Below are 57,671 nucleotides of genomic sequence, written 5' to 3' on the forward strand. Positions count from 1 at the left end.
TGGTCTGGTTGGGGGGGCTTTACTGGCTTTTTTCGGACGCTTCATAACGGTTGATAGTGCTTATTTTCCGGGTTGCATCAACGGCCGGGCTGGTTTTATGACAGTTTTATGACAAGCAGCGCCAAAGAAGGCAAATTCGCATGATGAGCATATTCCGCAAGCTGATGCCGCGTGAAGACCGTTTCTTCGACATGTTCAACAAACATTCGGAAACCGTGGTCACCGCAGCACAGGCACTGGACCGCCTTTTGAGCGGCGAAAACGTCCAGGCAAACTGCGATCTGATCGTTACCCTGGAAGACCAGGCCGATGACATCACGCGCGACGTGCTCCTGGCCGTCCGCCGCAGTTTCATCACACCTTTCGACCGCGGCGACATCAAGGACCTGATCCAGTCGATGGATGACGCGATCGACATGATGCACAAGACCGTCAAGACAATCAGGCTGTTCGAGCAGACGAGCTTCGATCCCCTGATGAAGCAGATGGGTCATGAGATCGTCAAGGCCGCAGGCCTGATCGCTGAAGCCATCCCGTTGCTTGAAAAGGTCGGCACGAACGCGCAGCGTCTTTCCTCGATCGCCGAGGAGATTACGCGCGTCGAAGGCCGTTCAGACGATCTGCACGACCAGGGCCTCAAGGACCTGTTCAAGCGCCACGGCGCTGCGGGTGACGCAATGGCCTACATGATTGGTAGCGAAATCTATGGTGAGCTCGAAAAGGTCGTCGACCGGTTCGAAGACGTCGCCAATGAAATCAGCGGCATTGTAATCGAGAACGTCTGATGGATGTCTCCCTCGCCTTGCCGCTTCTGATCGGCCTTATCGGGATAGCGCTGTTTTTCGACTTCCTGAATGGCCTCCATGACGCGGCCAACTCCATCGCCACGATCGTCTCCACCCGTGTGTTGCGGCCGCAATACGCGGTTGCCTGGGCCGCATTCTTCAATTTCATCGCGTTCCTGTTTTTTGGTCTGCATGTGGCCGAGACGCTCGGAACTGGCATTATCGATCCCGCGATCGTCTCACCGTCAGTGATCTTTGCAGCATTGATGGGCGCGATTGTCTGGAACATTGTCACCTGGATTTTCGGCATTCCCTCGAGCTCTTCGCATGCACTGATTGGCGGCCTCGTCGGCGCCGGTCTTGCAAAGGTCGGCTTCAGCTCGATCGTCTTTTCCGGACTGCTCAAAACTGTCGGGGCGATTTTCATGTCGCCGGCCATCGGCTTTTTCCTGGCTCTGCTGCTCGTCCTTACCGTTTCCTGGCTCTTCGTTCGCCAGACACCTTTTGCTGTCGACCGCACGTTCCGCGTCATGCAGTTCATCTCTGCATCGCTTTATTCGCTTGGCCATGGTGGCAATGACGCGCAGAAAACCATGGGTATCATTGCCGTGTTGCTATTCAGCCAGGGACACCTTGGTGAAAGCTTCTACGTTCCGTTCTGGGTGGTTATTTCCTGCCAGTCGGCAATGGCGCTTGGCACGCTGTTCGGCGGCTGGCGCATCGTGCACACGATGGGATCGAAGATCACGCGCCTCAACCCGATGCAGGGCTTTTGTGCCGAGACAGGCGGTGCCTTGACATTGTTTGGCGCAACCTGGCTCGGTATTCCCGTCTCGACGACCCACACGATCACAGGTGCGATCGTCGGCGTTGGTGCGGCGCGCCGTGTCTCTGCGGTACGCTGGGGCCTTGCGGGCAACATCGTGATTGCCTGGATTGTGACGATGCCTGCCGCAGCGCTGATATCGGCTTCTGTCTACTGGCTGACATCACTGTTCGGTTGAAAACCTCACCCGATAAGTCATTGCCAATTCCCGGGCCAAAATTGGCCCGGGCACGCTGGAAAGCGTTATGCAGCATTCCGGCTTCTGACGTCCTCGTAGCTTGACGGATAAACACCGCGCCGCTGAAGGATGGGGACGACTTCGTTGACGAAGGTCTCAAGATCACCGGGCAGATAAAGTGCCGAAATCGTAAAGCCATCAGCGGCTCCAGATTGCCACCACGATACGAGATGATCGGCAATTCCTTCAGGTGTCGCAATCAGGCCCGGAAGTTTCTCGACCTCGGCAAGCCCGCGCAGGGAAAGGCCATTGTCGAGGGCGACCGCACGTTTTGCCCTGACGACACCGATCGGAATAACGCTTTGGGAGACATCGCCGAAGTCTGCAGGCGAAAGCACTTTCTCTGCACCGGTTCGCTCGAGATCGATACCGAGCAGCTTTGCCAGCCGTTCGATATCTTCACCTGTAACCGGCGCAGCTTCGAGCTTTTCGCGCTTGAGCGCTGCAACTTCAGCTTCTGTCGAGCGGACAATTGGCGAGATGGCAGGCATCAGACGAGGCAGCTGGTCGCTACGACGGCCTAGAGCCTGAGCGGCCTCTCTCAACTCTGAACGGAATGCACGCGAGCCCTCAAGAGAAGCGCTCGGCGCATAAACGTAATCCGCATACCGGGCCGCGAGCGCCACGCCGTCGCGGGACCCGCCGGCCTGAACGATCTTTGGCCGGCCCCAGGAAGGAGCGGGCAGATTGAGCGGGCCTTCAACATCGAAGTGTGCGCCATGATGATTGATCGGCCTGACGTCACCGTAAAAGGGTGACTGGCCTTTTTCGCCGCCATTCCAGGGATAATGCCAACTGTCCCACAGGCGATGGACGACATCGACAAACTCTTCGGCGCGTTCATAGCGGGCCTTGCGATCAGGTAACCCTTGCGCTGAAAAGTTTGCAGCAATCTCTGGGTGCCAGCTCGTCACCACATTCCAGCCGATGCGCCCTTTGGTGAGGAGATTGAGGCTCTGAAGCTGTCTTGCGAGCGTGTAGGGATCGCCATAGGTCGTCGACGCGGTCACAATCGCACCGATGTCCGGCACCTGAGAGAGCACGGCCGCAAAGAGGACGAAGGGATCGAAGGTCTGTTCAGGTCGCGTGTTTTCGCTGATCAACAACTGCGGTCTGTCTGACATGAAGATATTGCTGAAAACGCCTCTATGCGCAATGCGCGCGTTTTCGACGTAATAGTCCAGGGTGAAGATGCGATCGAGCGGCAGATCGGGGCGCTTCCAGGAATCGTTTGCCGAACCTGAAGAATTGATCCAGGCGTTGAGCTCTAGGTACTGTGTCATATGATGCCCCATTAGGCGGAAAGTTGATGGAGTGGTCGTTCACGGTGCGGGAACAATTCCTGTTCCTTGACTTCGTCATTCTCGACGGGTCGCACACTTGGAATGCCATCGTGGCGACTGACGTCGACAGGCAATCCAAAGACATTGCTCAACACATCCGCATCGAAAACGGTGCCCGGTGAGCCGTCCGCAACCAGGCGGCCTTCCGATATGATAAGGGCTCTATTGCAAAAGCGGGCCGCGTGATTGAGATCATGAACGGCCATGAGCGCAATGCCACCGGCCCGCGCAAAATCGCGCACAAGGCGCATTGTCTCGACCTGGTAACGCAGGTCCAGCGCACTGGTTGGTTCATCGAGGAGCATCACGCGCGTTCCCTGCGCAAGTGCGCGCGCGATCATGACACGCTGCTGCTGGCCGCCGGAGAGTTCGTTGACATAGCGGTCCGCCAGATCTGACAGGCCAAGCTTGTCGATCGCCGACGTTGCAATTGCATGATCCTCATCACTGAAGCGGATACCCATGTAAGGGCTGCGCCCGAGCATCACCGCGTCGTAAACCCTCAGATCGAACGGGATTGGTGAAGACTGCGGAACATAGGCTATCCGCCTTGCCCGTTCGCGCCGCGAAAGCGCGAGCAGGTCCTCATCCCACAGCCTGACAGATCCCGCCGAAATTCCGGCTAGACCCAGAAGAGCTTTTGTCAAAGTCGATTTTCCCGATCCGTTCGGCCCAAGAAGTGCGCAGAAATCGCCCTGTTCAAGCTTGAACGATACGTCGTGCAGCACCTGCCTGCGGCGGTAATGCAGGCTCAGGCTTTCAACATTGAGGGTCATAACGTGTTCCTCTTGCGGAGAATAAGGTAGATGAACAGCGGTGCACCGACGAGTGCGACGACGATGCCAACTGGAATGACGCGGGGTGGAAGGATCGTCCTGCCTACTGTGTCGGCGAGCAGCAAAAGCGCACCGCCCGTCACCATTGAGAACGGAAACAGGAAACGATGGTCCGATCCGACAATGAGGCGGGCGATATGTGGACCAACCAGGCCGACAAAACCGACAACACCAATGAAGCTGACAACCAGGCTTGAGCCACTCACGGCAAGGAAGATCAGTGAAATCCTCAGGAGATTGACATTGACGCCGAGACTTTTCGCCGTGTCATCGCCCGCAAATGCAAGACTGTTTACCTCGCCTGCCTTGAGCTGAAAATATGGTGTCAGCACCAGGATTGTCACCGCCAGTACACCGACATGCGTCCAGCGCGCCTCGTTGACAGAACCAAACGTCCAACGCGTGATGGCCGCAAGGGCCTCATCATTGGCGATGTATTGCAGACCTGATGTCAATGCGCTGAAGATTGCTGTCAGTGCCGTTCCAAGGAGGATCAGAACTGTGATGTTCATCGATTTGGCCGTGGCAAGACCGAGAACAATCAGCGAGCAGGCCAGCGAAAAGGCGATGGCACTGAGACTGACCGTAATGCCGACACTGGTGCCATTGCTTTGCGCGACCAGAATGGCAACAGCAGCCCCAAAGGCCGCCGCAGGAGAGAGGCCGAGCGTATAGGGACTGACAAGCGGGTTGCGCAACAGTCCCTGCATCGCAGCGCCCGCCAGTGACAGGATGGCGCCGGCAAGGATTGCCAGGAGAACCCGCGGTAGCCTGAGGTATAGCAGAACATTTGCGATCCGCTCGTCGTCGCGTGGGAGATCGATGCCCCAGATCTTTGCGTAGGCGAGACGATAGAGCTCGCCAATCCCGTAGCTCGACGTCCCCGACAAGGTTGAATAAACGGCAAGGGTGATCAACAACACGATCGAGACAGCGATAAACAAAGCAGTCCGCCGGTGACGGCTGATGCTGTCGCGTGACAGCACCGCGCCCTTCTGGCGTGCAGAAGCGTAATTCATTGCCCCGCTGTCCCGGCCTTAACGAAATAAACCCCTTCATCGCCCTTGAACGGCACTCCCAGGAACTCCTCATCCCAGCGGCGCGCGACATCTTCCGGGCGGAAATCCTTGAATGCATCGGGATAGAGCCATGCTGCGACATAGAGCGATGTCAGAGTTTTGGCCTGTTGACCGAGATGATAGGCGTTGACGATATAGATGTCGTTGCTTTGAGACGCCTTGAGGTTGGGCCAACCCGGTCTTGCCTGAAGTTCTTTCCATTCGCCATCAAAGACGTCTTTTGCCGAGCCGGTATAATTGTTTCCGAACTCACGTATGATGAGGTCAGGGTCACGTGTCAGGATTTCCGCAGCATCGATGGGTGTCTTCCAGACTGTGCCCTGCGTATGTCCGCCCTGCCCGAAGACGACATCTTCAAATATGCTCCTACCGCCACCTTTGACGATCGCTTCATAAAAGCCAGAGCCCTTTGTTGGCGTTTGATAGGCGATCTCGTTTTCGTAATAGACCGTCCTGGGGGTCAAACCTGCGGTCCGCTTCTCAATTTCGGAGTAGATATCCTTACGGAAATCTAGAACCTTCTTCGCGCCGTCTTCGCGACCGAAGATAGCCCCGAAGAGTTCGACGTTTTCGTCGAAGCGATCATTGCGCCAGCCGCTAGCAACGACAACAGGAATGCCAAATGGGCTCAGTTGCCGGTTGAGTTCTTCCCATCCGCCATTCGCGTAGGAAATGACGACGTCAGGGTCTGTCTTGACGATCGCCTCGTAGTTGACCTGTCCCCACTCACCGACGTTATAGGTGCTATCCCATTTACCGCCCGCGAGCTTGTATTGTGCAACGTCCCGCCCGGTTACGCCGACGATCTTGTCGCGAGATCCGATCGCGGCAACAATATCGACGTTATAGCTGCCGATAATAACGGCTCGCGTGGCGGGCTTTTCGAGCTCGATCTTTCGTCCTGCTTCATCTGTTACCGTCAGGGCAGATGCTGGAAGAGCCCACATCGCCGCTGCCACTGCCGCACCGGCGACGAGGACCTTGCGACTACGTAAATAAAAAGCCGTTTTCATAAAACCTCCGAATAATCTACTATTTTAATAGACTATTCGGTGAGGCCGATGTTTCACAGCGACAGGATGCTCGAAATTGCGCCGGAACTAAAAAAATCTGCCAGAAGATACACCGAACTGTAAGACGAACAGGCCTCTAGATATTATTCGAGAGGCCCATCACCCCGACGACGCATCGACCAGCAGAATCAATCAAGAACCGAGTTTAGAAGCTCCGTATATAATATTGTTTTCTATACGGAATACCGATTCAATGTGGCAACATTGACAACACCTGCAGGAGCGCCGCCCGGTTTACCGAACAGATACCCTTGAGCCTGTGCGCAGCCCTCATCCACCACCATGCGATATTGGGCGTCGGTTTCAATTCCCTCCGCCGTAACAGGGAGATCGAGGCTTCGGCCGAGCCCGATCACGGCACGAACGATAGCGCGCGCGCTTTCGTCCTCACCCATTGCGGCGATGAAGCTGCGATCGATTTTGATTTTGTCGAACGGAAAACTCTGCAGGTTGCTGAGTGAGGAGTAGCCGGTTCCAAAATCGTCCATCACGACGCCGATGCCCAGGGTCTTCAGTTGCCGTAAGATAGCGAGTGTTACGTTGCGATCCTTCAAAAGCGCGGCTTCCGTCACTTCAATTTCGAGACGCTTTGGAGGCAGTCCTGTTTGAGCCAGGATGAGGCAAACCATCTGGCCGAGGTTCGCCATAGAAAACTGCAACGGAGAGACATTTACGGCGACTTTGAGATGCGAGGGCCAATGGGCTGCATGGGTACAGGCCTCGCGCAACACCCATTCACCGAGAGGAATGATGATCCCGGTTTCCTCGGCGATCGGAATGAACTTATCCGGCGCAATGACGCCGTGAACCGGATGATGCCACCGCACAAGCGCTTCGTAACCAACAACCTCGCCGCATTCGACAGACAGGATCGGCTGATAGTTCAAGATCAGCTCATTGCGGCTGATTGCCAGACGAAGATCTGTCTCGAGTTGTCTACGCTCACGCGCCTCCTTGTCCATCACCGGATCATAGAAGGCGAGAATGCCTCGACCGCCAAGTTTGGCCCGATAAAGCGCAAGATCAGCCGCATGCATGAGGCCCTCAATATCGTGGCCATCTTTGGGGAAGATCGCGATGCCGATGCTGACCCCGACGGCTGCAGGATCACCAGCTGTGTTCATCCTCTCGCCGAATGTCGTCAGGATCGTTTCGGCAAGCGCCTGTGCCTGTTCGGCTTTCGTGTTGCGCGTTGTCAGGATAACGAACTCGTCGCCACCGAGACGCACCACAAGATCACCAGGTCCTGCGCACTCCTTGAAGATGCCGGCGACTGTCTTGAGAATACGGTCACCTTCCGCATGGCCGAAAAGATCGTTTACGGCCTTGAACCGATCGAGGTCGAGCGTGAGTAGCGCAAACCCTTGTCCGTCTGCGCATTGCTGTATCTGAAGCTGAAGCTGCTGCTGGAACATTGTTCTGTTTGCGAGGCCCGTCAGAACATCGTGGCGCGCGAGATATTCGATCTCCCGCTGCGCCTCGCGATTTTCCGTGAGGTCGCGAATGGCAAGCACTTCGCTTGGGCGCCCACGATATTCGATCGTTCTGACTGCAAGCTCGAACACACGCGTTTTCCCGTCGACCAGCCTTGTCGCCTCAACCGGCGTCTGGCGTGACACATGCGCGGGAAGCCCGTCGATGACCTCCAGTAAGTCGTCAGGATTGGCACCAATCAGGCTTGCTTCTTCGCAGGCGAGCAGATCCGCAAAGCGCGGATTGAGCTCGACGATAAGACCGTTCTGCACAACAGCCAGCCCATCCAGCGAGGCGTTGACGAGACCTTTAAGATCGACAAGGTAGCGATCCACCAGGGCTGCAGCAGCGGTTGCCGAAAGAACGAGAAGTGTGACACCGACGATCGCTGTAATCAGAAGCATCCGGGCGAGATCGTCGGATTCTGGTCCAGGCACTGAAGGATCGGGTGCAAGAACCGTCGCAGACATGGCCGTGAAGTGCAGCGCGCAGATCGCGACGATTGCGAGACCCGCCGCCGTTGCAACACGTTTCCACGCACTGAACCGCCCGAAGAAATGGAGCGATAGTGCAAAGCACAGCCATGCGACAACTAGGCCACCGGCAATCTCGTCCCAGCGATAGCTGACGGTCGCTGCGACATCCATGCCAGCCATGCCAACAAAGTGCATGACGGCGACAGAGACGGTAATGGCCGATGCAGCAAGGAGAGTGCCGTACTTCGCCATAGGAAGCGCACTCAGCGCCAGCCAGAAGCCAGCAATGGCAACGACAGCCGAAAGTGACGTGAAGTGGAGATCGAAACCGATCGGCACAGAGCCTTTATAGGCAAGCATCGCAACGAAATGTGTTGCCCAGACCGACAATCCGCCAACAAAAGCGGCAACAAAGACCCAATAATGTTTACGGCCCGCCGGGCTTTCTTCCGCACGCAATAGAAGATGAAAAAACGCAAGCATTCCAAAAAGACATATGAGTGCAGCAAGGAGCACGATCGTATGATCGTGCTGGATAACCACGCACTCTAAAACTGTGAACATGCCGTCTGCCCCCGCAATGAATGACGCCCACAACCGACTATAGTATTTTCTTTATTTATAAATCTCTAATATAAATTTCCAACTAGCAGACCATCATATTACGTTTTGGGACAGGTTTATTTCAAGCGCGAAGATGCGAGACAGCTTTGTCTCGGACCTGGCACACAAGTCCAGACTACGCAGAACAGGAAAAGAGGCAGAGCCCACCTTTGGGCACTGCCTCTTGTGTAACGCATAATCTTGTCGGGACGCGTCGTTTCAGAACTTCACGCTCGCCGTCAGGCTGACGTTGAATGGCTCTCCGACTGAATTGGCATAGTTGGTCGAACCGATCGATGACGTGTAATAGGTCTTGTCGAAGAGGTTACGGAGATTGAGTTGCAACGTGACAGGTTTTTCGAGTTGAAGCGTGTACGTCGCAAAGGCATCGAACACCGCATATCCGGGCAAATAATAGGAGTTGTCGTTGATACCGGGACGAGAACCGACGCCCCGAATGCCACCACCAATTCGAAGTGTGTTGCCGTTCGGACCAACCTCACCAACGTCATACGCCAGGAAGAGTGACGCCGTGTGTCTCGCCACGTTCGGCAAACGCTTGCCGGCATAGGTCGCGTCTTCAAGAACAAGCGCGTCCGTATAGGCATAACTTGCGATGAGGTCGAGATCGTCTGTCAGACTGCCTGCAACATCAACCTCGATACCGCGGGATCGGACGAGACCCGCAGCCTTGACGGTCGAGATGCCGCCAATGTCTTCGGAATAGGCAACGTTACGCTTGCGGCTGTTGAACAAGGCAACATTTGCGTTCAAGCCGGTGAAGATGTCGAACTTGGCGCCAACTTCGTAGGAGATGCCCTCTTCCGGATCGAGGCTGCCATAATAGGCGCCGATGGAAGACTGTGGCCGAAACGTCTTGGCGACATTGGCATAAAGCGAAGCCGAAGGTGTGAGTTTGTAGACGAGCCCGGCGTTCGGAATGAGTTCACCGCCGTCGTTTTGCGTGTTGACCACAAATGGACGGCCCTTCCCGGCATAGATATCGTAGTACTGGTAGCGCAAGCCACCCACCGCTATCCACTGATCGCTCAGATGTAGCGCATCCTGCATGTAGATAGAGGCCGTCGAAAGCTGCTCAGTCTGGTCGCTGTCGGCTGCCCTGACGGTCGTGCAGACAGGTAACCTCCCATAGACGGGATTGTTGACATTGAAGTTCGTGGAGTTCGCACAACGCAGCATGTCTGTTCGCAGTGTGTCACTGTAGTCATAGGACGCACCGAACAACAGATCGTGCTGGAACCCGCCAATATCGGCTTCTCCGGTCAGATCAGCACGCAATGCATGATTATAGAGGGTAGAATATTGCGTGGCGTCTGCGCGACGCGTCACCTGCCCTGTACGGGCGTTGTAACCGACGACACGGGCCTGGTTGTCGGAATAAACGTTGCGGCTATAGGCATAGTCCAGTGAGACTTTCCAATCGTCGGAAAGCTGGCGATCGATCGCTACACTGGCAAGATCAGACTTGCCGTCGGTAATGTTATAGGCCTCGTCGAGCCTCAAACGCCGGCTGACATTGATGGGTTTTCCGGTCGTCAGGTCGAAGATCGTACCGCGGTCGAAAGGCACGCTATAGTCTTCATGCATGTAGGATACAGTTATGTCGGTACCTTCACCGCTCCATTTGAGCGAAGGCGCGATCAGCCAGTTTTCGCGGTCGCCAAAATTGCGCCAGTAATCGCTTTTCTCTCCCTGTCCGATGAGACGGTAGGAAAAATCTGTACCCTCGATTGGGCCTGTCACGTCAAATCCGCCCGATGTGCCGTATTTGCCCGCACCGTAGGCCGAAAACCGGGTGTAGGCCTCAGCACCGAAAGTCTCTTCCGGGGCTTTCGTCACGACATTGACCATGCCGCCAGGATCAAGGATGCCATAGAGGGTCGATGCCGGCCCCTTTAGAACTTCTACCCGCTCGACCGTGTCGTTGAAGGAATGCGGCAGTGCTGTTTTCAAACCGTTGACGAGGATGGAACCGTCACGATTGTCACCGAAACCTCGACGAATGACGGCATCCTGCGTGCCACCCAAGGTATTGGCCTGTGTGACACCGCTGACATTGGCGAGTGCGTCGTCCAGAGCGCGCGCTTGCTGATCACGCAGAACTTCATTCGTGACTACATTCACCGACTGGGGAATGTCGAGAATTGGAGTATCGGTCCGTGTCGCCGTGTTCGTCGTGATCGGCTGGTAGCCTCTGGCACCCTTTTTGACTTCTGCATCAACGGTGATCGTTTCGAGAACGGTCGATCCTGCCTCTGCGTTTTTTCTCTCTGCCCCATTGTCCTGAGCGAAAGCAGGAAACGCGGTGGTTGCCAAAAGGAATGCGAGGAGCGCCGTTGATCCCGGACGCCCTATCCCCAAGCCGTTATGCATCTGAATTGTCCCCGAATAGCTAGAATTCGTCATCCCGACGATGCGCCACCTCTTCAATTGATGAATGTAGTAGTCAACTTTAGATTTCCAGACCTGTCGTTGAAAGCAGCTAGATTGGAGCCGATTTTGTCAGGAAATGTTGCCGCAACAGCGCAAACACCCCGCGTTCCGGTCAATTTTCATGCTGCAAAAGACTTTTTGAATGTCGCCATACTTGACTACTACAGTCATAAATAATTCTGGTGCGTCAGGAACGCGCGGGACAGAATTTGAAAATCGAAACCGAGAAAGATATCGCTGGAAATCGGCTTCTGGGGGAATGCCTCGAGCTTGGTCATGGCGGCAAGCCCGTCGTGTTCGATCTGAATGTCGAGATCGCATCAAACCAATTCACGGTCCTGCTCGGTCCGAACGGCTCGGGAAAATCGACGTTGCTCGGCGCACTCGCGCGCTTGCATCGTCCAACATCCGGGCAGGTCGTGCTCGATGGCCGTGATATCTTCAGTTACCCAACCAGGGATGTCGCGAAGCGCTTGGGAATGCTGGCGCAACAGAACCACACGCCGGAAGGCATCTCGGTTTTCGATCTGGTTTCCCGTGGCCGTTATCCGCATCAGGGTTTCCTCAAACAATGGAGTGAGGCCGACGCAGAGGCTGTCAGCGAAGCGCTTGCCGTGACAGGTATCAATGATCTCGCCGAAAGGCCCGTCGATAGCCTTTCAGGCGGTCAACGCCAGCGTGCCTGGATTGCCATGGCCCTCGCACAACAAACCGATATCATCCTGCTCGACGAACCAACGACCTTTCTGGATCTGCACCATCAGATCGAGGTTCTGGATATGTTGAGTGATCTGGTGGCGCACCACAACCGCACGATCGTCGCGGTTTTGCATGACATCAATCTCGCCCTGCAATTCGCCGATCATCTGCTTTTCCTGAAGGAAGGACGTGTGAAGCATCGACTTGATGCTGTTACACAATGTAGCGCCGAGATCATTGCCGACGTTTTTGACACGCGTGTCATCGAGATGACGCATCCTGTGACCCATCGACCGGTGTTTTTGCCCTGCCCTGGACGGACGCATAAGACATGAGCGCGGGCAATCTGGATCGTGTGAGCAGCCTCCCATTAACGAGAGGCGCTGCGAGGACTGTCTCGGCCGGGCTAGGTCTTCTCGCAATCATCCTCATTGTTGTTGCCGCGCACGCTGCGACAGGGGCAAGGCCTGTAGCACCGCACGTTTTCCATGATCTCATCTTCGCCTACGACCCGAAAAACTTCGACCAGCAAATTCTGATACGCCTTCGACTGCCAAGGATTGTTGCGTGCCTGCTTGCAGGGGCGAGCCTCGGAGTGGCCGGCCTTATCTTGCAGACCGTGTTGCGAAACCCTCTGGGAGAACCGCATATTCTTGGGCTGAATGCCGGCGCAAGTCTCGCCGTTGTAGCCCTGAGCGCCAGTCCCTTTGCTTCAATCGGGGTCACCAGCGTCCAACCACTCGTCGCTGCGGGAGGTGCCGGGGCGGTTTTTGCGCTGGTCCTTGCTCTTTCGGCAGCAGGACAACGCGGCCTCACCCCGGCGAAACTTGTCTTTTGTGGCATCGCACTCTCCACACTCGCCGGGACGCTGACGTCGGCCATCCTCATCCTGAATGAAGAAACGCTGCAACAAACCCGGTTCTGGCTGGTTGGTGACGCCGCCGGAATAACGCTGCCGACCATTGTGAATGCCTTGCCTGTCGCTGTTATTGCACTTGTATTGGCAACAGCCCTCGCACCAAGACTTGATCTCCTGGCACTCGGAGAGAACGCGGCAACTGCACTTGGTGTGCCGGTGCGACTAACATGGTGTCTGGCACTGATCGCAACATCCCTCTTATGCGGCGTCGCAATTTCGCTGGTCGGGCCGATCGGCTTTATCGGCCTGGTGGTACCTCCGCTCATCTCACGTATTCGAACCGGCCGGCTGTTGTTCGCCATACCGCTTGCCGCATTGGGCGGAGCAACCTTGCTGATCGCCGCCGATCTTGCCGCCCGTCTTCTAATCGGTCCTCGGGAGTTGCCGACAGGCGCAATGACCGGCCTCGTCGGGGCACCGGTCTTTCTGTGGTTGGCGCGGGGACTGCTGAAATGACGTCTTACAGAACGATCAGAGCCTCCGGTTTTTCGTTGGTTATCGCTCCAAAGCGGCTGGCTTTGCTTCTAGCGCTTACGCTCCTGCTTTTTCTTGTTGCTCTCTGGAGCATTTCGTCGGGAACGAAACACATCCCGCTTGGAGAGATCTTCACTGCTCTTTTCACACCAGACGCGCAGTCATCGGCCGATGCAAATGTCGTTGTCGATTTTCGTTTGTCGCGTCTGACGCTTGCACTGGTATCTGGGGCAATGCTTGGTGTTGCAGGCGCCATCATGCAGTCCTTGACCAGGAATGGTTTGGCCGACCCTAGCCTGCTCGGGGTTCGAGAAGGCGCTGCCCTTTCTGTCCTCGTCTGCCTTTTCCTTGTGCCAAGCTTGCCAACCGCGCTTCGCCCCGTCGCGGGCGTCATCGGGGGGCTGACGAGCGCTGTAATCGTATTTGCGCTTTCAGGTGTTACGTCGCGGCTGAGATTTGTTTTAACCGGTATCGGCTTTTCCTGGTTTCTTTCCGCCCTTCTCCTCATCCTCATGGCTTCGCTTGATATACGAAGCTTGCAAAGCGCAATGATCTGGATGGCAGGAAACCTCCAAGGAGCGTCATGGGACGCAGTCTCGGTTCTGGCGGTCATTCTTGTTGCAGCACTTGTCCTCATATGGGTGACGGCGCGTGCCGCCGATGCGCAGGCACTTGGTGATAGTGCTGCGGCAGCGCTCGGCATCAATTTGCGCTTTCTATCCAGCCTGCATTTCTCGCTTGCCGTCATTCTCACTGCGTCTTGCGTTTCTTATACCGGCAGCATCGGGTTTGTCGGGTTGATCGGTCCCCATATTGGCCGGTTTCTCATGCCCGGAGGCTCATTTCTCGGTATCACTGTTGGTGCAGGCCTCACCGGCGCTCTTCTGGTAAGCACTGCCGATACGATCGCTCGCACCGCCTTTTCACCCCTAGAGCTACCGACCGGGCTCGTGCTTTCTGCCGTCGGCGCTCCTACCCTCCTTCTCCTTCTCTGGCTCCATCGCCATCGCCTGTAGGTTAGCCATGCCCAAGATTTTCTATTCTCTGCTTTTCGTCACTGGCCTGATTTACGGCACGATTGCGGCCAAGGCCGAAGAACCGGCACGGATGTTTACGGATGACTTGGGGCGGTCTGTTTCAGTTCCGGCTCAGCCGAAACGCATCGTAACGCTGCACGACATTGACCTCACGATCCCGCTGATCGAACTTGGCGTAATCCCGGTCGGCAGCCACGGCCGCATGGGTGCAGACGGCAAACCCTATCTGAGATCCAGTGCGATTTTGACGGGGATAGATTTCGACAATAGTGACATCGCCTATATCGGCTCTATCAATGCCGATCTTGAAGCGATTGTCGCGCTCAAACCCGATCTTATCCTCACCGAACCCGATCGCCCGACGGCTATTGAAAAGCTAGAGAAAATCGCACCAACTGTTGCCATCGACAACACGAGGGACGGCGCGCCGCACATTTATAAGATGCTTGCGGATTTAACAGGAACTCAGCAGCGTCTTGCAGTACTCGACCGGCGTTACAGGGCGCAGATTGACGCATTGAAGGCCTCGGTCGACACGGACAAGATAACGGTCTCGGTCATGCAGCCGTTGAACGGCAAGATCAGCGTTTACCACACCTATCGGGCGCTCGGCCGAGTGTTGCGGGATGCGGGTTTCCGTTTCCCGGCGATTATCGATGCTATTCCCGAGGGGGATCGCCTTGAGATCAGCGCGGAACGTCTGCCAGAACTCGACGCAGATATCATCTTCGACCCCTACCGGTCGGATACCGGCGCATCTCCGAAAGAGGAAATCTCCATGATGGAAGCGGTGATGCCGGGATTTTGCGATTTCCTGGAGGCCTGCCGCAAGAGCCGATACATCTTACTGCCGCGAGAGGAGGCAATATCTAACTCCTATGCGGCACTCAGTCTGATGGTGTCGGCCGTACAATCGCATCTGACAATTCGGCCGGCCACGGCAAACTGAATACCCCGCCCCATGAAAAAGTCTTGCCTTGAGACTTTACGCGCTGGTAAGCCGGTCAAGACGTGCTGTACGCCCCTCTAGACGGACGGACCCATGCCATCAGGCGAAACAAACAGATCCAGACTGCTTCGCGTCGATCGTTTCGGCGAGCAATTGCGCAAACGCCGCGATCGGCTCTCACCGAGCCTTTTGGCAGTCGCCGAATACATTGACGGTCATCGCCACGCTATTCTCGGAAAATCTGCACTCGAGATTGGGTTTGAAACCGATACATCTGATGCGACCGTCATCCGTGCCATCCAGGCGCTGGGTTTTCAGGGGTTGGTTGATCTCAAGGAGACGCTCGAAGCGCATCTTGGCGTGACGGATTCGCCGGTAGAGAAGATGGCGGCAACAGCGAAGTCAATCTCTGGCAATTCCGATGCCGCGATCGACTTCGTTATAGAAAACCAGAAGAACACGCTGGAAATGCTGGCAAATGCAGACAACCGCGCTGCCATGGCAACAGCGGTTCGTCTGCTTTCGGAGGCTACCGGCATCGGCGTGCTGGGAATTGGAGCCTCGGGCATCATCGCCAGCTACTCTGCACGCCTTTTCCAGCGTGCAGGTTTTCGCTCTTATGCACTTAACGCGACCGGCATTGCGCTTGCCGAGCAACTGCTCAACATGGAAAACGGCCATGCCCTCATCATGCTCCTGCACGGCCGCCCTCATCGCGAAGCGCTAACCGCCATTACAGAAGCCAACCGGCTCGACATCCCGATCATCATGATGCTTGGACTGGAAGACAGCGTCCTAAGGCGCGATGCTGCAGCCTGCCTGTTCCTACCTCGCGCGAAGAACGAAGGCGTCGCACTACACGCACCTTCGCTCGTTGCGATGGAAACCTTGGCGCTCGCACTCTCAGCGGCAAGGCCAGAGCAAACCCTCGAGACTCTTGAGAGAATGGTCGAGCTCAGGACGTCGATTAGGCCTCATAAAAAAGTGTGATGTTGCAGGTGCGCGTGATGCACAAGTTTCATCACACCGCCGACCAAAATTCCACGCCGAACGCCTCAAATTGAACATCCTCCGATGGCCCTCACATGCCGTGATCGCCCGCACTCTCCGTAAGCGTAGAAAGCATTATTGACTGACGGTAACGATGACGTCATATCCACGTAAGATTTCGTTCGAATAGGAACCGTTAGGTGCACGTAGAACCCTTAGCTATAGATGCAGTGAAAAAGATCAGTCCCGCCAGATTTGGTGACAGCCGCGGCTACTTCAGCGAGGTTTTCAAGCGGGAATGGTTCCGCGAAAACGTAGCCGATGTAGAGTTCGTTCAGGACAATGAATCTTTGTCCTCAGAGGCGGGTACGGTACGTGGTCTCCATTTTCAACTGGAGCCGTTTGCTCAAGGCAAGCTTGTACGCTGCATACGTGGAAAGTTGCTGGATGTAGCTGTGGATATCAGGGTAGGCTCACCGACTTTCGGCAAATGGGTCGCAGCTGAGCTTACTCCCGAGAACGGAGAGCAGCTCTGGGTTCCAGCAGGGTTTGCTCATGGATTTATGACACTCGTCAGCGATACGATGATATCGTACAAGGTTACAGCTCCGTACAGCGCCGCACATGACCGCGGCCTCAAATGGGATGACCCGGCAATAGGGATCACGTGGCCGGAAATGGCTGGCTACGTCCTTTCAGACAAAGACGCTAAACAGCCAAAACTTGCCGAACTTCCACAATCCTTCATCTACGTGAATCCAGGACTTTAACAATGCGAGTTCTTGTCACCGGCGGCGCCGGTTTTATCGGTTCCGCACTTGTCCGCTATCTCGTAAGCGAGATCGGCGCGGATGTGCTGACAATCGACAAGTTGACCTACGCCGGAAATCTCGCATCTCTGAAGCCGATTGAAAACGCGCCAAATCATCGGTTTCTTCAAGCAGATATTTGCGACCGCGTCGCCATCAATGACGCTTTTGCAACATTCCAGCCAGACTACGTGATGCATCTTGCGGCCGAAAGCCACGTCGATCGATCGATAACCGGCGCCGCCGATTTCATCCAGACCAACATCAACGGCACCTTCACAATACTCGAGGCAGCCCGGCATTATTGGAATAGCCTTGCAGACGACGCCAAGCCGAACTTTCGAATGCTTCACGTTTCAACGGATGAAGTATATGGTTCGCTTGGAGACACCGGTCTATTCGAGGAAACAACGCCGTATGATCCGTCTTCCCCTTACTCAGCATCCAAGGCCGCAAGCGATCATCTGGCAACAGCATGGCAGCGGACTTACGGCTTACCGGTAGTCATTTCCAACTGCTCAAACAACTACGGACCATTCCACTTCCCCGAGAAGCTCATCCCCCTGATTATTCTCAACGCGTTGGAAGGTAAGCCTCTACCGGTCTATGGGAACGGTGCGAATATACGCGACTGGCTTTATGTCGAGGATCATGCGCGCGCCTTGTGGCTCATCGTTCAAAAGGGACTGCCGGGTGAAAAATACAATGTCGGCGGACGTAACGAACAGAAGAACATCGATGTAGTGAACTGCATCTGTTCTATTCTCGATGAGTTGCGCCCACAGTCGAAGCCATACTCTGAACTTATCAAATACGTCACAGATCGTCCTGGCCACGACGCGCGCTACGCCATTGACGCAACCAAGCTAGAGTCCGAACTCGGATGGAAGGCACAAGAGAATTTTGCGACCGGAATTCGTAAGACGGTCTCATGGTATCTTGAAAACGGTTGGTGGTGGCAACCACTACGCGAGGGCGTCTACTCGGGAGAGCGCCTCGGTGTTCTGACGAAAGGTTAAGCAGATGCGGCTTGCAGTGACCGGAAAGAATGGTCAGGTGGTGAGCGCCCTTCTCGCGCGCGCAAACATCGATCTACAAATCATAGCGCTCGGTCGACCGGAGCTTGATCTCTTGCATCCCGAAACGGTGTTGAGCGCACTGCATGACGCGAAGCCGGACGTTGTCGTATCGGCGGCGGCATATACAGCCGTCGACAAGGCCGAGAGCGAGCCCGATGTCGCGTTCGTAATCAACAGGGACGGCGCAAAGGCAGTTGCAGAAGCTGCGAAAAGTCTGGGTCTTCCTGTCATTCACCTCTCGACGGATTACGTATTCGATGGGGCGAAGGATGGAGCTTATCAGGAAAATGATCCAACCGGGCCGACCTCCGTCTACGGCCGCTCCAAGCTTGACGGTGAAACAGCGATTACAGAAAGTAACGCAAATCACGCCATCTTACGCACTGCTTGGGTGTACTCCCAATACGGCAATAACTTCGTTAAAACGATGCTTCGCCTTGCCGAAAGCCGAGACGAGATTAATGTAGTAGCGGACCAAATTGGTTGCCCAACTTGTGCCGATGACATAGCGCAGGCGATCATTGTAATCGCGAAAAGGCTCGTTGAAGACCCATCTTCAGACTTGCGCGGCGTTTTCCACCTTTCTGGATCGGGTGAAACGACCTGGGCAGATTTTGCAAAACAGATTTTCGCATTCTCCATGGCGGAAGGCGGAAAGCCGATGACCGTCAACGAGATCAAAACAGCACAGTACCCTACACCAGCCAAACGGCCAGCCAATTCACGGCTCGACTGTAGCAAGTTGGAAAAAACGTACGGAATAAAGCTGCCAGATTGGCAATCATCGACGCAGGCGGTTGTCACCGCTATTGCGCAAAGCAGAAAGGAAACGCCATGAAGGGTATTATTCTTGCTGGCGGCAGCGGTACTCGTTTGCACCCGATGACACTGGCGGTATCGAAGCAGATTTTGCCTGTTTACGACAAGCCGATGATCTATTACCCGCTTACAACATTGATGTTGGCCGGCATTCGCGAGATCCTCATTATCTCGACACCACACGACATGCCGCTGTTCCAAAACCTACTTAAAGATGGATCCCAATGGGGTCTTTCTATCGAGTACGCCGTACAACCAAGCCCAGACGGTCTCGCACAAGCGTATATGATAGGTGCTGACTTTATCAACGGCTCACCCTCTTGCCTGATCCTGGGTGACAACATCTACTATGGACACGGATTGCCGGAACTGCTTGAAGCCGGTACGAACGTGGTGGATGGCGCTACAGTGTTCGCGTATCATGTGAATGACCCAGAGCGCTATGGTGTTGTAGAATTCGATAACGAGATGCGTGCGCTCTCGATTGAAGAAAAGCCAGCAAAACCAAAATCAAATTGGGCGGTGACTGGTTTATATTTTTACGATGGCGATGTCGTCGACATTGCGGCCAATCTTAAACCGTCGGCTCGCGGTGAATTCGAGATCACTGACATAAACCGCATTTATCTCGAGCGAGGCAATTTAAAGGTCTCCATCATGGGCCGTGGCTACGCGTGGCTCGACACCGGCACCCCAGACAGCCTCTTGGAAGCCGGTGAATTTGTGCGAACTCTAGAAAAACGGCAGGGGTTCAAAATTGCATGCCCGGAAGAAATTGCTCTAAACAACGGATTCATCAGCATGGAGCGCTTTGCAGAGACCGCTGAAAAATTCGGCAAAAGTGACTATGGCGTCTATCTGCGCCGACTGGCCGAATGATTAGAAGCTCATTTCAAGCTAGCCTATTGCGGGTACTTGGTGCACGTCCCTGCACGGGACAGTGTTTTCAGACCTTCCCAAGCGGGTATGCAGAGCCTCATAGACTACTCCTTTACATGAATTGATCGAAACCCGCGAATAACTCAGCAACGCAGTGGTTTACCGAGGTATACATGGAATTCCAATGCAACGCGTAATGAATGTTCTTATCGAACCCGGCTTCTACAAAATCCTCATACAAACGGGAAAAAATATCACAGCAGTCGCGTTCATGGACATTGAAAACAGGAATCGCTGCTGCTTGCTCGACGTGGCAACCAGCGGCCTTCATTATTATATTCAGGTTAAAAAGCCGCTCAAAAATCTTAGTATCCAAGTTTTTGGAGACGAACAAAAATTTGACTCAGTAGAATTCGATTTCCTACCCGTATCGCAGACGTGTTTCCGATTAAAAATGTCTTTTGCTGGGATTTTCAGAAATAGAATTCAGAGTTTCGGCCCAGGTGAAAAGCTACTTTGTTTGGGCGGCTCTTCAGATGAAGTTGCTGCAATAGCATTTTCCAATGTCGACCACCGACATCTATATCTTTATGGTCTGGATAGCGAATCTATTACAGAGAACAACTGGGGTTGGGCAGACGTCGGTTTTGAGGCCGACATTAGTCAACGATCAGCCGGTAAATCCGATACCCGCACATGCATTTATCTTCACATACATTACCTGCAAACTTGGCCAGAGATACGAGCCATTTTGTCAGCGAATACTTCCGGCATGGACCTCATCATAACGACAACAGTAAATGACGAAGATTTTTACGCCGATGTCCATGAAAGCTTTCCAAATGCACGAGTGATCCTGATAGAGAACAGGGGCCGCGATATAGGGCCGTTTGTGGAACTTCTGAAACAAGGAGTTTTCAAGCAGTACGATGCCGTTTGTAAAATTCATGGCAAACTATCGCTCAAAGATGGGAGAGAAACGGTATCCGGCCAACGGATTCGCCGCTATTCTCTCGCGTGCTTGCTGGCTGACGGCGCTGCTACGAATATCGCCACCATGTTTAAGGACAACCCCGACATCGGACTTGTAGGACCACAAAATCTTTTACTGCCCCCAAAAAATGAACCAGTAGAGCGGTACATCAAGCATGAGCTAGGTTCGATGAAACGGGTATTGACTTTAGCCGGGGTTAAGTTTGATCCTCAGAATATCCAATTCTTTGTAGGCACGATGTTTTGGTTTCGTCCCGACGCATTGGATTTGTTAAATCGCACGAACCTTCGCATTATGGATTTTGACGCTGAAAACGGAGCTAAGCGGAACACGCTACAGCACGGGTTAGAGCGGCTATTTTGTGCTTTCGCACAAATAGCCGGATACAAAATCGCTGGCCTTCAACCTCAAGCCCAGCATGACGAAACTAACCCATTGGAAGAAAAATAAAATGAAGCCGTTGTCGTCATTCGACGTAACCGTTATCTCGGTCTGCTACAAAAGCGATAACGTCATTAATAACATGATTGCTTCGGTGCCAGTCACAGTGCCAATAGTCTTAGTCGACAATGGAAATACGAACGAATTTTCACAGCTACCATGCGATCGAACGATCTCAATTTTAAATCTGGATGAAAATATTGGTTTCGGCCGCGGCTGCAACGCCGGGGCTGCGTTGGCAAAAACGGACTGGTTGCTCTTCCTCAACCCGGACGCTCAACTGCAGGAAACGACATTGCAAGCCTTACTAGAGGCTGCATATCGTTATCCACGTGCAGCCGCATTCAATCCAAAAATTTCAAACAGTGACGGTAGCCCATATTTCAAGCGCCGATCGTGGCTTCTACCACGCAAAAAATATATGCGAAGTGGTTGGCCGTCTTCTGATACTGAAGTGCCGGTACTCAGTGGTGCGGCGATATTTGTCTCAAAGAAACTCTTTGAAACCATTGGAGGGTTCGACCCGAACATCTTCTTGTATCACGAAGATGACGATTTATCGCTTCGACTCGCGGGATTCGGGCCTCTAATGTTCATACACGATGCAGTCGTTTCGCATGCAAGTGGCCACTCGTCAGGCCGCTCTCCCGAAGTGGCGTACTTTAAAGCTTTCCATATGGCGCGTTCACGTATCTACACTGGTCGCAAGCATGGCAGACCCTTTCCAGTTACGTCGTCGATAATACAAGCCTTGGGTTTAATACTTTCACCCTCCGTTGTATTCTCTAAGCGCAGGCGGGCGAAAGCATTTGGTTTCATCAAAGGTATCCGGGCAGGAAGCAGCGAAGTCGTGTCCATTGAAACCTCATAGACACCTATAGCCACTCTCAGGTGAACCCTAATTCACTTACTGGCAAGATAAGAATCACGACCAAGGGAATGATGATATAAACGATGTTTAGCTCTTCCGTGTCTGTAAAGACAATAAACAAATATTATATCAGCGTCGTAACGGCAACACCGACCCTTTGTACAGTCGAGATAGAAGCTGGTGGGTTACGAGAAACCTACGTTCTAAAGCTTCAACGTAAGGTGTCTCATTTCATTCTCCGTTCTATTGCTGGTGAGAACAAACTTACCTTTTCTGCCCCAATCACAATAGAGGCGACCATTGTCAAGCGTCGCCGACAGCGTCGGCCAATATCAATAAAGCTGCGTGAGATTTTTGACGATTCTCGCAGAAAAAGAGGGACCTATTGGCCAAGCATTCACACTTTTAATGGCGTCGAATTGCGCGAAATAACTTTGGGATGCTTTATGCCTGAGGCGCACTCCAGAGCCGAGAAAAGCATTTTTCATCGATTTCAGTTGGAAAATACGAACTCTGCTTATCCCAAGGAAGGCTCGGAAAAAAGCAACATGTCCTCCGACATTTTGGGAGACATAATCGACTGGGTTAACGACGAGAACGGTGAGGATCTCGCTTTTTTCGTCGATAAAAACAGATTTTCACATCAAAATCGCGATGCAGCATGGCATTATTTAGTCCAATACTTTGGTGAAACGACGAGTGGCGATGGTCACGCGCGGGATGTCATGAAAGCGAATCCCGCACTAGGTATGCTTTGCTTTGACGTCACTGAACACAAGCAATCAAAGCACCCCAACAACAAACGAAACCGCCGTCTTGCTCAGATGTTCAACGTCAATCTCATGGAACTCGAATCCAGCCCCGCGTTTCCCGCGGCCTGCTTGATACGTAAGTCGTCACTGGCTTGGCTTACTGCGATGAACGTTGAGCGTAGAGATCTTGAGAACGGACGATACGATCCGAAGGCGCTACTCCGACTAATACCTATCCTCGTTCGCAACGCGGGTTATGGCGTTTCAGTCACTCCCGCGTCTAAAAATTCCATCGTACTTGGCGGTCCGGTTACTGACGCCCAGTGGGAAATACATCGGGCGCTCCCAGACCCACTTAATCAAAACGTGTGTCTTTTTGTAGGCTTACTAGGAGGTGACGGCGGTTTTGCTCCACACGCGCTGGTATACATGCGCGCATTGAAAGAGCAAGGTCTGTTGGTCTATGCTCTGGGCGTAAGCCTCACTTCGCCCTTAGTCGTCGCGGATCCAGGCCCATCCTATTGTGATGCGTTTTCCGCGAGGCAGAATGACGGCCATGATTTTGGCATCTGGGCAGCCGCGTTGAGAAAACACCCCGAGATATGGCGTGCGCAAACTTTACTTTTTGCGAATGATAGCATGATTCCAGGGACAAATTCATTTGATGAACTGTTTGGGAAACTTGAGCAGACGCCCTACGATGTAACGGGTCTGACTGACAGCACAATCAGCAATCTCCATCTACAAAGCTATTTCATTCACCTCAATCGGAGAGCGTTAGAAACCCCAGAAGTTAAGAAATTCTGGGATTCCGTACTATCGTGGAAAGACAAAAACAGGATCATCAATCTTTATGAGATCGGGATGACGAGCAAATTTTCAACGGCTGGCCTCACATGCGGGCCATTGTTCCCTGCTCCAAACACAACGAATATCGGGCCTAGCAATCCCTCGATTTATTGTTGGAAGGAACTCATTGATAACGGCTTCCCTTTTGTTAAAACCCAGATAATCAAGGATGCGATCGCGTCTGGGACAATCGTAGACGTTATTAGATTCCTAGACCAGAACGGCTTCGATGCCAGTATCATTCCTGGCATCATCGAAGTTTCTAACTCTGCCAATAGATGAAACGTCATTTCGTCCATGAGGGGAAGAGTTGAACGGCCCACCTAAAAAAGTTCGATATTTATAGGAAAACGAAGCGTTTCCAACAAATGACAGTTGATGACACCTCGGCTTTTTTCGGACGATACCAAATTTAGTCGATTAACCGTTTCGCGGGTTGACACCGCATGATGGGGGCTCTACGCCGAAAAATAGGCGATATATTGCGCGCTCGCCTGAGCAGGAAACTTTAATGCGTGCGGGGGCAGGCTATGGTCGAGTTAAAGTGGTACGACGGAAATAGGAACGAAGCGAAGCAGTGTTTGGCCTGTGGCACGACTACAGAGATGCCTTTGATAGTCAGTACGACACACGTGATTGAACAGCGCGGTGACGTTTTGTTTTACCGCTGCCCGGTGTGCTCGTCATTAAATGCCGAAGGCCAGTTCGCAGACTTCCTCACTTCCGATGAGGGTTTTATAGATTCGGACAGAAACAAGTACGTTTGGGATCACTATCTTGAAATCGGAGCAGGTATCGATTTCATGGTTCGGCCCATAGAGCGGGCGGGAATTATAACAAAAGGCCGGCTACTTGACGTGGGTTGCGGCTATGGTTTTCCTCTAGATTATTGGCAGTTTGTTGCAAATGGCGTAGCTGTAGGCTTAGAGCCTTCAGAATACGGCGCCCGGGGTGCTCGCGAACTAAACGTTAAAATAATCCCAGAATATTTGTCGGACCAAACAGAACTTGTTGGGCAAAAATTCGATCGAATTATATCCTCTGAAGTTATAGAACATGTTCCAGATCCCAAAGCGTTTCTGGAAGGCATAAAAACATACCTAGACCAAAACGGTGTGGCAATATTGACGACCCCTAACGCTGATTTCATCACGCGTCATGGCCCCCTAAGCACATTGATTGCAGCGTTGTCGCCAGGGCTACATCAACTTCTTTTTAGTAAACTTGCGTTGGAGAAATTGCTCCAAGATGTAGGATTTTCTCATTATGTCGTTGATGTTCACGAAGAAAGATTGATTGCGTACGCCTCAAACGAACCAATTTCATTTGAGAATGACGACGCTGAAATCCGAGCGAACTATCTTAAATACCTTCAATCGAAAGCCGTCACAACAGATCCACTTGATGCGCTAGGCGCAGGTATACGTTACCGGCTTTTTAAAGAGCTTGTGAACGAAGGGCGCTTTGATGAAGCTTTGCCGATCGGCAAAGAAATCGCGTCATCAATAGCTACTAAATATCAGTTTGACCCACTTTCGCCTGCAGAAACACTAGCCAAGATTCGCGCATGCGACACGATGCAGGACTACACAAAAGCGGCTCCATTCTTTCTCCCTTGTTTCGTTTTTTATGCAGCAATGTTGACACGACATGGAAGAGAATTAGGGAGCTTCACGGCTTCGGACCAGTTCTCTTGTGCAGCTGATCTCTGCGCACACGCGCAGCGGCACAACGTTATCTTTTCGCAGGAGGCTGGAACTCTGTATTGGGTTTCTGTCTTTGAAGAAGCATTTGCACGATTGGTCGACGGAGATAAAGAACGCGCTTACCAATTGATGGAGCGAATTCGTAACGGCTCGGAACCCGATGAAAGGTATCTCGAAACTTGCGCTAGACCGCGATCGTTGGTGCTACGCGCGACGCTTCAGTCGGGTATTGCAAAACTACAGTCGGGAGAACCCGAATGGGCGATGGCAATTTTCCGTAAACTCATGCGTGATATCGAGGGTGATGAAGAAGCGTTTGCATTGTTTTCGGAAGCGAAATCTGCTTGGGAAACAGCTGTAGAGCAATCTCGAGAAATGCTGCCTTCACAGAACGAAAAGGTGAAAAATCCTGATAAAAAATTTAGAAAGGATGGTCTTTTGACTTCACTTTTTAAGAACAAAAGAGCCGTATAGCGCTTTACTCGGATCAGAGTGATCCCATTGGGAGCCTCCAAATTTAACTTTCTCACATGTTATTAAAATGCGGAGACACATAAAAGGGAATGAATCTCCCTTTTATGTCGTCTCGATTTTAGGACATATCGTCGACCACAACGCGAATGCGCGGCACTTCCGCATAAATACTCAGATGCTTTATGTTCAAAAGTTCGATGAACCAATCAACAAAGTTATCTTCCTCAATCTCACTCATGCGAAATTGCCGCTGATCGCGTTTAACTCGGTTATCGGGTATTAAAGCCGCAACCTGGCCCGCAGAGCTGGCCGACCATTCGGTGGACGGGATTTAAATCAAACCTTTTCTGTGCAATCCAATGCATGCGAATTTTTTGATCGTTTTTCGCTACAACTTCGGGCTAGACTATTAGTTCATGAGAACAAAAGAAGATCGTTGACATAGTCCCCGATTGCGAGAGACGAAGTCAAGCCCGGAGATTCAATACCAAATAACTGTACCACTCCAGGTATCCCGTGCTCTCTCGGCCCTAGGATCTGAAAATCTTGCTTCGCTACCTCTGGTGGAACAATCTTCGGTCGGATACCAGAATACGCAGGCTGTAGGCTATCGTCTGGCAGTTCTGGCCAATAACGTCTTATCGCTTCATAAAACACTCGACTGCGACCAGGATTCACTTCGTACGCAATCTCCTCAATCCACTCGACATCCGGACCAAAACGCGCTTGGCCCATTAGGTCTAGCGTCAGATGCACACCCAATCCCCCGGCAACGGGCACAGGATAAATCAATCGAGAAAACGGTGCTTTCCCTGAAGCAAGGTTGAAATAGTTTCCTTTTGCAAAATACGCCTTTGGGACAGAGCTTGTCGGAAATCCTCGCATTAAACCAGCAACGTTAGGTGCGACGAGGCCAGCAGCGTTTATGAGCCAGCGGCAAGCGAGATTCATCGGTTCAGCGCCACCTACCGAAACGATTGTCCGTTCCCCAAGTTCGGCTGACACAAACGGACTTCTGTACGAAAAAAGTGCGCCGTTCGCCTCCGCTTGTCCAACCATGGCTAACATGAAGGCATGGCTATCAACGATACCCGTCGATGGAGAATACAATGCAGCCACAACATTAAGGTTGGGCTCCATTTGAAGAGCCTGTTTCTCCGACAACGTGACAAGATCAGAGACCCCATTCGAGTGGGCGTGCTTTGCTATGCCGGGTAGCCTCGTAGCCTCGTCTTCGCTTGTTGCGACAATTAGCTTCCCACACCTTCTATGCTCTACATGATGTTCTGAACAAAACTCGTACATCAAATCCCGCCCAGAGACGCAAAAACGCGCCATCAGGCTATCTCTCGGATAATAAATTCCGGCATGGATCACTTCGCTATTACGCGAAGAAGTCCCGAACCCAAAACTCGGTTCTGCCTCGAGAACGAGGACCTCTTTTCCAGAGAGTGATAGAGACCGCGCAATCGAGATGCCGACTGCACCGGCCCCAACCACAATGCACTCTACTTCATCCATAGACCTATAGCCTCGCAAACTGCCCTGAATACCAAATGGATCGCCCAACTCTTCCTAAATACCGCATGCTGAACATCGGACGCCTAGGAAAACCAATGCGTTTGCAAAACCCATTTGGGGAAGATTAAACGAACTTTGAGGACGACGTTGCTTCCTCCGCAAGCTATGATCCACTCACGACCAAATTTATATGATCTTCAATATCTTGGATAGACACTGGTGATCCATCGCATATGACGTCGCGCCAATCAGCCGCGTCGAACACGTAAGACGGATTTGATGTGACAAGCTCGGTTTTAATGAATGGAAAGCCGTGTCCCAGAACGAGATGCCGCCAAAAATAATGAGTTGGATTAAACGCAGTCCCCCAGAACCTGGCTTTCATCCTCATCCTAATCCAGCTAAACCCAGCGCCTCCACCCGTTACATCATCCGCAAACAAAAGTTTCTCTTCATTCTGGGATAGGTCTTTGAGTAAGTGAGGTGAGGACGCCAACAACTCGCGAAGACGGTCGCGGTTATTGAGATAATCTGCTTCGAGTTCATCGTAGCTAAAAAGTGTGTAGAGCGGAACTCGCTTTCCAACTAGAAAAGTCGACAAGGCTAGTTCACCGCGCTCAATCATAACTTTCTTGCTGAACGAACAACGTAATTGTTCAAAAAAAGCATCCAAGGACAAAATTGCATTTCGCCCGCGGAAGAGAAGAAAGTACGATTGAAGATGTGGAACGTGATCAGGACTATCAGTTAGGCCCAGCACACCGTGATCGACAGTACGTAGCGCCGCCAAAATTGGAGGGAATGGTCTGACTGGTCCAAGGATACTATCATTCGTCAAAAGGATCTCGGGAGCCGCCAACAGCTCCGTTTGACATTGCGTCCACGCATCTTTCCAAGCACCCAAATCCCGACCGAACGACCGCCGTTCGAACCCAATGCTGACAAAGCCCTCGATATTTCGCACAGATTCCTGAGAGACAGGTGACATAGTCACAAAGATAACTTCGAAGCCTTGATCGTTCAAAGCTCGTAATTGCTCTACAACCATGCGCGAAACCGTAGCCGCAGGGTTGAAATGTGCATAGATTGCTACAGCCTTGCCAATTTGCAACGGTTTACGAATAAAAAAGTTCGTAACTCGGGATTCCCAGCCCGCAGCATTCTCTTCGTTATCCCGCGATGTCGGCTGAGACCGAATCTTATGGCGGATATAGCGTTCAAGGCGTTTTGCCAAACCCCGCTCACGTCGCACAAACGGCGTGACTTTACGTGTCGTAATTCTCTTAGGCACTAACAGCGTCATGTGATCACCGATATGAATCCGCGAGTTCCCTCCAAGCACTGTTTTCATCCCAAGCGCCAACGTAATGTGCAGCTGATTGAGTATTCACTCGCATTAACGGCTCACTAAAGTCGTTTTGCACGCCCAACTCAAGCGCACAGTCGAGTTGCAGCCTGTCGCGCATCGAATTGGCAAATCTTTGGGCGAATGCTCCTTGGGTTTCGACATATCCACTGGGGTTCAGGCTCAGTTCCGCATTGGTTATGACCGCGACTTGAGATACAAACTTTGCATAAGCAGATGCCAGAAGCCTTACATGAATATTGTCTCGCACATAGTCTGGCGTATTGACACGGGCAACCTCTCCCTGTTTCCAAGTCCTCATTAAGTACGCAGCAAACCGAGGTTCCTCGAGCGGACCAAAAGGATTTGGGATAACGAATTTCCCAAACGCTAAATCGAACTCACGACAATGGTACTTCACAAGTTCAGACGTGAGCCCCTTTGAAAGGCCATAGGGAGAAAAAGCAAGCAAGGGCTGATTTCCAGCACCCTCATTTTGCTCGAACACGCTACCGGTCAAAACCACGCTTTTGAGCCCATTACGTCGCAGCGTAGTTAAAACGCCCCGCAGATTATGGGTGTTTTCGCCGACGGCAGCGACGACATCGAATTCTGGACTACGATAATTCGCAACCTGCGCTGCATGGTGGCAAAGGATGTCGAACCCACCCGCAGCAATGCGCTGAAAATTCTCCGACCCGAAAGGTGCGGATTCTATGACTTCAGCCACATTCAGCAAGCGTCGCACACGCTCGGCGCGAACTCCTTCATTGTACGAAGACAGACTGCCTCGCAGTGGAGCTACCACCTTAAATCCTGAGGATACAAGCATCTCGGCGAACCAATATCCAGTGAAGGAACTGGCCCCTGTAAGCAAAACCTTCATTTGAGCCCTCGCATGAGTTCCATACCATGAAACTCGGCGTTAAGATCTGGCCAAGATTTGTCTTTCTCCGATATTTCGATCGGTTCAATTGGCCATTCTATACCTATCGCGGGATCGTTATATCGGACGCCTCGTTCGCAATCGGGAGCATAGAAATCGCTGACAAGATACAGGGCCTCCGTGTCGTCAGTGAGGGTAATAAATGCATGACCAAAACCTCTTGGTACATACATCATCATTCTATTCTCTGCGGACAGTTCGGCACCAAACCATTTGCCAAATGACGGAGACCCTGCGCGCAAGTCGACGATCACATCAAATAGAGCGCCGCGGATTGCGCGAACAATCTTCACCTCACCTGAGGGCGGAAGCTGATAGTGTAACCCTCGTAGCGTGCCCTTTTTAGAGCTTAGTGAGTTGTTGATTTGTACAAACCGAGTCTCGAGCCCTTCAGCTGCGAACTCTTTCTCACAAAAAAAACGAGCGAAAAAGCCACGGTCGTCGCCGCGTTTTTCAAGCTCAATCAAACGAGCACCATCAAGCGGAGTCTTATGAAAAATCATTTCGCACCTTAACCGATTAAGACCTGAGCCAACGGAGATCTTTGCCCATCCGGCCACTATCGATATGTCGTTCGAGCGTCTTCAGGCGAATGAAGGGAGAGTTTCGGAAATCCTGATCTCGGAACCCCATCCTGGTTAGATTCACAATAAGCCGTTCAATCGACTGATCCAATGAAACTTGAGGAATGAAATCAGGCGCCAACGACTTAAAGAGATTGAAATCGACTTGGTATGAACGCTTATCAGGCGGCGCATTCAGATTAATACTGACCGTCGTCCCGGGCACCTGTCGGGCTACAGCCTCAGCGAGATCACGAACTTGGTAATTGTTCTCGTCTCGTCCAGCGTTAACGGCAAGAAATTGACCGCCATTTTCCGCTTCACGCGCCACGGCCCAAGATATTGCCCGCGCCATATCCTCAACGTCAATTAGTGGTCGCCACGGAGAACCATCGCTCAAGACAGTTATTTCACCTGAAGTAAGCGCTCCTGCCACAAAGTCGTTTAGAACTAGGTCAAGCCGTATTCTATCGGATGCACCACAAGCCGTTGCGAAACGAAGGCTCGTGGTGGTCATCCCCTTCAGGTCGCTCTGTTTCAAGCGCTCTTCTGTCCCAATCTTTGAGCGGGCATAGGCAGTCAGCGGGTTAGTAGGATCGGTCTCTTTTCGCGCCCCACCTTCAGCAAAACCATACATGCTGCAACTAGAAGCAAAAACAAAGTTCTTTACGCCAGCATCAGCTGCAAGTTCCGCAATTCGAACACTAGCCGTCTGATTGATATCCTCGGTCACCTTTTCGAACTGATTTCCCATAGGATCGTTCGAAACGGCGGCAAGATGGACAACCGCATCCACGCCGTTCAAGATCTCCCGTGGAAACTCGCGGACATCACCAAAATATTGGCGATCAAGGACTGATTCCGGCAAGTCTTCAGCTCCCGTGAGCGACTGACCGAAATATCCTGCGTCAAATCCAACCAATTGTACGGCCGGAATGTTCTTTTTCAGGAATCGAGAAAGAACGGGACCTACGTAACCCATATTTCCAGTAATCAGAATTTTCATCACATCACCACTTCTTCCAAGGAGCCTTGTTGTCTACCCAGAGTTTCTCCAACATATTTTTCTCTCGGAGAGTATCCATAGGTTGCCAAAACCCCTGGTGTTCAAATGCCATTAATTCCCCGTCTTTGGCGATTGTCATCAGAGGATCGACTTCCCACGAGGTAGAATCACCTTCGATGTAATCAATTGCCTTCGGAGACAGAACAAAAAAGCCGCCATTAATAAGGCCCACCTCACCTTTTGGTTTTTCCAAAAAGCTTCTGACAGAACCATCTTCAATTTGAAGTGCACCATAACGGCCTGGTGGTGTCACGGCTGTAACTGTTGCCAACTTGCCATGCTTTTTGTGAAACGCGATGCTTTCCGTGATGTCTACATCCGAAACTCCATCACCATAGGTAAAACAGAACGCCTCTTCGTCTTTTAGATATGGAGCTACACGCTTCAACCGACCGCCGGTCATAGTCTCATCACCGGTGTCGATCAGCGTCACCTTCCACGGCTCTGCTTTGCGGTCGTGGACTTCCATCGAATTCGACGTCATATCAAACGTGACATCCGACATATGAAGGAAGTAATTCGCGAAGTATTCTTTTATAACGTAGCCCTTGTACCCACAGCAAATGATGAAGTCATTCACGCCGTGCGACGCATAAATTTTCATGATGTGCCAGAGGATTGGCTTACCTCCGATCTCAACCATCGGCTTAGGTCGCAGATGCGTCTCCTCCGATATTCTGGTTCCAAGCCCGCCAGCCAAAATCACAGCCTTCATTGAGATCACACCTCGATTATTTATCCACTACGGTGGTCAATGCAGTATTCAGGCCAAAATGGCAACCCTAAGCATCTACCAGCTAATACGGGAATACAAAGGATACACCATCTCAATCAACCATGAATCGAGAGAAGCCACAGCATTTATAAACGCACCCGCTAAAATAACTCACGCCAGCCCACACAAAGAGTAGCAAGCGATTGTGAAATATATGTTTTTAGAAATTTAGGGTATCGATGTTTTCCGCGAAGTCACCGGCCTTGGATCGTTAGTGTTGAATACTTCAACTTGTAGGTTGCAGATTGCACTAACCCCGGAAATCAAGGCCGTCAAAAGGTTAGATTTGCCGAATCACTACCCTGGGTTGATGGCGCCTTAGGATCACTCGATGAGCTCCTTGTTTCCCGCCCAGAGACACTTGCGTTTGGCATCCCGTCAAAGGTTCATGCAGAGCAAACTGCGTCGTAACCTCACCTCGCTGATTGTTGCCTCCGTCGTTTAGCCTAAGCATCGTCGGAGAATCTGCCCAGAGCCATAAAGCTCGCACACGCCACCGGCGAAACCCATAGCAAAGTTATCTACTAAAATTACAAATCGAACCGTTGAAAAGCCTACTAGCCCACTTTCCGTGACAGCAGTTGCGATACACCCCACAATGGAATATGGCCACATCCTTATAAATGGGAAACTCCAGATCGGATCTTTGAGGGCTACAAAGCAGTCAATATTGACAGTTGTTGAATGTGACATTAATTGCTGCGACGAAGTTAGCTTGTGGCGCTATTGGCTGATACATCCTAAATGCAGCCACAAAGCCATAACGTGGGAACAGGTCTCGATTACGAAAAGTCTTAAGGGCCGGTCGTATGTTTAAGATCAACCTCACGCCTCCCTCAAGTGGGTGTCGAAACTAAAATTAAGGATGTTTCGGTGATCGGATCGTTTTTGTCGCCAAACGACAAAAAGCTGTTGACTCGGCTTTTCAAAGAGAATTTCAAGAAACACGTTGGCTGGTACTCAGCAGCAATAGCGGCAATGTTTGTTGTTGCGGGAACCACATCCTTAAGCGCGTGGATAATGCGCGACATTGTCAACAGCGTCTATTTGAAGAAGGGATTCGACGTTGTTCTTGAAATTGCCTTCGCAGTTGCCGCTATCTTCATTGTCAAAGGCCTAGCGACTTTTGTACAGAGCTTCTACCTTAGCAAAGCTGGGAATAGCATCGTAGCCGAGCAACAGCGTAAGATATACGATCGCCTTCTCAAGCAAGGCGTATCATTTTTTCAAAATCTCCCCTCGTCCGAACTGCTCATACGCGTAACCTACAATGCACAGGCGGCACGTAGTGTCATTGATACGATTGTTACGTCATTCGTTCGGGACCTGTTCTCGCTAATCGGCTTGATCATAGTGATGTTTGCGCAGAATTTCCTTCTGAGCGCGATTTCCATGATAATCGGTCCAATTGCGATCTTTAGCGTTCGTCTTGTTCTTCGTCGGGTTCGTAAGATCATGGAGGCCGAACTCGCCTCTCTCGGCGAGATCGTCAACGTTGTACAAGAAACGAGTATCGGTGTTCGTGTCATCAAGGCGTTTTCGCTTGAAAAGCTAATGAGCCAGCGGATGAACAAGGCAGTGTCTGATGTGGAGCAGCGTGCCAATGGTATCGCCAAGCTTGAGGCTGCGACCAGTCCGATCATGGAAACGCTGTCCGGACTTGCGATTGCGGTCGTCATTGCCGTCTCCGGTTACACTGTTCTCGAAAAAGGCGGTTCGCCTGGCGATTTGATGGCATTTATCACCGCCCTGCTCCTTGCCTACGAACCAGCCAAGCGTCTCGCGCGCATGCGTGTTCAGATCGAAGGCGGAATGATTGGCGTCCGGATGATGTTCGAGGTTCTCGATGCGCCATTGACCCTCACCGAGAAAAACGATGCATTGCCTCTTCCTAAGAAAAGCGGTGATGTCGCTCTCAAGAACGTCAGCTTCGAATACGTTTCTGGACAGCCTGTCCTCAAGGACGTCAGCGTCCTCTTCGAAGGTGGAAAGATGACGGCTCTCGTCGGACCGTCTGGCAGTGGTAAGTCGACAATCATTAATTTGATGATGCGTCTCTACGATCCACAAAGCGGTTCCGTTGAGATCAACGGCATGGATTTGCGCGACGCGTCTTTCGCAAGCCTGCGCGAGCAGGTCTCGTATGTTGGCCAGGAAACGTTCCTGTTCTCCGGAACTGTTCGACACAATATTTCTGTCGGCCGGGACAATGCGACCGAAGAGGAAATCATCGAAGCAGCGAAGGCGGCCAACGCGCATGACTTCATCATGAAGATGCCGCAGGGTTATGACACAAGGCTCGGTGAAAACGGTTCTGGTCTTTCGGGTGGTCAGCGTCAGCGTGTCGCCATTGCCCGTGCCATGCTCCGCGATGCCGACATTCTGATCCTTGATGAAGCGACGAGCGCGCTGGACTCCGAGTCTGAAGCTCTCGTTCGTGACGCTCTTGAGCGCCTGACACTGAACAAGACCTCGATCGTGATTGCTCACCGTCTTTCGACGATCAATCGCGCTGACAAGATCGTCGTGATGGACAACGGTCAAGTTGTTGAAGAGGGCAGCCGCCGCGAGTTGCTTGCTACCGATGGCCTCTACAAGCGCCTTCACAGCATCCAGTTCGACGCAGACGTCGCGTAATTTTAATTCGGGCGGCATATTGCCGCCCGATTACCTTGGCTATGCTCTATGGGAAATTTGATTGCGTGCTTCTTTAGTGAAGAGCTTTTCCACTACACGCCTCCAATTCGCATCTTCGATACTTCGGCCTGGCCCTTTCAGGGCCTTGGCAAACATAGCCAAATCGTGACAGCTTCCGCCCGTAATCAGGAGAGAGGATGATGACGGGAATGGCAATGATTGATGAGCTTGCTCGGAATTTCGCAGCAGCGGATAGCGAAGGAACGAAAATCCCCCTCGCGACGCTCGAGACCAAAGGGCTTGTCCCCGACAATTTTGAGCAGTCCATGGACGCTCAGCGCGCGTTCGTGACCGCCACCGGTAAAAGCGTGGGCGGCTGGAAACTGGCGATCCGACCGGATGGCACCGCGATTGGGGCACCGATGGTCGATTGCTACAGCGTCACAGACGACAATCTCGCAACATTTCCTGCTAGAGGGATCGAAGGGCTTGAGGTGGAGATCTGTGTCACGCTTGCAGCCGATATTCCCGCATCAGGCGAAACCCCACTGACCAGAGACGAGATCCTTCGCTATGTTGACAAGGTCTACCTTGGTGCGGAACTCCTTAGCTATCGTTTGGTCGAGAAAAACCAGGTCCCCTTCCCGCTTTTCCTCGCGGATCGTCTCGCCAACCAGGGATTTGTGATCGGGCCTGAAATCGACGCGACTGTGATCGACAATTTTGCGCGGGAGAGCGCGCCTTTCTCACAGCTCACAATCACCGAAGGCACAACCACTCTGTTTGACGCAAAGGTAAAGCATCCCAATATCGATCCGCTGGCGCCGCTCGTCGCCTTTGCCAATGCGCCCCTGAACAAAGGTGGCATGCTCAATCGCGGACAGGTGATCACTACCGGCAGTCTTTGTGGAGCTATCCCGACCGCTCTCACCGCTTTGACCGCCATCGACCTCGCATCGGTCGGCAGCTTCGTCCTTAAGACGAAACACTGAAACTTACCCGCAAAGGTTTGATGCAATCGCGCAACATTCATCACGGAAACGTGAGCTCCGTTTGCTGACCGTGTTTTCCGCGGTTGGCATGCAATGCTCACACGCTGTAAATATGACTTGAATTGTCATATTTCGCATATGAAGGGATGCCGGCCAAGTCGGTACTCGCCATGTGAAACGCGACCGCACCGATCAGGGTGATTGATGAGCAAAACGCTGTTGCAGGTTTTTGATGCTAAGGAGGAAAACCGCCTCATGCGGTTTTTCCGCCGGCGTCTGGGCAACCGGGATGATGCTGCCGATGCGTTACAGGAAACCCTGGTGCGGGCGCTCGAAGTATCGCACGCGACGCTGATCGAAAATCCTCAGGCATACCTCTTCCAGATCGCCAAATCCGTCGCCCACGTAACGACGAAGCGCCAGTCACGTGAACGGCCGTTACTTGCGCCTCCAGAGGCAGGTCTTGCCGTTCCTTGCGACCAGCCCGATCCGGAGCGGATTGTCGCCGGTCGTCAACATCTAATCCTGATGGCCCGCTCAATCGAGGCTTTGCCCAAGCGCTGCCAGCAAGTCTTCGTGCTCAGTCGCCTGCACGGCCACTCCAATGGCGAGATAGCGGCTAGGCTCGGTATTTCCCGTAATATGGTCGAAAAACACATCATCAAGGCATTACTTCACTGCCGACAGGTCCGTGCACAAATAAAAATGTAAACGGACATCAGGTGCTGGCATCCTTTTCCACTCTAGAAGTAGAAAAGGATGTAATGCGGCATCAATAACTTCATCAGGAACGGCAGTGCAGGATATGAACGAGCGCCCGGAGGGTCTCATTGATGACCGTTTGGCTGAAGAGGCAGCTCTCTGGCTCGCACGCATGCAATCCAGCGATGCGACAGAGGACGATCGTCAGCGCTTCCAGAACTGGCTGAAAGCGGATCCTGCCCATGTGACCGCTTTTGAGGAGATGCGCGCGCTCTGGAGCGACCTTGGTAACATAGAGCTTCTGCCAGCCACGGACAAAAAACGCGGCGGCTCGGGTCGAGCGATCCTGGCAGGTCTGGCGTGTATCGGCGTTATCGGGCTTGCGGCACTCTATGCGCATCAGAGCGGTTTCATCGATCAGTGGCAAGCCGACTACTATACCGAAGTCGGCGAAACGAGACTGTTGAAACTGGAAGACGGCACGAACATCAGCATGAACACCGACACAGCTATCACCGTTCACTACTCGGACAGGGAACGCCGGATAACCCTGCTGCGCGGTGAGGCCTATTTCGATGTGGCCAAAAACCCTTCCCGGAAGTTCGTCGTTGACGATGGATCGCTCACTGCCAAAGCGCTCGGCACCCATTATTCGGTCCGTACCGCCGGTGGAGCTTTACCGCAGGAAGTTCAGGTCGAGGAAGGCCGGGTTGAAGTCGCAACCGGCGACGATGTCACTGTTCTCACGCCCGGCGAGGCAGCAACCCTCGGCAAAGACGGGAAACTGCTCCGCAGTCGCAAAGATGTGGCAAACAGCATGGCATGGCGTGAGGGCAAGCTGGTTTTTTCCGGTCAGCCCCTGCGCGAGGTTCTCGAGGTGCTCGCACAATATCGTCGCGGCCGAATTCTCGTTCTTGATGACAGGGCAGCAGAGCAACGTGTCTCCGGTATCTTCGATCTCAAGAATACGGATCAGGCTTTAAACATTCTCGAAGACAGCCTGCCAGTAACGGTATCACGGCTGTCCGGCATGCTGATTATCGTCCGTTCGCGATAATTTTTTCAGAAAGTACGTCAGGAGGCGCGCTCCCTATTCACTCTATCCCATCAGAAACCGCTGCGGCTTTGCCCGGCGGCCTGACATCATGAGTGAGAGGGAATGATATGAGATTTGGCAAGCACGGTCGCGGCCGGTTCTGGCTGACGACGACGGCGGTCGCAGGTGGCATGGCCGCATTCGGTCTTGGTGGTGCAGGGATCACGACCGCCAGGGCACAAACGGCAGCACCTCAACCGGCGGCCACATCGAAGACGGTCACGGTCTCCGTTCCCGCTGGGCCCCTCGAAAATGCCATCCTTTCATTTGGCCGACAGGCGAACCTGCGCATGGTCTATCCCTCGACCATTACCCGGGGGCGCAATACCTCCGGCGTCAATGGCACATTGAGCATCGCTTCCGCGGTGAACAGCCTCCTTGCAGGGACCGGCTTGAATTACACTCTTGCAGACGGCAATACGGTTCGAATTTTTGATCCTGCCAATCGATCCCTTCAGATGGGGTCTGCTGCCCCCGGTTCGACCGTTCTCTCGCCGATCACCGTTCAGGGAACGGGGGTTGAAGGCGCCAAGGGGGTACTTGAAACCAATGGCTACGTCGGAAAATCCGGGCGTACCGCGACCAAAACCGATACACCGATCGCGGAGACGGCCCAGTCGATCTCCACTGTCAGCCGTAAACAGCTTGACGATATCAAACCGCAAAACCTCTCCGAAGCGCTGAACTACACCCCTGGCGCGCGCATCGGCCAATATGGCGCCGAGCCACGTTTCGATGCCTTCAAGGTACGCGGCACCGATCTCAGCACGACAGGCATTTTTCGTGATGGCCTGCGCCAGGTCAGCAGCCAGAACGGCAGTGCGCGGCTTGAGCCCTATGGCGTAGAAGCCGTCTCAATCCTGCGCGGTCCAGCCGCTTCCGTTTACGGCGCAAGCAGTTCCGGAGGCATCGTCGACATCATTTCGAAGCGTCCGACCGAGGAGACCTTGCGCGAGGTTGAATTCCAATATGGCTCCTTCGGCCGTGTACAGGGAGCGTTCGATTTTTCAGGCGCCGTCAACGATGAAAAGACCATGCTTTATCGTCTGACCGGTGTCGCACGCGACGGCAGGAACGAAATCAGTGCCATCAAGGATGACCGGCTCTTCATTGCGCCAGCGTTCACCTTCCAGCCGGATGCGGGAACGAAGCTGACACTTCTCGGCGAATACATGGACGGGACCTCGGGCGGCACGTGGGGTTTCATCAACAACTATGGCGCCAGCGGCACATCGATCGGCGCGACACCGGTTTATGGCGGTGACGCGCGGTTTAATGATTTCGAGCAAAAACAATGGCGTATCGGCTACGAATTCGAGCATCAACTGAACGACAATGTGACCTTCTACAGCAAGGCGAGGTACTCTGGGCTTTCGGCAGACCAGCAATGGGTCTTTGCCGATTATCCGGGCATCACAATCGAGGACAATGAGGGCGTTTCTGCCGACAATTACCTGAAGACCGAGTTCGACACGGGCCCTGCCAAACACACGCTCTTGACGGGTGTCGACTTCAGCCACATGACCTACACCTCAAAACAGGGCAGTGGCACCGCTCCGTTCACTGACACCTTTACCTATGTTCCCGATGTCTCGCTGGTTCTGAACCAGCGCATGAACACGTTCGGCATCTACGCCCAGGACCAGATCGAAATCGACCGTTGGCGATTGACGGCGGGTATTCGGCATGACTGGCTGGATACCGCCTATCAGGCTCAGACAGTGGGCGCGGCAGCCGCCCCAACCTATGATGGCGACGACACAAAAACCACCGGACGCGCCAGCCTCGGTTATGTGTTCGACAGTGGCCTGATGCCCTATGTGAGCTATGGCACATCCTTCGTCGCCAATCCCGGTGTCATCATCACCACGGGAACCGTCACGGGTCAGGCGCAACCGACCGTGGGCAAACAATATGAAGTCGGCGTTAAATATGCCCTTCCGGAATACAATGCTCTTCTCAGTGCAGCTTTCTTCAATCTCGACCAGGACAACGCCACGATCTATGAGACCTCGTCCGGTATCAATCTCTTGCGCCAGCTTGACCTCAGATCGCGCGGTATCGAGCTTGAAGCCACGGCATCGCTTGATAACGGCTGGAGCGTTATCGCCTCCTATTCCTACAATGATGTCGAGATCACGCGCCTTACCCCCGAAACTCTAGGCAACCAGTTGAACTCGTCGCCTTACCACACCTTCTCGCTCTGGGCGGATTACGAGTTCCAAGCCGGAGCACTTGAAGGTCTCGGCGTTGGTGCAGGCGTGCGTTACGTTGGATCGAGCTTCGGTGACAACCAGCATACGCCGATCCTCGATAATGAGGCACGCACGTTCCTCGACGCGTCGCTGCGCTATGATCTCGGCAAGGCTGTGCCATCGCTTGAGGGCGTGCGCCTGCAAATCAATGCGACGAACCTGCTCGATGACGTCAAACAGGTCTGCACCACAGGCTTCTGCTACTTTGATGAAGGACGTAAGATCGTCGGCAGCATCCGGTACCGGTTCTGATGTTGCAGCAGAACCCAACCGCAACCAAGCCCTCCCCAACCGCCGTTTTTGTGGCGGTTGGGGGACTTTATATCGGGCAAAGCGTCATCGGTGGCCTCACCTTCCTCGGCCTGCCAGCAGTTCTGCGAAGTGCTGGACTGCCGCTCGATCAGATTGGCCTTCTCTACCTGACTGTATTGCCCTGGACGCTTAAGTTCCTCTGGTCGCCTCACATTGAACGTTATCGCCTTCCGCCGGTCGGGAAAAACCGATCCCGTGTCATCGTCGGCTCGGGAATCACTGTCTGCGCTGCCGGTCTTGCCGTGCTCGCTTTTACGGGCCCCACTCCCGTAAGCATAGCAATCGCGATCCTTTCGGCGATCGCGCTCGTGACGGCTACGGTCGATATCGCCTGTGACGGTTATGCGGTCGAGACATTGGCAGAGGAGCATCACGGCTGGGGCAATGCCGCCCAGGTTGGAGGTTCCTACCTCGGCTCGGCCATTGGCGCCGGTCTCTTTCTGGTGCTGGTGGAACGCTCCGGCTGGACGAACGCCACTCTTGTCATGAGTGGTCTTGTCATTCTGCTCGCACTGCCATTTCTATTCGGGCCTGCTTCAAAGACGAGCGTACAGACCCGTGACCATCTGCCATCGATCAGAAATGCACTCAAAAGACCACAGGTCCGCACCGGTCTCATCGTCGCCGCCGTCTATGTCGCTGCGCAGAAATGGGGGCTCTCGATGCTCGGGCCGTTTCTGGTCGATTATGGCTTTGACCTTGCAACCATCGGCGCGCTGAACGGGGTTGGCAGTATGGTCGTCGGTTTCGCCGGTGCCTTGCTCGGCGGGACACTGGTGAGGCTTTATGGTGCCTCACGCGTCCTGCTAATCGCGATTTTCGTGCAAACGGCCCTTCTTTGCGTCTTTGCCTATCTCAGCGTCCACCGCGACATCTCGCAATGGATCGTCATGACGGTTGCGGTCGCAAGTTCATCCGGCATCATGTCCATCGGCTTTGTCGCACTTTATGCCTGCTTCATGGGCTGGTCAGACCCACGCCAGGCGGGTGTGGACTTTACACTCTTCCAGTGCATGGACGGTATTGTCAGCATGGCGGGAGGTCTTGGTGCGGGAGCAATCGCAGAGCGCTTCGGTTATCAGGCATCGTTCGGCCTGGCCGCTATCGTTTCAGTGCTCGCAGCACCGGTCATCTTTCTGCTGATGCGACGGCAGAACGGCTGAGGATTATAGGATTGCTGGGCGCGTCTTATTGAGGACGCGCCCTGCACGTTCATGGTTATTCGACAACGACAGACAGTGTCGAACCGGTGTAAACCGGGCGTAGCTTCACATCACCACTGTCGATCGATGCAAAGGTTCCGGCAAGACCGTCCGTTCTCAAAACCTCGAACCGGGTTCCGGCAGATGGCGCTGCACCATCAAACTTAAGGTGGAGGCTTCCACCGTCGATTTGCGCGTGGCCCTTGATCTCAACAGGGCCGTTAGAGAGATCAACAGCAAGCGTTCCGCTCGTGATGACAAGGCTGCCGGCACCAAGGGCATTGGCTGATGCTGCGACCAGCGTTCCCTCGTTCAGCACAGTTCCGCCGCTATAGCTGTTGTTGCCGCTCAGTGTGAGGGCGCCGCTTCCCGATTTGACGAGGCGCCCTGCCCCCGAAATGTCATTTGTCCAGCGATCTGCCGCGTTGAAGCCACCGGCAGCAGCATCCATGGTGACGTGGACGTCGCCGTCAAACGAACCGTAACCGGCAGCGGCAGCAACGAGATTGATGCGACCCCAGCCATTGCTGTCATCGAGCAATGGATAACCGGCCTCGATACCCGTCGAGAAAAGAACTGCCCGGCGCTGGGCAACGTCGAGATAGGGCAACCGCGTTTCAAGAAGAACCTCTGCGCCCTTCGGAACAACCATCGTCGTATTACCAACGCCTGCCTTACGGCTGAAGGAGAATGTCATCCGTTCGCGGTAATCGGCCTTGTTGGCCGTTTCATCTACGAAACGATCAAGGCTTGCGTCCTGGCTGTGGGCGAAGACCAGCAAAGATTGTCCCTCCGGCAGGCGCTTCTTGAAATAGGTCTGCAACTCGTCATAAGCCGCCTTCTTGGCGTCTGCATTTTTGGGGTCCTGCAGCATTGCGGCAGCCATGGCGGTTGCCGAGATCCTGCCACCGATGACATCGAGAGGCGAATGCATGCCAGCGACAACCCGGCTCTCACCCAGTTCGGAAGCCATCGTCAGCAACTCGGAAAACCGCTCCGGCACTGCATAGGCGTAGGCGATGGCAGCGAGATAAGCGGCATTGGTGTGACCGCTCGGAAAACCGCCGTCTTTCGGGCGTCCGCGATTTTCGCGGGCATATTTCAGTGCCGGGACAATCACGCCTGGATCATTCTCGTAAGCCTCGAACTTGCGGTCACCGATCGTCTCGGTCCCGGTCTCGTTGACCTCACCCTTGTCATTCATGCGCCAGGGACGTGGTGAGGAATAGAAATATTTGGCCGGCGAAGTGGTCCCTTCAGGGCCTCTCATCACCTTCATGAATGCAACGAAGTTCTTGAGTTCGGAATCAGGCGCGCCGGCTTCCGTACCCTTGTCGTCTTCCTTTCGTTCGATAACCTCGTTCGGATTGAAATCCGCAAGCGTGTGATTGATCGTTGTCGTCGCACCGGCACCCTCGCGATACCATTGAGCAAGTGGGCCCATGCCCTCGATCACGCTGTAACCCTGCGAACGGCGGTCATTCATATAGGCCGCAAAAGCTCTCTCGGGTGTTCTGTTCTTGCCGGTTACAGAGAGAACGTAACGCATGTTCTCTTCCCAGACTGCGGGATCGACGATCCTGACGTGACTGAAGTCGGTCGGGCCGTCGCCATTCGCACCACCATCAGCCCATTTTTCATCGCCCAGTGTCCAGATCCGGTTAAAGCCTGAGAGGATGTCGATGACCGGGTTATCCTTGTCATCATAGGCCCTGACATCCTTGCCCTCGGCGTTTTTGCCGGTCTGGTTGCGGTAGTTATCCGCGAAGGGCAACGGGTACTGGGTGGCCGGCTCCGGCACCAAAATCGAATAGCCCTGGCCTTGTGGTGCGCTATTATCGAATGCACCGGCACCTGCAACAGTGGTCAGGAGAGAGACGGTGGCAAGCAAGGTTAGCCGCAGGGGCGGAAAATACGAGTTCAGTCTGGCCATGATGTTGAATCCCATGATTTTTTAAGCGTTACGCAATCTACTAAGACAGCCGGAATCAATCTCCGGTTTGCAGCCGGGAGCTCTAGTTCGTCGAGATTGCAGTTTTGAGACAAAAGGACAGGAAGCGCTTGTGCACTTACATTCGCCCGGCGAGCCACCCCAAATGGGTTGCCCGGCGAGACCGCGAACAGTCCCGCCGTATGTGATCTAGAATTAAGACGGCACCGTAGCACCGCCTTAAGCCCCGAAGAGTTTATTTTTTGACGGCAACGGCTTCGTTGATCTTTGCCACGTCGTCTTCCAGAACCTTGTAGGTCTGGTCGAGCGTCAGCTCACCGACGATAAGCTGGCTCATGCGCTGCACGATCTGCTGGTAGACGGCAGTGCTACCCTTCGAATGTTCGAATTCGCGTGCGGCCTGGGGTACGTTCTTCTGATTGTCGAGGAAGACCTTCATCGCTGCCTTGGCATCTTCGCTCTTCAGCTTGTATTGCGGATCGGTGATTTCGGCGCCCGTCAGGACCACGTAGTTTTCAGCGATTTCACGCTGTACCTTTTCGGAGCCGAGGAACTCGATGAAGTGTGCCACGTCCTCAGGATATTTGGTGCGCTTGAAACCGACAACCGCTGTGCCACCCGACATGGTGTAGCAACCGGCCTCGCCGCAAGGCGCACTAAGGGCAGCCCACTCGAATGCATCGCCGATCTTGTTCTGGAAGGGGTTCACCATCCAGTTGCCGGCAAGATAGGTCACGACGTTTCCGTTGACGAATTCATCGCCCATGTTCTTGTACTGGGAACCGCCGGCAGCGCCCCACATCTCCTTGGGGAAGCTTCCGTTCTGCGTCCAGGAATAGACGTCGGCGATATATTTTTTCGTCGCATCGTCAGGGAAGCTGAACTTGCCATCCTTCACGTAGGATGCCCCATAGGAAAAGGCACCGCCGGAAAACCGGTGGCCGGAACGGTCCATGGTGAAGGGGATCTGTACGCCGGTTGCTTTTGCAACACGAGCTGACGCCTCGACGATCTCACTGAATTTGGCCGTTGGTCCAGGTACCGGCTCGCCGGCCTGCTCGAACAATGTCTTGTTGACGAATGGCAGATTGAAGGTCTGCGAGGCGATATAGCCATTGAGCGACTGCGGATCGTTGATGCCTTTCAGGCGAAGACGGTCGAGGCTCGTTCCATGCAGCTTTGCAAAACCTTCCGGGTCTTTCATGTAGGGCCGCATGTCGAGATAGAAAGGTGCGAGCTGCCAATCGGTGATCTTGGCAACGTCAGGTCCTTCGCCGACGGCCAATTGTACGGGCAACTGCTTGGAGACAGCGTCATAACCCGACGACACAAAATTCACTTTAACGTCCGGATTGGCCGCCTCGAACTCCTTGCTGAGTGCAGCCATCCGTTGCACATAGCCCTGATCGTCATCGGTGAATAGAAACGTGATCGTTCTGGTTTCCGCCTGCGCTGCAGACAAGCTCGCGAGCGTAACAAAAGCAAGGGCGCTGACGCCCGAAAACAACTTCAGCATGCACAACCTCCCAATGAAAACTTTTTCACAAATCGAACCGAAGCTCCTCTGATCAATTCGATTTCGGATGTTTTGCGACTTGACAGAACAAACGTCAAGCTGTTTCTTCCCAATAAATTCGACAGTTCGGACCGCAATCGCAAATTCCGCTCTGTGAAATTATTTTCATAATGATCGACGGGAGGCGATCCACTATGACTGATGAGCCCTTTGTGGCGACACGTTCGGCACCCACATATACAGTTGAAAAAGGTGACACCGTCACGGCCTGGGTGGTCTCGAAGCTGATCGAGACCGCATTTCCCGGGATTGCTGCGCCGGCCGAAGACCGCGTCAACTATCGTTTCATCAACGGCTTCGTCGATGTCGGTGACCTGCCCTGCCGCAAGGCCTTTCAAAGCACAATGATCGGCCGCAACATCGCGCCCGACGCAGACTGGGCCCATTCTCATCTCAACCTGCCGGGTTCGAACCGCCGCGTCGAGTTTACCGGCTTCTGGCATGTCCCGACCCATGTCCGCCGCTGGCTGAAGGGAACGTTTCGTACCGAAACGGCCCGTACCGTTGATCTGCGGCTTGCGACCTGCGGGGGCGTTCGGATCTGGGTCAACGGGGTCGAACAGGTTCGGTTTGAACCCTTCATCCGTAACGTCGAAAACAAATGCGATATCAGCCTTCGCCTTGAGGCTGGAGACAACGAGATCCTCCTTCATTGCGAGGATCTGGCCGAGCGCGACATCATCTGGTTCTTCGAACTGGAGGTCATCGACAACCATGCCCTGACGGTTGTGCTTCCTGTTGCTCTCGACAGGGACGAGACGAGCCGGCTTGCCGCTCTGGTGCGCGACATCAGGCCGGCGCTCGATGTCTTTGTCGACACGCCGCTCGAACTTGTCTTCGACGCAGCGACCGACAAGCCATTACCAATCCAAGTCGCCGTCACAAGTCATGGTCATGACCGCGCCGTTCTCGCCAGCATCGAAACCGTACTGACGCCCGGGCAGACCTCGCTCAAAATACCCCAGACTGTCGGCATTGCGGATGGCTATCATGGCGTGAAGGTCACGATCGGCTCGGGCACAGGGACTGTCACCCGGTCGATCGACGCTGCATTCATGAGCAATCTCGACCCGGTCGACGCAGGCGACGAGATCGAGGCGAGAAAGGCAGCAGCCCTCTCATTCAGCGCACGGTACGGCGCCTGGCGCATCGGACGGGCGCTTGCGATGGTCGCGACCGGTAGCGATGACAACGAGACGATCGACGGAATCATCGCATCGACGCTTCATTCGATCGACGCGCGAGAAGATTGCTCGGACTTTGTCCTTGTGCCGCTTCTATGGCTTGTGCGCGCCTATGGCGACCGGCTGCCGGTCGAGACCGTGGCAAGGATCAATCGGTCAATCGTCAATTACCGCTACTGGGTTGATGAACCCGGCAATGATGTCATGTGGTTCTGGAGCGAGAACCACGTGTTGTGCTTCCACACCAGCCAGTTGCTGGCAGGTGATTATTTGCCTGATGCCATATTCACCGCCTCCGGCCGCACCGGACGCCAGCAGGCTGCGCTTGCTTCCGAGCGCCTCGCCCGCTGGTTCGAAAGTGTGGAGGGGCATGGTCTCGCCGAATGGAATTCGGCCGCCTACTACCCGGTGGACTTCATCGGGCTGCTTGCCATCGAACATTGGGCTCATCCGGAGCTTGCCGCCCGTGCGCGCCATCAGCTTGATCTCATCTTCGAGATGATCGCGCTCCACACCTTGAATGGCGTCCCCTCGGGATCTCAGGGCCGCGCCTACGACAAAGAGTTGCGCGCCGGTCCTCTCACCGAGCTTGCGCCTTTTGCCCAGGTCGCATTCGGCAAGGGCTGGCTGAATGGTGGCGTTGCATCGCTTCCGATGTTTTGCTGCGGCGGCTATCTGCCACCTGCAAGGCTGACCTCTCTCGCTGCACTTGATGAAAACCGAGTGATTGAGGCGAGGTACGCGCAGGGTCTCGAGGCCGGCAAACTTGTGCTCTTCAAGAACGAGGCGGCACAGCTCTCAACCGTGGTGGACCACAAGACCGGGCGTAAGGGCCACCAGCAGCACGTGATGGACATCAAGCTTGCCGGCCACCCGATGGCGCGGCTCTGGGTCAACCATCCCGGCGAAGACGATCCCTGGGGAACACAGCGCCCATCCTACTGGGCCGGAAGCGGCATTCTGCCCCGCGTTGCCCAACACCGTGATCTGGCAATGCTGATTTTCGATACGGCCGATCATCGTAACGACTGGACACACGCCTATCTCGGGCGCGACGGACTGGATGAGACAATCCAGGACGGCAACTGGCTGATTACCCGTGCTGGCCGCGGCTTTGCCGCTCTTTATGCAAGCAATGGCCTTGAAGCGATCATGACTGGCGCGACCGCCGGACGCGAAGTTCGCTCCCATGGGAAACGATGCGGCTGGATCGGCACTATCGGATGCGGCGATCAAGAGGATTTCTCGCGCTTCCGCGCCAGGGTGCTTGCAACGGAGGTGGCCTTTGATCCCGACCGTCGCGTGTTGACGGCGACCCCGCCCGGCAGCCCTCAAATCAGTCTTTCATGGGACGGCGTATTCACCATTGGCGAAAAGGCAATGGCTTTTAATCACGAGCAACCCCAGCCCGAACTGACGCTCGACAGCAACAAGACCGCTGCGAGCAATGCCCACCAGCTTTTCTATTCATGAGCGGACACACCAGATGAACCAGACACAGACGAATAACGACGCCCTTAAGACCACGATAGACAAGGTCGCGGTCGCCTTCAGTCGCCTCAAGGGTATTCAGGAGGGCTTGGTCAACGGCAGTGCCGACGGCAAGATCCAGTTCGATGAGTGGGACTGGGAGGTCGGCGTCGGCCTTTACGGCTTCCTGCGCCGGGCATTGGCAGCTAACGACCGCAAGGCCATCGATGACCTCGTCACATGGTATAGCTGGCAGATCGAGCGCGGTATTCCGCCACGCCAGATCAACAGCTCCGCACCGATGCTGCCCCTCGTCATCCTGACCGAACATGTCGACCGGCCGGATTTCCGCGCGCTCGTCGAAGACTGGGCAGACTGGCTGGTCCACAAATTGCCGAAGACCGAAGACGGTGGATTTCAGCATGTCGTCAAAGAGCGCCTGAATGACGGCGAACTGTGGGATGACACGCTCTTTATGGCATGCCTGTTCCTCGCTCGCGCCGGCGTTGTCTGCAAGCGGCAGGACTGGATCGACGAGGCCGTCTACCAGTTCGTCATTCACGCCCGTTATCTGTCCGATCCTGTCACGGGCCTCTGGTACCACGGCTGGACCTTCAATGGCCGTCACAACTTTGCAAACGCCTTCTGGGCACGTGGCAATTCCTGGATCACGGTCGCCATCCCGGAACTTTTCGAACTCGTGCCTTCACTCGCAGAGAAGGACAAGCGGTTCCTGGCAAATGTTCTGGCCAGCCAGGTGAAATCCTTGCGCCGGTTTCAGCGCGAGGACGGCATGTTCCACACGCTCCTCGATGACCCGACGTCACCGGTCGAAACCTCGGCAACGGCCGGCATCGCCTATGGCATCCTGCGCGGTATCGAGGCCGGCATCCTCAGCAATGACAATCGCCCCCTTGCAGACGATGCTTTGAAGGCAGTGCTTGGCAATATCGATGCCGATGGCGTCGTCCACGGTGTCTCCGATGGGACTCCGATGGGACATGACCTCGATTTTTACCGCCGCATTCCAAATCTGCCGACACCCTACGGACAGGCTTTGACGATGCTCCTCCTGATCGACGTCTCCCTTGAAGAGGACAAGGCAGCATGACCAGGCTGGCCTTCGACATCTTAGCGACCGGCAGCGAGGCTACCGAAGACATCCAGACGGCGATCGATAACGTTAGCAACGCTGGCGGCGGACGCGTCACACTCAAAGCTGGACGCCACATCACCTCTGGCCTGACATTGAAGAGTGGTGTCGAGTTGCATCTTGAAGAAGGAGCGGTTCTCGCCCCCCTTCCCGATTATGAGGCTTATCGATCAACCTCCGTATCCGTGATTGCCGAAAGCTCTGACCGCGGCATGATCGTTGCAAAGAACGCGCACGATATCGCCATCACTGGCCCAGGCGCCATTGAGGCCGGCAGCGAGCATTTCATTATCGGCGATGATCAGGCCATGGGAACCTGGATCCCGGCGGCCCTTCGCCCGCGTGTCGTGGTTTTCGAGGGATGCAGCAATGTGCGCCTTGAAAACCTCGATGTGGCGGGATCGCCGATGTGGTCGCTCCACATGATCGATTGTGAAGACATTCTCTTCAAAAATGTCACTGTTACCAATGATCGCCGCCTGCCCAACACCGATGGCATCGTACTTGATGCATGCCGTCGGGCGCTGATTGAGGATTGCAGGATATTCACTGCAGACGACGGCGTGGTGCTGAAGACCAGCGCCGGGCCTGATGGAGAGGCTGTCGGGCGCTGCGAAGACATCATCGTTCGCCGATGCGATGTTTCCAGCATGAGCTGCGCGCTGAAGCTCGGCACCGAATCCTTCGGTGATTTCGCCAATATCACCTTTGAAGATTGCAGGGTTACGCAATCCAACCGGGCGCTTGGCCTGTTCTCGCGCGATGGCGGTGCACTCAGCAATATCCGGTTTGCGCGCATTGATGTGGACTGCCAGGAAACGCCGGGCGGTTTCTGGGGATCAGGGGAAGCCTTAACGGTCACTGTTGTCGATCGCAGGCTGGAGCGACCGGCAGGACGGGTCGAAAATCTGACCGTCGAGGATCTGACCGGCCGCATGGAAGGTGCGATTAATCTGGTCTCCGTTTCTGAGGCTGGTATCCACAACGTCAAGCTTGAGCGGGTTCGCCTCTCCCAGGAAAAGGGCAAGCTTGGAACGGGTACGCAATACGACATTCGCCCCACCAATGCCGATCTCGCCCCAAGCCCAGAGGCGGCAGGACGGGCTAACGCCTGGACATGCGACGAGGACGGCAAGATCGTCGGGCTCGAAGACTACCCTGGCGGAATGCCAGGTATTTATCTCGAAGGCGTGCACGGCTTTTCCGCTGAGAGCGTCGACATCACAAGAACAATGCCCTTGCCAGAGGGCTGGAATGCAAAAGAGCTCGTCGAAGCGGCGAACTCGCCTGAAGGGAGCAGGTAATGGGAAGTCTTAAACTTGCAAACCTCAACAAGGCATTTGGTGCCGTACATGTTCTGCATGACATCGATCTCGACATCAACGACGGGGAGTTCGTTGTGTTCGTCGGCCCGTCGGGCTGCGGAAAATCGACGCTTCTGCGCATCATTGCCGGCCTTGAGGACATTTCATCGGGCAATATTTCGATCAGCGACCGTGATGTGAGCGCGCTTTCACCAGCCGAGCGCAAGATCGCCATGGTCTTCCAATCCTATGCGCTTTACCCGCATATGAGTGTCCGCAAAAACCTTGCCTTCGGCCTCGAAAATCTTCGTTTCAAACGCGCCGAAATCGAAAGCCGGATCAACGAAGCAGCCCGCATGCTGGCAATCGAGCCCTATCTCGACCGCAAGCCGCGTCAGCTCTCCGGGGGCCAGCGCCAGCGCGTTGCGATCGGCCGCGCCATTGTGCGAGAACCGGATATCTTCCTGTTCGATGAACCGCTTTCCAACCTCGATGCGGCGTTGCGCGTCCAGACACGTGCCGAAATCACCAGGCTGCATCGCGACATCAAAACGACGATGATCTACGTTACCCACGACCAGGTCGAAGCCATGACAATGGCAGACAAGATCGTGGTGCTGCGTGCCGGACGCGTCGAACAAGTCGGCAGCCCGCTCGAACTTTTCGACAATCCACGCAATCTTTTTGTGGCCGGCTTCCTCGGATCGCCGCGCATGAACATCATCAAGGGACGCGTGGTGACATCAAGCGATGGCACGATAGCAATCGATGCGGGTTATGGCGCACCGTTGCCTTGCCTTGTCGACCCTTCCGCCGTGACGGTTGGTCAGGAGGTTATGGCCGGTATCAGGCCATCGCATTTTGCCATTTCACAGGATGGCGGCCTGCCGTTCGAGGTCCAGTACTACGAGAGCCTCGGGACAGAAACCTATATCTACGGTAACCTTCAAGGCCAGAAGGATCCGATCATCATCCATCAGGCAGGCCATTTCGCCCCCGTATCCGGTTCAATCCTGAAGATTGCCCCGGCGCGCGAACGCGTCCATGTCTTCGATCCGGTCACGGAGCTGGCCTTGCCGCGCCTTGCCGACCAGGGGAGAGGTTAGGATGGTTGCTCCCAATATATCAGGAATTGCCGATCGGGCCCTCGAAGCGGCAATGGCGCTGATCGAGCGCCCGCTCAACGTTCTGGAACGAGTGATCGGCAGAAAGCGCATGCCGTACCTCTTCCTGATGCCTAACCTCGTCCTTTTTGGCATCTTCACATTCCTGCCAATCGCAATCGCCGTCGGTTATGCCTTTACAGGCGGCACCGAACTTCTGATCTCGGATCGTCCCTTCGTCGGTCTCGACAATTTCAGCAAATTGCTGGATTGCACGAGCTACATGGACCCGGGAAGCTGCCGTGAATCGCTCTTCTGGACGGCGATCTGGAACACGCTGTGGTTTGTTGCCTTCAATGTCATCGCGACCCTTTTCGTTGCCCTGGTCACAGCGCTGATCCTCAACCGGGCGATTGCCGCGCGCGGTTTCTTCCGGGCCATGTTCTTCTACCCCGTTTTGCTTTCGCCTGTAGTCATCGGCCTGATCTGGAAGTGGTTCCTCGATCGTAACGGGCTGCTCAATGCGTTCTTCCAGATGCTCGGTGTTCCCCCTGAGATTTTCCTTCTGGACGTCGGCTGGTCGCGCTTCTTTGTCGTCGTTGTATCTGTCTGGTTCCATATGGGCTTTTACACACTGATCCTGCTGGCTGGCCTTCAGGCCATTCCAAAGGATCTTTATGAAGCGGCCGCGATTGACGCTGCCTCGCCGCGACACACTCTGTTTCGGATCACGTTGCCGCTGCTCGGGCCCAACCTTCTTGTCGTGCTGATCCTTCTCATGATCCGCTCGGTACAGATCTTCGATGAGGCCTGGGTGCTGACCAATGGCGGCGGGCCCGGTACCGCCAACACCTTTGTCGTTCAATATATCTACCAGATGGCATTCGGCAGCGATCTGAGGCTGTTTGGCCTTGCCTCCGCCGCGTCCGTGCTGATGGGCCTTGTGCTCCTCGTCCTGACACTCGTGCAGCTACGCCTCGGTAAGAAAATGGAGTCCTGATCATGTCCGGCAATCTCAATGCAATCGGGTTCCTCACCAGAACCCGCCGCCCGGGACGGGTCGGTCTGACCGACATCCTCTCCTGGGTTTGGCTGATCGGCGGGACGTTGGCCGTCCTCGTCCCCGTGGTGTGGGCCGCCATGTCCTCGATGAAACCGGAAGCGGAAATCACCCGTTTTCCGCCAAGCCTTCTGCCGCGCACTGCAGTTCAGGTGGAGGTTCAGGGTTATGACAAACCGTTGAGCCTCTGGAACGTCACCATCAATGGTGAAGCGCGTGAAATGGCGATGGTCCGCCGCATCGGCATCAAGGCTCAGATGGTCGATCCGAATACGCCCGGTGAGCCTGTCAGCGTCGACACCCGCGAAATTTCGCCCGTTCAGCGCCTGACCATTGCAACCGAAAACTTCACCGACCCCCTCACGCAGTTCAGCTTTCTAACCTTTCTCAAAAACTCCGTCTTCGTCACGACAGTGGCAACGATCCTCACCCTGATCGTCAACGCCATGGCAGCCTTCGCGCTTTCGAAATACAAGTTCCGTGGCGACAAGGCGATTTTCGTGCTGATCATCTCGACCCTGATGATCCCGCTCACCGTCGTCATGGTCCCGGCTTATCTGGTGGTTGTCGGTGTTGGTCTCGTGGACAATCTCTGGGGCGTCATCATTCCGACCGTCGCCACGCCGACAGGCGTTTTCCTGCTACGACAATATATGCTGACTATTCCAGATGAGTTGATCGAGGCGGCCCGCGTCGATGCCGCCAGTGAATTCAGGATTTTCTGGCGTATCATCTTGCCTTTGACCGCACCGGCACTTGCAGTGCTTGCGATCTTCTCGGTTCTATGGCGCTGGAACGACTTTCTCTGGCCGTTGATCGTGCTTTCCAGCCGCGAGAACTTCACGTTGCAGGTAGGCCTCAATTCGTTCCAGGGCGAGTTTTCGGTACAATGGCACTATATTCTCGCCATGACCTTCCTCAGCCTTGCGCCTGTTACGCTCGTGTTCCTGTTCCTGCAGCGTTACATCACCACCGGTATTGCCGGCACGGGAATGAAATAAGAGCGTAAGGCTATTTCGGGGGCGGCGCGATGCTGCCCCTGAGAATGAGACGACAGCCCAGTTCCAGCCTGTGTGCCGGGCGTGACGGATCGGCAGCCACAAGTCGTTGCTCGAGCAGGGAAAGGGCAGCACCTCCGAGCCTGTCGGCCGGCAGCTGTATGGTGCTCAAAGGCGGCGCGCTGAAAGTCGCCGGCATGATGTCATCAAAACCCAGGACGGAAACGTCCTCGGGGACCCGAAGCCCCGCTTCCGTCAGGGCCTTGAGACAGCCGAGTGCCAGATTGTCTGCCGCACAGAAGATCGCCGTCGCATTGCGCAACGGCGGATTTTCCTGAAGGAGGGCCTGAATTGTCCGTTCACCGCATTCAGGCTCGTAGCTTTCTGCCTCGACAATCATATCCGCGGGGACGGGTAGACCTGCAGCAAAGAACGCGTCGCTATAACCATCGTAGCGGCGGCGGATTGTTGTGCGGCCTTTCCAGGTGATGTGCAGAACCTTGCGATGTCCGAGAGACAGAAGGTGCTCGATACCGAGCCTGGCGCCAAAACGGTTTTCAGCCGTCACCGTATCGACGACCATGGCCGGGTCCTCGCCATTGATGAGGACGACGGGCTTGTGCAATGCAGCCAGTGCCTGGACGAGTTCCTGACGGTCGTCGTTCAAGACGACGATACCATCGACATTTGAGGCCGCAGCAACCTCTCCCACCTCGGCGGGATCGAGCCGGTTGCTCGCACTGACGAAGGGCACGATGCGAATTCCACGCCTTTCGCATTCACGCCGAAAACCATTCAGCATGGTCCAGCTTACCATGTTGAGATCGCTTTGGGGCGCTGCGTCATTGGTCATTGCCAAGAGCACGACACGCAAAGTCGCAATGGTTGCTTTCTGTCGCCGGTTTTCGAGATAACCGAGAGAGCGGGCCGCCTCAAGGACGCGCTCGCGAACCTCGACTGTCAGCGGTGCTGTTCCGTTGATGGCATGGGACGCCGTGCTCAGCGAAACATTCGCCTCACGCGCCACATCCTTGAGTGTCGGTTTCCTGTCGACTCTCATGCGGCAGAGCCGGTCAACCACTGGTCTGCGGATGGCGCGGGCGGCATGCAACTCAACTCCCTGCAGAAGGCTTCTGAAACATCCGACGTCTGTATCGGAATATTTCCAAGACTATAACATCGCCTGCAAAAGCGGAATCGATTTCTGTGCTTTGCTCGCCTTTGTGTACACTCATCACGAGGTGACTATATTGACCGGCTTGTTTGCCCTTTCAGGAATCGAAGTCCTGAAGATTGGCCGCGCAGAACAGCCGCAATTCAGGCCTCTTGACTGTCGAGAACTTCGAGCCGGCGACGCCGAGTTGGGAGAGGATGTGCCGCATAGCCCATCTTGCCTGCCGGTCCGGGTCCTGGTCGAGCACGAAATCCAGCAAGCCCTCGCGCATCAACTGGTCATGAGCAGCGTTCCTTTCGTGCCCGATCCAGATCGGCCTGTTTTCCATCCCGCGTAAAAGGGTAGCGATCTCATCGCCTGAATCGCCGGTTTCATAAATCGCGTCGGGCACGCGGTCTTGCGCCAGCATCTCGTTGACGATCCTCCATGACGCGCCTGGCATTTCATGGGTCATTACGATGTCGATGGAAAAGCGCTGTCCGATTGTCGTGGTGAAGCCTTCTATCCTGTCGCGATGCGATTGCAGCGTCGAGTTTGCCTGAAGGATGAGCACCTTGCTTTTCCGTCCGCTCCTCGCAAAATTGATGAGTGAGGCCGCTGTTCGCCCGGCGGCGACGTTATCGACACCACTGAACGTTTGCACCGGAAGTTCAGGCAACTTCGATGACACGAGGACGACGATTTCGCCCTGTCTGGCGACCGAAGCGAGTGTGCCGGCAATCTCATCGTTTACCTCAGCGGCAACGATCAAGGCACTTCGCCTCATCTTGGAGGCTGCAATCGCCCGTATCATTGCCGGTGGATCATTTTCGGGAACGAAGGTTCTGTAAAGAGCGATACCGCGCGGCAGAAGTTTTGCTGCATTTTTCAAGCCGGCTGAAAGCTTTGCCCAATAAGGCGTTGGATTTTTGGGCAAAATTGCCTCAATCCGCAAGTTCCCATAGTCGGGGCTAGGCAAGACGCGCCTGAGCTGCAAACGCTCGGCCGCCTCCAGGACCTTCATGCGGGTCTGTGGTGAAACACTTCCGCGCTCGTTGAGAACACGCTCCACGGTCGTAACACTGACGCCGGCCTGATCTGCGACATCACGAAAACCGGGTGTTTTGAGTGGGCTCATAGAAAATCTTCCCCAAGATCATCCTCCCTCCCAACTGCAATTTAACTCCACCCCACCGTGACTGACAAAGGAAGTATCGCTTGATGTCAACGCTTCCTTTGACGTGAATCCGTCCAGGTCACCCGTGGTGACGACTTGTCGCATCCGACACGCCGATATTATAGAAAGGCCTTCCTCCCAAGGAAACCTTTACCACGTTGAAAACGCGACAATTATTCCGTCTCTCCCACGGAGTTTTTGGCGTGCGCGTGGCCATTGGCAAACAGGCTGGCCGCTCTTTCATTATGACACGCGGCCATCAATCCGGAGTGGGTTTCGATGCGCAAGTGGCTTTTGACGATTGCCTGGCACTGGGTTGCTGTCACCCACCAGGAGCCCGCCTCGACACCCTGCCTCCACTGTCGGAACGCTTTCTGACGTTCCTGTCGATCAACTGGAATTTTAACATGACCAATGTTTTAACCTGGATACTTCGTATCCTTGGAGCAGTCGTTGCGCTGCTCGGTCTCGGCCTAGCCGCAGGCGGCCTCAAGCTCATCTCGCTGAGTGGCTCGTGGTTTTATCTTTTTGCCGGCGTCGTGATGATTGCCATCGGCTATTTTGCTGTGCGGCGCCATTCCGCCACAGTCTGGACGGCGCTTGGCCTCTTCGCAGTCAGTCTCATCTGGGCGCTCTGGGAAGTCGGATTTGACTTCTGGCAGCTCGTCCCGCGTACCGTCACCTTTCTGGTGATTGCACTTGGCGCTGCGCTGATATCGCCCTTCCTGCTTCGGAAATCCGGTGCGCCCGCCCTATCTGGCAAAGTCGCAGCCGGCATTTCGGTCGTGCTTGCTGCTGCATTCGTAGCAACGATTGCCGGCATGTTCCGGCCGCACCCAACTGTGGTTGCCGCAAACGGCAACCCTGCCCCTGTCGTTGATGCTGATGCCGGCAAGGACAGCGGCGACGATTGGCCAGCCTGGGGGCGCAACACCGGCGGCAATCGTTTTGCCCAGTTCGATCAGATCAACAAGTCGAACGTCAAAAACCTTGAGGTGGCATGGACCTACCGGACCGGCGACCTCGCGGTCGATGGCAAGGAGTATCAGGTTACGCCGCTAAAGGTCGATGACACGGTCTACCTTTGCACACCCTCGAATATCGTGATCGCAATTGAGGCCACCTCCGGCAAGGAGCGCTGGAGGTTCGATCCTCAGGCGAAGATTTCCGAGAGCACCAAGGGCTGGCGTCGTTGCCGCGGTGTCGGTTATGCCGATCTCACCAAGTTGACCGCGCCGGCGACAGATAACGATGGCTCGAACGATACCGCGACTGAGGCTGCTCTTCCTGACGTTTGCCGCAAACGCATCCTGACCTCGACAACCGACGCGCGCCTGCTCGCAATCGATGCCGAAACCGGCAAACTTTGCGATGGCTTCGGCGTCAATGGCGCGGTCGATCTCAGCATTGGCCTCACACCCGATCCTGTCGGCGGCCAGCAGGGCTCCTATAACGTCACCTCCGCCCCCCTTGTGGCCGATGGTGTCGTCATGGTTGGCGGCCGCCTCAACGACAACCTCACGGTTGGCGAACCCTCAGGTGTTGTTCGTGGCTTCGATGTCCGCACCGGCGAGATCCTCTGGGCCTGGGATGCGGCACGCGGTGCAACAGACAGCACGCCCTTGCCGGCCGGACAGACCTACGCGCCCGAAACCCCGAATTTCTGGGGCACGGCGGCATATGACCCGCAACTTGGTCTCGCCTTCTTCCCGACAGGCAACCAGACACCGGACTTCTGGACCGGAAACCGCCACCCCTATTCCGATGAATACAACGATGCGATCGTTGCGGTTGATATGAAGACCGGCAAGGAACGCTGGCATTTCCGCACCGCCAATATCGATCAGTTCGATTATGACGTATCCGCGCAACCGATCCTGTTCGATCTTCCGAAGGCCGATGGGACAAAAACGCCTGTCATCATCCAGTTGACGAAACGAGGTCAGATCTTCGTTCTTGATCGTCGGACAGGTGAGCCAGTTGTGCCAGTCGAACAACGGCCGGTATCCACGGATTCCATGGCTGGCATGAATGTCGCGCCGACGCAGCCCGTTTCGGCGATCTCCGTGGGTGCCGACAAGCTTGGCGAACGCGACATGTGGGGCGCGACGATCTTCGATCAGCTCTATTGCCGCATTGAGTTCATGGACATGCGTTGGGAGGGCGAGTTCACGCCACTTTCCGATAAAAAGCGCACCCTGAT

Annotated in this window: 45 protein-coding genes (2 of these 45 only partly in view); 28 read left to right on the top strand and 17 right to left on the bottom strand. The window is 54.4% G+C overall.

The window, feature by feature from the left end; translation table 11 throughout:
* Positions 1 to 45 carry the start of an NUDIX hydrolase gene (locus HWX89_RS23485; RefSeq protein ID WP_138792727.1) on the bottom strand. The gene continues 489 nt to the left of window position 1, outside the view, so only the first 45 of its 534 coding nucleotides appear in the window; it begins with the start codon at positions 43 to 45; the stop codon falls past the left edge of the window.
* A gap of 95 nt (positions 46 to 140) precedes the next feature.
* On the opposite strand from HWX89_RS23485, the gene HWX89_RS23490 reads away from it, so the two are divergent.
* Positions 141 to 785, top strand: a complete 645-nt coding sequence (locus HWX89_RS23490) for a DUF47 domain-containing protein (RefSeq protein WP_138792728.1) — start codon at positions 141 to 143, stop codon at positions 783 to 785.
* The gene (locus HWX89_RS23495) at positions 785 to 1,789 is read left to right on the top strand and encodes an inorganic phosphate transporter (protein WP_138792729.1); all 1,005 of its coding nucleotides are present in this window, start codon (positions 785 to 787) and stop codon (positions 1,787 to 1,789) included. The genes HWX89_RS23490 and HWX89_RS23495 overlap by 1 nt, the downstream gene beginning before the upstream one ends.
* A gap of 65 nt (positions 1,790 to 1,854) precedes the next feature.
* Here HWX89_RS23495 and HWX89_RS23500 read toward each other — a convergent pair whose 3' ends face one another.
* The 6 genes from HWX89_RS23500 to HWX89_RS23525 all read right to left on the bottom strand — a co-directional run bounded on the left by HWX89_RS23500 (position 1,855) and on the right by HWX89_RS23525 (position 11,126).
* On the bottom strand, positions 1,855 to 3,132 hold the full coding sequence (locus tag HWX89_RS23500) for an NtaA/DmoA family FMN-dependent monooxygenase (protein WP_178340911.1): 1,278 nt from the start codon (positions 3,130 to 3,132) through the stop codon (positions 1,855 to 1,857).
* Positions 3,133 to 3,143: 11 nt separating this feature from the next.
* The gene (locus HWX89_RS23505; protein WP_138792731.1) at positions 3,144 to 3,968 is read right to left on the bottom strand and encodes an ABC transporter ATP-binding protein; all 825 of its coding nucleotides are present in this window, start codon (positions 3,966 to 3,968) and stop codon (positions 3,144 to 3,146) included.
* On the bottom strand, positions 3,965 to 5,047 hold the full coding sequence (locus HWX89_RS23510; protein ID WP_138792732.1) for a FecCD family ABC transporter permease: 1,083 nt from the start codon (positions 5,045 to 5,047) through the stop codon (positions 3,965 to 3,967). The genes HWX89_RS23505 and HWX89_RS23510 overlap by 4 nt, the downstream gene beginning before the upstream one ends.
* Complete coding sequence (locus HWX89_RS23515; RefSeq protein ID WP_138792733.1) at positions 5,044 to 6,120, bottom strand: ABC transporter substrate-binding protein; 1,077 nt, start codon at positions 6,118 to 6,120, stop codon at positions 5,044 to 5,046. Before HWX89_RS23515 ends, HWX89_RS23510 begins: the two co-directional genes overlap by 4 nt.
* Before the next feature lie 233 nt (positions 6,121 to 6,353).
* Complete coding sequence (locus HWX89_RS23520; protein ID WP_138792734.1) at positions 6,354 to 8,693, bottom strand: bifunctional diguanylate cyclase/phosphodiesterase; 2,340 nt, start codon at positions 8,691 to 8,693, stop codon at positions 6,354 to 6,356.
* A gap of 258 nt (positions 8,694 to 8,951) precedes the next feature.
* A complete protein-coding gene (locus HWX89_RS23525; RefSeq protein ID WP_138792735.1) occupies positions 8,952 to 11,126 on the bottom strand; it encodes a TonB-dependent siderophore receptor in 2,175 nt (724 codons plus the stop codon).
* Positions 11,127 to 11,395: 269 nt separating this feature from the next.
* Here HWX89_RS23525 and HWX89_RS23530 point away from each other — a divergent pair, with 269 nt between their 5' ends.
* The 13 genes from HWX89_RS23530 (at position 11,396) to HWX89_RS23590 (ending at position 25,927) form a co-directional block, all read left to right on the top strand.
* Positions 11,396 to 12,220: an ABC transporter ATP-binding protein gene (locus tag HWX89_RS23530; protein ID WP_210271518.1), complete on the top strand. Its 825-nt coding sequence runs from the start codon at positions 11,396 to 11,398 to the stop codon at positions 12,218 to 12,220.
* Positions 12,217 to 13,260 carry a FecCD family ABC transporter permease gene (locus HWX89_RS23535; protein WP_138792736.1) on the top strand — a complete coding sequence of 348 codons (1,044 nt, stop codon included), beginning with the start codon at positions 12,217 to 12,219 and terminating at the stop codon, positions 13,258 to 13,260. The genes HWX89_RS23530 and HWX89_RS23535 overlap by 4 nt, the downstream gene beginning before the upstream one ends.
* Positions 13,257 to 14,294, top strand: a complete 1,038-nt coding sequence (locus tag HWX89_RS23540; protein WP_138792737.1) for a FecCD family ABC transporter permease — start codon at positions 13,257 to 13,259, stop codon at positions 14,292 to 14,294. Before HWX89_RS23535 ends, HWX89_RS23540 begins: the two co-directional genes overlap by 4 nt.
* A 7-nt stretch (positions 14,295 to 14,301) precedes the next feature.
* Positions 14,302 to 15,264, top strand: a complete 963-nt coding sequence (locus tag HWX89_RS23545; RefSeq protein WP_138792738.1) for an ABC transporter substrate-binding protein — start codon at positions 14,302 to 14,304, stop codon at positions 15,262 to 15,264.
* Positions 15,265 to 15,357: 93 nt separating this feature from the next.
* On the top strand, positions 15,358 to 16,254 hold the full coding sequence (locus HWX89_RS23550) for a MurR/RpiR family transcriptional regulator (RefSeq protein WP_138792739.1): 897 nt from the start codon (positions 15,358 to 15,360) through the stop codon (positions 16,252 to 16,254).
* A 200-nt stretch (positions 16,255 to 16,454) separates the two neighbouring features.
* The gene (gene rfbC, locus HWX89_RS23555) at positions 16,455 to 17,024 is read left to right on the top strand and encodes a dTDP-4-dehydrorhamnose 3,5-epimerase (RefSeq protein WP_138792740.1); all 570 of its coding nucleotides are present in this window, start codon (positions 16,455 to 16,457) and stop codon (positions 17,022 to 17,024) included.
* Positions 17,025 to 17,026: 2 nt separating this feature from the next.
* Complete coding sequence (gene rfbB / locus HWX89_RS23560) at positions 17,027 to 18,082, top strand: dTDP-glucose 4,6-dehydratase (protein ID WP_138792741.1); 1,056 nt, start codon at positions 17,027 to 17,029, stop codon at positions 18,080 to 18,082.
* Between the two features lie 4 nt (positions 18,083 to 18,086).
* Entirely contained in the window at positions 18,087 to 18,980 is an 894-nt protein-coding gene (gene rfbD / locus HWX89_RS23565; protein ID WP_138792742.1) for a dTDP-4-dehydrorhamnose reductase, read from the top strand.
* On the top strand, positions 18,977 to 19,840 hold the full coding sequence (rfbA, locus tag HWX89_RS23570) for a glucose-1-phosphate thymidylyltransferase RfbA (RefSeq protein WP_138792743.1): 864 nt from the start codon (positions 18,977 to 18,979) through the stop codon (positions 19,838 to 19,840). The genes rfbD and rfbA overlap by 4 nt, the downstream gene beginning before the upstream one ends.
* 184 nt (positions 19,841 to 20,024) lie before the next feature.
* On the top strand, positions 20,025 to 21,284 hold the full coding sequence (locus HWX89_RS23575) for a rhamnan synthesis F family protein (protein WP_138792744.1): 1,260 nt from the start codon (positions 20,025 to 20,027) through the stop codon (positions 21,282 to 21,284).
* Positions 21,253 to 22,146, top strand: a complete 894-nt coding sequence (locus HWX89_RS23580; RefSeq protein ID WP_246705265.1) for a glycosyltransferase family 2 protein — start codon at positions 21,253 to 21,255, stop codon at positions 22,144 to 22,146. The genes HWX89_RS23575 and HWX89_RS23580 overlap by 32 nt, the downstream gene beginning before the upstream one ends.
* An 83-nt stretch (positions 22,147 to 22,229) precedes the next feature.
* Entirely contained in the window at positions 22,230 to 24,029 is a 1,800-nt protein-coding gene (locus HWX89_RS23585; protein ID WP_138792745.1) for a rhamnan synthesis F family protein, read from the top strand.
* 248 nt (positions 24,030 to 24,277) lie between these two features.
* Positions 24,278 to 25,927, top strand: coding sequence for a class I SAM-dependent methyltransferase (locus tag HWX89_RS23590; RefSeq protein ID WP_138792746.1), 1,650 nt, complete (start codon positions 24,278 to 24,280; stop codon positions 25,925 to 25,927).
* Positions 25,928 to 26,341: 414 nt separating this feature from the next.
* Here the strand turns inward: HWX89_RS23590 and HWX89_RS23595 are convergent, their stop codons facing one another.
* The 6 genes from HWX89_RS23595 to rfbF form a co-directional block, all read right to left on the bottom strand.
* The gene (locus tag HWX89_RS23595) at positions 26,342 to 27,448 is read right to left on the bottom strand and encodes an NAD(P)/FAD-dependent oxidoreductase (RefSeq protein WP_138792747.1); all 1,107 of its coding nucleotides are present in this window, start codon (positions 27,446 to 27,448) and stop codon (positions 26,342 to 26,344) included.
* Between the two features lie 163 nt (positions 27,449 to 27,611).
* Complete coding sequence (locus tag HWX89_RS23600; RefSeq protein WP_138792748.1) at positions 27,612 to 28,799, bottom strand: rhamnan synthesis F family protein; 1,188 nt, start codon at positions 28,797 to 28,799, stop codon at positions 27,612 to 27,614.
* Positions 28,756 to 29,679 (bottom strand): NAD-dependent epimerase/dehydratase family protein, encoded by a 924-nt coding sequence (locus HWX89_RS23605; RefSeq protein ID WP_138792749.1) that lies wholly within the window; start codon positions 29,677 to 29,679, stop codon positions 28,756 to 28,758. The genes HWX89_RS23600 and HWX89_RS23605 overlap by 44 nt, the downstream gene beginning before the upstream one ends.
* A complete protein-coding gene (gene rfbC, locus HWX89_RS23610) occupies positions 29,676 to 30,242 on the bottom strand; it encodes a dTDP-4-dehydrorhamnose 3,5-epimerase (RefSeq protein WP_138792750.1) in 567 nt (188 codons plus the stop codon). The genes HWX89_RS23605 and rfbC (HWX89_RS23610) overlap by 4 nt, the downstream gene beginning before the upstream one ends.
* 16 nt (positions 30,243 to 30,258) lie before the next feature.
* On the bottom strand, positions 30,259 to 31,308 hold the full coding sequence (locus HWX89_RS23615) for an NAD-dependent epimerase/dehydratase family protein (RefSeq protein WP_138792751.1): 1,050 nt from the start codon (positions 31,306 to 31,308) through the stop codon (positions 30,259 to 30,261).
* Between the two features lie 4 nt (positions 31,309 to 31,312).
* Positions 31,313 to 32,083, bottom strand: a complete 771-nt coding sequence (gene rfbF / locus HWX89_RS23620; RefSeq protein WP_138792752.1) for a glucose-1-phosphate cytidylyltransferase — start codon at positions 32,081 to 32,083, stop codon at positions 31,313 to 31,315.
* 933 nt (positions 32,084 to 33,016) lie between these two features.
* Here rfbF and HWX89_RS23625 point away from each other — a divergent pair.
* The 6 genes from HWX89_RS23625 (at position 33,017) to HWX89_RS23650 (ending at position 41,300) form a co-directional block, all read left to right on the top strand.
* Positions 33,017 to 34,780, top strand: coding sequence for an ABC transporter ATP-binding protein (locus HWX89_RS23625; protein ID WP_138792753.1), 1,764 nt, complete (start codon positions 33,017 to 33,019; stop codon positions 34,778 to 34,780).
* A gap of 209 nt (positions 34,781 to 34,989) precedes the next feature.
* Positions 34,990 to 35,772: a 2-keto-4-pentenoate hydratase gene (locus HWX89_RS23630; protein ID WP_138792925.1), complete on the top strand. Its 783-nt coding sequence runs from the start codon at positions 34,990 to 34,992 to the stop codon at positions 35,770 to 35,772.
* Between the two features lie 204 nt (positions 35,773 to 35,976).
* Complete coding sequence (locus HWX89_RS23635; RefSeq protein WP_138792754.1) at positions 35,977 to 36,483, top strand: RNA polymerase sigma factor; 507 nt, start codon at positions 35,977 to 35,979, stop codon at positions 36,481 to 36,483.
* A gap of 94 nt (positions 36,484 to 36,577) precedes the next feature.
* On the top strand, positions 36,578 to 37,531 hold the full coding sequence (locus tag HWX89_RS23640; protein ID WP_138792926.1) for a FecR family protein: 954 nt from the start codon (positions 36,578 to 36,580) through the stop codon (positions 37,529 to 37,531).
* A gap of 107 nt (positions 37,532 to 37,638) precedes the next feature.
* Positions 37,639 to 40,077, top strand: coding sequence for a TonB-dependent siderophore receptor (locus HWX89_RS23645; RefSeq protein WP_138792755.1), 2,439 nt, complete (start codon positions 37,639 to 37,641; stop codon positions 40,075 to 40,077).
* Positions 40,077 to 41,300 carry an MFS transporter gene (locus HWX89_RS23650; RefSeq protein WP_138792756.1) on the top strand — a complete coding sequence of 408 codons (1,224 nt, stop codon included), beginning with the start codon at positions 40,077 to 40,079 and terminating at the stop codon, positions 41,298 to 41,300. The genes HWX89_RS23645 and HWX89_RS23650 overlap by 1 nt, the downstream gene beginning before the upstream one ends.
* Before the next feature lie 55 nt (positions 41,301 to 41,355).
* Here the strand turns inward: HWX89_RS23650 and HWX89_RS23655 are convergent, their stop codons facing one another.
* Together HWX89_RS23655 and HWX89_RS23660 are read right to left on the bottom strand one after the other, a co-directional pair.
* Entirely contained in the window at positions 41,356 to 43,272 is a 1,917-nt protein-coding gene (locus HWX89_RS23655) for an acid phosphatase (RefSeq protein ID WP_138792757.1), read from the bottom strand.
* Between the two features lie 253 nt (positions 43,273 to 43,525).
* Positions 43,526 to 44,806, bottom strand: coding sequence for an ABC transporter substrate-binding protein (locus HWX89_RS23660; RefSeq protein WP_138792758.1), 1,281 nt, complete (start codon positions 44,804 to 44,806; stop codon positions 43,526 to 43,528).
* 194 nt (positions 44,807 to 45,000) lie between these two features.
* Here HWX89_RS23660 and HWX89_RS23665 point away from each other — a divergent pair, with 194 nt between their 5' ends.
* Genes HWX89_RS23665 through HWX89_RS23690 form a run of 6 tightly spaced genes read left to right on the top strand, consistent with a single transcriptional unit; the run spans position 45,001 to position 53,141 of the window.
* A complete protein-coding gene (locus HWX89_RS23665) occupies positions 45,001 to 47,523 on the top strand; it encodes a hypothetical protein (RefSeq protein WP_138792759.1) in 2,523 nt (840 codons plus the stop codon).
* 13 nt (positions 47,524 to 47,536) lie between these two features.
* Positions 47,537 to 48,631 (top strand): beta-galactosidase BglB, encoded by a 1,095-nt coding sequence (gene bglB / locus HWX89_RS23670; protein WP_138792760.1) that lies wholly within the window; start codon positions 47,537 to 47,539, stop codon positions 48,629 to 48,631.
* Positions 48,628 to 49,977, top strand: coding sequence for a polygalacturonase PglB (gene pglB / locus HWX89_RS23675; protein ID WP_138792761.1), 1,350 nt, complete (start codon positions 48,628 to 48,630; stop codon positions 49,975 to 49,977). Before bglB ends, pglB begins: the two co-directional genes overlap by 4 nt.
* Positions 49,977 to 51,083, top strand: a complete 1,107-nt coding sequence (locus tag HWX89_RS23680) for an ABC transporter ATP-binding protein (protein WP_138792762.1) — start codon at positions 49,977 to 49,979, stop codon at positions 51,081 to 51,083. The genes pglB and HWX89_RS23680 overlap by 1 nt, the downstream gene beginning before the upstream one ends.
* Before the next feature lies 1 nt (position 51,084).
* Positions 51,085 to 52,080: a carbohydrate ABC transporter permease gene (locus HWX89_RS23685; protein WP_138792763.1), complete on the top strand. Its 996-nt coding sequence runs from the start codon at positions 51,085 to 51,087 to the stop codon at positions 52,078 to 52,080.
* A 2-nt stretch (positions 52,081 to 52,082) separates the two neighbouring features.
* Positions 52,083 to 53,141 (top strand): carbohydrate ABC transporter permease, encoded by a 1,059-nt coding sequence (locus tag HWX89_RS23690; RefSeq protein WP_138792764.1) that lies wholly within the window; start codon positions 52,083 to 52,085, stop codon positions 53,139 to 53,141.
* A 10-nt stretch (positions 53,142 to 53,151) separates the two neighbouring features.
* Here HWX89_RS23690 and HWX89_RS23695 read toward each other — a convergent pair whose 3' ends face one another.
* Positions 53,152 to 54,198 (bottom strand): LacI family DNA-binding transcriptional regulator, encoded by a 1,047-nt coding sequence (locus tag HWX89_RS23695; RefSeq protein WP_138792765.1) that lies wholly within the window; start codon positions 54,196 to 54,198, stop codon positions 53,152 to 53,154.
* A gap of 211 nt (positions 54,199 to 54,409) precedes the next feature.
* The gene (locus tag HWX89_RS23700) at positions 54,410 to 55,429 is read right to left on the bottom strand and encodes a LacI family DNA-binding transcriptional regulator (protein WP_138792766.1); all 1,020 of its coding nucleotides are present in this window, start codon (positions 55,427 to 55,429) and stop codon (positions 54,410 to 54,412) included.
* A 242-nt stretch (positions 55,430 to 55,671) separates the two neighbouring features.
* On the opposite strand from HWX89_RS23700, the gene HWX89_RS23705 reads away from it, so the two are divergent.
* On the top strand, positions 55,672 to 57,671 hold the 5' portion of the coding sequence (locus HWX89_RS23705; RefSeq protein WP_210271519.1) for a membrane-bound PQQ-dependent dehydrogenase, glucose/quinate/shikimate family. Its footprint extends 631 nt past the window's final position; only the first 2,000 of its 2,631 coding nucleotides appear in the window; it begins with the start codon at positions 55,672 to 55,674; its stop codon lies beyond the right edge, outside the window.

The organism is Rhizobium sp. RM, assembly GCF_013390595.1.
Lineage (GTDB): Bacteria > Pseudomonadota > Alphaproteobacteria > Rhizobiales > Rhizobiaceae > Agrobacterium.

What these genes read in the sequence shown, in the direction of transcription:
- HWX89_RS23540 (WP_138792737.1), top strand. Translation starts at nt 13,257, where the DNA reads ATGACGTCTTACAGAACGATCAGAGCCTCCGGTTTTTCGTTGGTTATC.
- HWX89_RS23630 (WP_138792925.1), top strand. Translation starts at nt 34,990, where the DNA reads ATGGCAATGATTGATGAGCTTGCTCGGAATTTCGCAGCAGCGGATAGC.
- HWX89_RS23580 (WP_246705265.1), top strand. Translation starts at nt 21,253, where the DNA reads ATGACGAAACTAACCCATTGGAAGAAAAATAAAATGAAGCCGTTGTCG.
- HWX89_RS23575 (WP_138792744.1), top strand. Translation starts at nt 20,025, where the DNA reads ATGCAACGCGTAATGAATGTTCTTATCGAACCCGGCTTCTACAAAATC.
- HWX89_RS23590 (WP_138792746.1), top strand. Translation starts at nt 24,278, where the DNA reads ATGGTCGAGTTAAAGTGGTACGACGGAAATAGGAACGAAGCGAAGCAG.
- HWX89_RS23550 (WP_138792739.1), top strand. Translation starts at nt 15,358, where the DNA reads ATGCCATCAGGCGAAACAAACAGATCCAGACTGCTTCGCGTCGATCGT.
- HWX89_RS23510 (WP_138792732.1), bottom strand. Translation starts at nt 5,047, where the DNA reads ATGAATTACGCTTCTGCACGCCAGAAGGGCGCGGTGCTGTCACGCGAC.
- HWX89_RS23525 (WP_138792735.1), bottom strand. Translation starts at nt 11,126, where the DNA reads ATGCATAACGGCTTGGGGATAGGGCGTCCGGGATCAACGGCGCTCCTC.
- pglB (WP_138792761.1), top strand. Translation starts at nt 48,628, where the DNA reads ATGACCAGGCTGGCCTTCGACATCTTAGCGACCGGCAGCGAGGCTACC.
- HWX89_RS23515 (WP_138792733.1), bottom strand. Translation starts at nt 6,120, where the DNA reads ATGAAAACGGCTTTTTATTTACGTAGTCGCAAGGTCCTCGTCGCCGGT.
- HWX89_RS23520 (WP_138792734.1), bottom strand. Translation starts at nt 8,693, where the DNA reads ATGTTCACAGTTTTAGAGTGCGTGGTTATCCAGCACGATCATACGATC.
- rfbB (WP_138792741.1), top strand. Translation starts at nt 17,027, where the DNA reads ATGCGAGTTCTTGTCACCGGCGGCGCCGGTTTTATCGGTTCCGCACTT.
- HWX89_RS23680 (WP_138792762.1), top strand. Translation starts at nt 49,977, where the DNA reads ATGGGAAGTCTTAAACTTGCAAACCTCAACAAGGCATTTGGTGCCGTA.
- HWX89_RS23545 (WP_138792738.1), top strand. Translation starts at nt 14,302, where the DNA reads ATGCCCAAGATTTTCTATTCTCTGCTTTTCGTCACTGGCCTGATTTAC.
- HWX89_RS23505 (WP_138792731.1), bottom strand. Translation starts at nt 3,968, where the DNA reads ATGACCCTCAATGTTGAAAGCCTGAGCCTGCATTACCGCCGCAGGCAG.
- HWX89_RS23660 (WP_138792758.1), bottom strand. Translation starts at nt 44,806, where the DNA reads ATGCTGAAGTTGTTTTCGGGCGTCAGCGCCCTTGCTTTTGTTACGCTC.
- bglB (WP_138792760.1), top strand. Translation starts at nt 47,537, where the DNA reads ATGAACCAGACACAGACGAATAACGACGCCCTTAAGACCACGATAGAC.
- HWX89_RS23640 (WP_138792926.1), top strand. Translation starts at nt 36,578, where the DNA reads ATGAACGAGCGCCCGGAGGGTCTCATTGATGACCGTTTGGCTGAAGAG.
- HWX89_RS23500 (WP_178340911.1), bottom strand. Translation starts at nt 3,132, where the DNA reads ATGACACAGTACCTAGAGCTCAACGCCTGGATCAATTCTTCAGGTTCG.
- HWX89_RS23490 (WP_138792728.1), top strand. Translation starts at nt 141, where the DNA reads ATGATGAGCATATTCCGCAAGCTGATGCCGCGTGAAGACCGTTTCTTC.
- rfbA (WP_138792743.1), top strand. Translation starts at nt 18,977, where the DNA reads ATGAAGGGTATTATTCTTGCTGGCGGCAGCGGTACTCGTTTGCACCCG.
- HWX89_RS23665 (WP_138792759.1), top strand. Translation starts at nt 45,001, where the DNA reads ATGACTGATGAGCCCTTTGTGGCGACACGTTCGGCACCCACATATACA.
- rfbD (WP_138792742.1), top strand. Translation starts at nt 18,087, where the DNA reads ATGCGGCTTGCAGTGACCGGAAAGAATGGTCAGGTGGTGAGCGCCCTT.
- HWX89_RS23600 (WP_138792748.1), bottom strand. Translation starts at nt 28,799, where the DNA reads ATGAAAACAGTGCTTGGAGGGAACTCGCGGATTCATATCGGTGATCAC.
- HWX89_RS23635 (WP_138792754.1), top strand. Translation starts at nt 35,977, where the DNA reads ATGAGCAAAACGCTGTTGCAGGTTTTTGATGCTAAGGAGGAAAACCGC.
- HWX89_RS23655 (WP_138792757.1), bottom strand. Translation starts at nt 43,272, where the DNA reads ATGGCCAGACTGAACTCGTATTTTCCGCCCCTGCGGCTAACCTTGCTT.
- rfbF (WP_138792752.1), bottom strand. Translation starts at nt 32,083, where the DNA reads ATGAAGGCTGTGATTTTGGCTGGCGGGCTTGGAACCAGAATATCGGAG.
- HWX89_RS23585 (WP_138792745.1), top strand. Translation starts at nt 22,230, where the DNA reads ATGTTTAGCTCTTCCGTGTCTGTAAAGACAATAAACAAATATTATATC.
- HWX89_RS23690 (WP_138792764.1), top strand. Translation starts at nt 52,083, where the DNA reads ATGTCCGGCAATCTCAATGCAATCGGGTTCCTCACCAGAACCCGCCGC.
- HWX89_RS23615 (WP_138792751.1), bottom strand. Translation starts at nt 31,308, where the DNA reads ATGAAAATTCTGATTACTGGAAATATGGGTTACGTAGGTCCCGTTCTT.
- HWX89_RS23650 (WP_138792756.1), top strand. Translation starts at nt 40,077, where the DNA reads ATGTTGCAGCAGAACCCAACCGCAACCAAGCCCTCCCCAACCGCCGTT.
- HWX89_RS23685 (WP_138792763.1), top strand. Translation starts at nt 51,085, where the DNA reads ATGGTTGCTCCCAATATATCAGGAATTGCCGATCGGGCCCTCGAAGCG.
- HWX89_RS23595 (WP_138792747.1), bottom strand. Translation starts at nt 27,448, where the DNA reads ATGGATGAAGTAGAGTGCATTGTGGTTGGGGCCGGTGCAGTCGGCATC.
- HWX89_RS23700 (WP_138792766.1), bottom strand. Translation starts at nt 55,429, where the DNA reads ATGAGCCCACTCAAAACACCCGGTTTTCGTGATGTCGCAGATCAGGCC.
- HWX89_RS23535 (WP_138792736.1), top strand. Translation starts at nt 12,217, where the DNA reads ATGAGCGCGGGCAATCTGGATCGTGTGAGCAGCCTCCCATTAACGAGA.
- rfbC (WP_138792750.1), bottom strand. Translation starts at nt 30,242, where the DNA reads ATGATTTTTCATAAGACTCCGCTTGATGGTGCTCGTTTGATTGAGCTT.
- HWX89_RS23605 (WP_138792749.1), bottom strand. Translation starts at nt 29,679, where the DNA reads ATGAAGGTTTTGCTTACAGGGGCCAGTTCCTTCACTGGATATTGGTTC.
- HWX89_RS23495 (WP_138792729.1), top strand. Translation starts at nt 785, where the DNA reads ATGGATGTCTCCCTCGCCTTGCCGCTTCTGATCGGCCTTATCGGGATA.
- HWX89_RS23695 (WP_138792765.1), bottom strand. Translation starts at nt 54,198, where the DNA reads ATGAGAGTCGACAGGAAACCGACACTCAAGGATGTGGCGCGTGAGGCG.
- HWX89_RS23645 (WP_138792755.1), top strand. Translation starts at nt 37,639, where the DNA reads ATGAGATTTGGCAAGCACGGTCGCGGCCGGTTCTGGCTGACGACGACG.